53 protein-coding genes and 1 pseudogene (2 of these 54 cut by a window edge) are annotated in these 57,671 nt (G+C 32.1%); 15 read left to right on the plus strand and 39 right to left on the minus strand.

Annotation, left to right across the window (positions count from 1 at the left end):
* Window positions 1-622: the 5' end (the start) of a heavy metal translocating P-type ATPase gene (locus tag RG22_RS12920; protein WP_034043949.1), read on the minus strand. It extends 1,754 nt beyond the left edge of the window; 622 of the gene's 2,376 nt are visible here — the first part of the coding sequence; its start codon is at window positions 620-622; the stop codon falls past the left edge of the window.
* Window positions 623-728: 106 nt separating this feature from the next.
* Here RG22_RS12920 and RG22_RS12925 point away from each other — a divergent pair, with 106 nt between their 5' ends.
* Window positions 729-1,406, plus strand: a complete 678-nt coding sequence (locus tag RG22_RS12925) for a Crp/Fnr family transcriptional regulator (RefSeq protein ID WP_034046083.1) — start codon at window positions 729-731, stop codon at window positions 1,404-1,406.
* Between the two features lie 100 nt (window positions 1,407-1,506).
* Here RG22_RS12925 and RG22_RS12930 read toward each other — a convergent pair whose 3' ends face one another.
* From RG22_RS12930 to RG22_RS12985, 11 genes are all read right to left on the minus strand, one after another.
* Complete coding sequence (locus tag RG22_RS12930; RefSeq protein ID WP_034043951.1) at window positions 1,507-4,716, minus strand: VPS10 domain-containing protein; 3,210 nt, start codon at window positions 4,714-4,716, stop codon at window positions 1,507-1,509.
* Between the two features lie 70 nt (window positions 4,717-4,786).
* Window positions 4,787-5,335: a PepSY domain-containing protein gene (locus RG22_RS12935; RefSeq protein WP_034043954.1), complete on the minus strand. Its 549-nt coding sequence runs from the start codon at window positions 5,333-5,335 to the stop codon at window positions 4,787-4,789.
* Between the two features lie 72 nt (window positions 5,336-5,407).
* Window positions 5,408-5,980: a YdeI/OmpD-associated family protein gene (locus RG22_RS12940; RefSeq protein WP_034043956.1), complete on the minus strand. Its 573-nt coding sequence runs from the start codon at window positions 5,978-5,980 to the stop codon at window positions 5,408-5,410.
* A 5-nt stretch (window positions 5,981-5,985) separates the two neighbouring features.
* On the minus strand, window positions 5,986-7,638 hold the full coding sequence (locus RG22_RS12945; RefSeq protein ID WP_034043958.1) for a M1 family metallopeptidase: 1,653 nt from the start codon (window positions 7,636-7,638) through the stop codon (window positions 5,986-5,988).
* 52 nt (window positions 7,639-7,690) lie between these two features.
* Window positions 7,691-9,025 (minus strand): M28 family peptidase, encoded by a 1,335-nt coding sequence (locus RG22_RS12950; RefSeq protein ID WP_034043960.1) that lies wholly within the window; start codon window positions 9,023-9,025, stop codon window positions 7,691-7,693.
* Between the two features lie 2 nt (window positions 9,026-9,027).
* A complete protein-coding gene (locus RG22_RS17900) occupies window positions 9,028-9,402 on the minus strand; it encodes a DUF6265 family protein (protein ID WP_244462168.1) in 375 nt (124 codons plus the stop codon).
* Window positions 9,403-9,691: 289 nt separating this feature from the next.
* Complete coding sequence (locus tag RG22_RS12965; protein ID WP_034043964.1) at window positions 9,692-11,500, minus strand: acyl-CoA dehydrogenase family protein; 1,809 nt, start codon at window positions 11,498-11,500, stop codon at window positions 9,692-9,694.
* Window positions 11,501-11,622: 122 nt separating this feature from the next.
* On the minus strand, window positions 11,623-12,813 hold the full coding sequence (locus RG22_RS12970; RefSeq protein WP_034043966.1) for an acetyl-CoA C-acyltransferase: 1,191 nt from the start codon (window positions 12,811-12,813) through the stop codon (window positions 11,623-11,625).
* A 4-nt stretch (window positions 12,814-12,817) separates the two neighbouring features.
* Complete coding sequence (locus RG22_RS12975; protein ID WP_034043967.1) at window positions 12,818-15,226, minus strand: 3-hydroxyacyl-CoA dehydrogenase/enoyl-CoA hydratase family protein; 2,409 nt, start codon at window positions 15,224-15,226, stop codon at window positions 12,818-12,820.
* 10 nt (window positions 15,227-15,236) lie between these two features.
* A complete protein-coding gene (locus RG22_RS12980; RefSeq protein ID WP_034043968.1) occupies window positions 15,237-15,686 on the minus strand; it encodes a MarR family winged helix-turn-helix transcriptional regulator in 450 nt (149 codons plus the stop codon).
* Window positions 15,687-15,816: 130 nt separating this feature from the next.
* The gene (locus RG22_RS12985; protein WP_034043970.1) at window positions 15,817-16,209 is read right to left on the minus strand and encodes a DUF1761 family protein; all 393 of its coding nucleotides are present in this window, start codon (window positions 16,207-16,209) and stop codon (window positions 15,817-15,819) included.
* Window positions 16,210-16,381: 172 nt separating this feature from the next.
* On the opposite strand from RG22_RS12985, the gene RG22_RS12990 reads away from it, so the two are divergent.
* Window positions 16,382-17,401: a glycosyl hydrolase family 18 protein gene (locus tag RG22_RS12990; protein ID WP_034043973.1), complete on the plus strand. Its 1,020-nt coding sequence runs from the start codon at window positions 16,382-16,384 to the stop codon at window positions 17,399-17,401.
* A 21-nt stretch (window positions 17,402-17,422) separates the two neighbouring features.
* Here RG22_RS12990 and RG22_RS12995 read toward each other — a convergent pair whose 3' ends face one another.
* The 10 genes and pseudogenes from RG22_RS12995 to RG22_RS13045 form a co-directional block, all read right to left on the minus strand.
* On the minus strand, window positions 17,423-19,192 hold the full coding sequence (locus RG22_RS12995) for an AMP-dependent synthetase/ligase (RefSeq protein WP_034043976.1): 1,770 nt from the start codon (window positions 19,190-19,192) through the stop codon (window positions 17,423-17,425).
* A 208-nt stretch (window positions 19,193-19,400) separates the two neighbouring features.
* Window positions 19,401-19,574: pseudogene (locus RG22_RS13000) on the minus strand (IS3 family transposase); the annotation flags it as partial.
* 38 nt (window positions 19,575-19,612) lie between these two features.
* Window positions 19,613-21,157 carry a sulfatase family protein gene (locus RG22_RS13005; RefSeq protein ID WP_052143848.1) on the minus strand — a complete coding sequence of 515 codons (1,545 nt, stop codon included), beginning with the start codon at window positions 21,155-21,157 and terminating at the stop codon, window positions 19,613-19,615.
* Between the two features lie 40 nt (window positions 21,158-21,197).
* Window positions 21,198-22,631, minus strand: coding sequence for a sulfatase (locus RG22_RS13010; RefSeq protein WP_204244190.1), 1,434 nt, complete (start codon window positions 22,629-22,631; stop codon window positions 21,198-21,200).
* Window positions 22,612-24,459, minus strand: coding sequence for a sulfatase-like hydrolase/transferase (locus RG22_RS13015; RefSeq protein ID WP_081997726.1), 1,848 nt, complete (start codon window positions 24,457-24,459; stop codon window positions 22,612-22,614). Before RG22_RS13015 ends, RG22_RS13010 begins: the two co-directional genes overlap by 20 nt.
* Window positions 24,460-24,623: 164 nt before the next feature.
* Entirely contained in the window at window positions 24,624-28,316 is a 3,693-nt protein-coding gene (gene purL / locus RG22_RS13020) for a phosphoribosylformylglycinamidine synthase (protein WP_034043979.1), read from the minus strand.
* Window positions 28,317-28,644: 328 nt separating this feature from the next.
* Window positions 28,645-29,502, minus strand: a complete 858-nt coding sequence (locus RG22_RS13030) for a fructosamine kinase family protein (RefSeq protein WP_034043983.1) — start codon at window positions 29,500-29,502, stop codon at window positions 28,645-28,647.
* Between the two features lie 20 nt (window positions 29,503-29,522).
* Window positions 29,523-30,089, minus strand: a complete 567-nt coding sequence (locus RG22_RS13035) for a hypothetical protein (RefSeq protein WP_034043985.1) — start codon at window positions 30,087-30,089, stop codon at window positions 29,523-29,525.
* A complete protein-coding gene (locus RG22_RS13040) occupies window positions 30,086-30,631 on the minus strand; it encodes a dihydrofolate reductase family protein (RefSeq protein ID WP_034046092.1) in 546 nt (181 codons plus the stop codon). The genes RG22_RS13035 and RG22_RS13040 overlap by 4 nt, the downstream gene beginning before the upstream one ends.
* A gap of 122 nt (window positions 30,632-30,753) precedes the next feature.
* The gene (locus RG22_RS13045) at window positions 30,754-31,968 is read right to left on the minus strand and encodes an RsmB/NOP family class I SAM-dependent RNA methyltransferase (RefSeq protein ID WP_034043988.1); all 1,215 of its coding nucleotides are present in this window, start codon (window positions 31,966-31,968) and stop codon (window positions 30,754-30,756) included.
* 101 nt (window positions 31,969-32,069) lie between these two features.
* On the opposite strand from RG22_RS13045, the gene RG22_RS13050 reads away from it, so the two are divergent.
* Window positions 32,070-33,116 (plus strand): WD40/YVTN/BNR-like repeat-containing protein, encoded by a 1,047-nt coding sequence (locus tag RG22_RS13050; RefSeq protein WP_034043991.1) that lies wholly within the window; start codon window positions 32,070-32,072, stop codon window positions 33,114-33,116.
* 22 nt (window positions 33,117-33,138) lie between these two features.
* Here the strand turns inward: RG22_RS13050 and RG22_RS13055 are convergent, their stop codons facing one another.
* From RG22_RS13055 to RG22_RS13085, 7 genes are all read right to left on the minus strand, one after another.
* The gene (locus RG22_RS13055; RefSeq protein ID WP_034043993.1) at window positions 33,139-33,594 is read right to left on the minus strand and encodes a hypothetical protein; all 456 of its coding nucleotides are present in this window, start codon (window positions 33,592-33,594) and stop codon (window positions 33,139-33,141) included.
* A gap of 15 nt (window positions 33,595-33,609) precedes the next feature.
* Window positions 33,610-34,119: a hypothetical protein gene (locus RG22_RS13060; protein WP_034043996.1), complete on the minus strand. Its 510-nt coding sequence runs from the start codon at window positions 34,117-34,119 to the stop codon at window positions 33,610-33,612.
* 32 nt (window positions 34,120-34,151) lie between these two features.
* Window positions 34,152-34,694 (minus strand): RNA polymerase sigma factor, encoded by a 543-nt coding sequence (locus RG22_RS13065; RefSeq protein WP_034043999.1) that lies wholly within the window; start codon window positions 34,692-34,694, stop codon window positions 34,152-34,154.
* 282 nt (window positions 34,695-34,976) lie between these two features.
* The gene (locus RG22_RS13070; RefSeq protein WP_034044002.1) at window positions 34,977-36,836 is read right to left on the minus strand and encodes an ABC transporter ATP-binding protein; all 1,860 of its coding nucleotides are present in this window, start codon (window positions 36,834-36,836) and stop codon (window positions 34,977-34,979) included.
* Window positions 36,836-38,566, minus strand: a complete 1,731-nt coding sequence (locus tag RG22_RS13075; RefSeq protein ID WP_204244191.1) for a phospho-sugar mutase — start codon at window positions 38,564-38,566, stop codon at window positions 36,836-36,838. Before RG22_RS13075 ends, RG22_RS13070 begins: the two co-directional genes overlap by 1 nt.
* A 114-nt stretch (window positions 38,567-38,680) precedes the next feature.
* A complete protein-coding gene (locus RG22_RS13080; RefSeq protein ID WP_034044004.1) occupies window positions 38,681-39,631 on the minus strand; it encodes a glycosyltransferase family 2 protein in 951 nt (316 codons plus the stop codon).
* 54 nt (window positions 39,632-39,685) lie between these two features.
* The gene (locus tag RG22_RS13085; RefSeq protein WP_034044007.1) at window positions 39,686-40,201 is read right to left on the minus strand and encodes a DUF4199 domain-containing protein; all 516 of its coding nucleotides are present in this window, start codon (window positions 40,199-40,201) and stop codon (window positions 39,686-39,688) included.
* A 158-nt stretch (window positions 40,202-40,359) separates the two neighbouring features.
* On the opposite strand from RG22_RS13085, the gene RG22_RS13090 reads away from it, so the two are divergent.
* From RG22_RS13090 to mtaB, 6 genes are all read left to right on the plus strand, one after another.
* Entirely contained in the window at window positions 40,360-40,611 is a 252-nt protein-coding gene (locus RG22_RS13090; protein ID WP_034044011.1) for a type B 50S ribosomal protein L31, read from the plus strand.
* A gap of 170 nt (window positions 40,612-40,781) precedes the next feature.
* Window positions 40,782-41,957, plus strand: a complete 1,176-nt coding sequence (locus RG22_RS13095; RefSeq protein ID WP_034044014.1) for a GlmU family protein — start codon at window positions 40,782-40,784, stop codon at window positions 41,955-41,957.
* 91 nt (window positions 41,958-42,048) lie between these two features.
* On the plus strand, window positions 42,049-42,783 hold the full coding sequence (locus RG22_RS13100; protein WP_034044016.1) for a TolB-like translocation protein: 735 nt from the start codon (window positions 42,049-42,051) through the stop codon (window positions 42,781-42,783).
* A complete protein-coding gene (locus RG22_RS13105) occupies window positions 42,755-42,961 on the plus strand; it encodes a hypothetical protein (protein WP_156113386.1) in 207 nt (68 codons plus the stop codon). The genes RG22_RS13100 and RG22_RS13105 overlap by 29 nt, the downstream gene beginning before the upstream one ends.
* Before the next feature lie 164 nt (window positions 42,962-43,125).
* On the plus strand, window positions 43,126-43,743 hold the full coding sequence (locus RG22_RS13110; RefSeq protein ID WP_262507890.1) for a lysoplasmalogenase: 618 nt from the start codon (window positions 43,126-43,128) through the stop codon (window positions 43,741-43,743).
* Window positions 43,744-43,889: 146 nt separating this feature from the next.
* Complete coding sequence (mtaB, locus tag RG22_RS13115) at window positions 43,890-45,215, plus strand: tRNA (N(6)-L-threonylcarbamoyladenosine(37)-C(2))-methylthiotransferase MtaB (RefSeq protein ID WP_034044024.1); 1,326 nt, start codon at window positions 43,890-43,892, stop codon at window positions 45,213-45,215.
* A gap of 60 nt (window positions 45,216-45,275) precedes the next feature.
* Here mtaB and RG22_RS13120 read toward each other — a convergent pair whose 3' ends face one another.
* The gene (locus RG22_RS13120) at window positions 45,276-45,572 is read right to left on the minus strand and encodes an N-acetyltransferase (RefSeq protein WP_034044027.1); all 297 of its coding nucleotides are present in this window, start codon (window positions 45,570-45,572) and stop codon (window positions 45,276-45,278) included.
* 116 nt (window positions 45,573-45,688) lie between these two features.
* On the opposite strand from RG22_RS13120, the gene RG22_RS13125 reads away from it, so the two are divergent.
* From RG22_RS13125 to cls, 3 genes are read left to right on the plus strand one after another with little or no spacing between them, the layout of a single operon-like run.
* Entirely contained in the window at window positions 45,689-46,354 is a 666-nt protein-coding gene (locus RG22_RS13125; protein ID WP_034044030.1) for an alpha/beta hydrolase, read from the plus strand.
* 35 nt (window positions 46,355-46,389) lie between these two features.
* Complete coding sequence (locus RG22_RS13130; RefSeq protein ID WP_034044033.1) at window positions 46,390-47,319, plus strand: lytic transglycosylase domain-containing protein; 930 nt, start codon at window positions 46,390-46,392, stop codon at window positions 47,317-47,319.
* Window positions 47,320-48,777: a cardiolipin synthase gene (gene cls / locus RG22_RS13135; protein ID WP_034044036.1), complete on the plus strand. Its 1,458-nt coding sequence runs from the start codon at window positions 47,320-47,322 to the stop codon at window positions 48,775-48,777.
* On the opposite strand, the gene RG22_RS13140 is transcribed toward cls, so the two are convergent.
* On the minus strand, window positions 48,774-49,349 hold the full coding sequence (locus RG22_RS13140; RefSeq protein ID WP_034044038.1) for a tetratricopeptide repeat protein: 576 nt from the start codon (window positions 49,347-49,349) through the stop codon (window positions 48,774-48,776). The two genes, cls and RG22_RS13140, sit on opposite strands and share 4 nt — an antisense overlap.
* A gap of 300 nt (window positions 49,350-49,649) precedes the next feature.
* On the opposite strand from RG22_RS13140, the gene rpmH reads away from it, so the two are divergent.
* Both rpmH and carB read left to right on the plus strand, forming a co-directional pair.
* A complete protein-coding gene (rpmH, locus tag RG22_RS13145; protein ID WP_027878648.1) occupies window positions 49,650-49,811 on the plus strand; it encodes a 50S ribosomal protein L34 in 162 nt (53 codons plus the stop codon).
* Between the two features lie 113 nt (window positions 49,812-49,924).
* Window positions 49,925-52,777, plus strand: a complete 2,853-nt coding sequence (gene carB, locus RG22_RS13150) for a carbamoyl-phosphate synthase large subunit (RefSeq protein ID WP_034044042.1) — start codon at window positions 49,925-49,927, stop codon at window positions 52,775-52,777.
* 38 nt (window positions 52,778-52,815) lie between these two features.
* Here carB and RG22_RS13155 read toward each other — a convergent pair whose 3' ends face one another.
* From RG22_RS13155 to RG22_RS13185, 7 genes are all read right to left on the minus strand, one after another.
* Window positions 52,816-53,337, minus strand: a complete 522-nt coding sequence (locus tag RG22_RS13155) for a YceI family protein (RefSeq protein ID WP_034046094.1) — start codon at window positions 53,335-53,337, stop codon at window positions 52,816-52,818.
* A gap of 59 nt (window positions 53,338-53,396) precedes the next feature.
* Window positions 53,397-53,744, minus strand: a complete 348-nt coding sequence (locus RG22_RS13160) for a hypothetical protein (RefSeq protein ID WP_052143741.1) — start codon at window positions 53,742-53,744, stop codon at window positions 53,397-53,399.
* Between the two features lie 24 nt (window positions 53,745-53,768).
* Complete coding sequence (locus tag RG22_RS13165) at window positions 53,769-54,134, minus strand: cytochrome c (RefSeq protein ID WP_244462151.1); 366 nt, start codon at window positions 54,132-54,134, stop codon at window positions 53,769-53,771.
* A 6-nt stretch (window positions 54,135-54,140) separates the two neighbouring features.
* Window positions 54,141-54,986 carry a DUF5777 family beta-barrel protein gene (locus RG22_RS13170; protein ID WP_034044048.1) on the minus strand — a complete coding sequence of 282 codons (846 nt, stop codon included), beginning with the start codon at window positions 54,984-54,986 and terminating at the stop codon, window positions 54,141-54,143.
* A 4-nt stretch (window positions 54,987-54,990) separates the two neighbouring features.
* Window positions 54,991-55,566 (minus strand): T9SS type A sorting domain-containing protein, encoded by a 576-nt coding sequence (locus RG22_RS17335; protein WP_052143742.1) that lies wholly within the window; start codon window positions 55,564-55,566, stop codon window positions 54,991-54,993.
* Window positions 55,567-55,581: 15 nt separating this feature from the next.
* Complete coding sequence (locus tag RG22_RS13180; protein ID WP_034046099.1) at window positions 55,582-55,938, minus strand: hypothetical protein; 357 nt, start codon at window positions 55,936-55,938, stop codon at window positions 55,582-55,584.
* Window positions 55,939-56,014: 76 nt separating this feature from the next.
* The gene (locus RG22_RS13185) at window positions 56,015-56,674 is read right to left on the minus strand and encodes an RNA polymerase sigma factor (RefSeq protein WP_034044051.1); all 660 of its coding nucleotides are present in this window, start codon (window positions 56,672-56,674) and stop codon (window positions 56,015-56,017) included.
* 107 nt (window positions 56,675-56,781) lie between these two features.
* Here RG22_RS13185 and RG22_RS13190 point away from each other — a divergent pair, with 107 nt between their 5' ends.
* Window positions 56,782-57,126, plus strand: a complete 345-nt coding sequence (locus tag RG22_RS13190) for a DoxX family membrane protein (RefSeq protein WP_034044054.1) — start codon at window positions 56,782-56,784, stop codon at window positions 57,124-57,126.
* A gap of 63 nt (window positions 57,127-57,189) precedes the next feature.
* Here RG22_RS13190 and RG22_RS13195 read toward each other — a convergent pair whose 3' ends face one another.
* Window positions 57,190-57,671: the 3' portion of an acyl-CoA thioesterase gene (locus RG22_RS13195; protein WP_034044057.1), read on the minus strand. Its footprint extends 58 nt past the window's final position; only the last 482 of its 540 coding nucleotides appear in the window; its start codon lies beyond the right edge, outside the window; its stop codon occupies window positions 57,190-57,192.

The raw sequence follows: 57,671 nt of genomic DNA on the forward strand, positions 1-57,671 counted from the left end.
TAAGCCATCTAAAAAGGTGTTTGTATTGTTCTATCCAAAATTCGCCAACTTCAAAATACTCGGGAAATGACAAAAACATCACGTTTCCAAAAGCAAAACCGGCAACACCTAATTTATAAATCAGCGATCGGTCAATTTCTTTTTTGCCAACGCTATAATCGTCTAAACTTATATAAGGCTCATAGCCAATACTGCTAAGTAACGTAACCAGATTTTTTAATGTAATCGATTTAGAATTAAAAGAAACTCGAACAGTTTTTTTTCCAAAATTAACTATGGACGAACTTACTGAGCTATTTAATTTATTCAAATTTTCTAGAATCCAAATACAAGAACTGCAATGAATATTTGGGATGTATAAACTAATAATTTGTACTTCATCATCATTAAATTCTAATAACTGTTCTATGATTTTTGAGTTTTCTAAAAAGTCGTATTTACCCTCAATGTCTTTTGGTGTTGTACCAGGAGCTTGTTGTAAGTCGTAATAACAAGTTAAATCGTTTGTAGAAAAAATTTCGTAAACCGTTTTGCAACCATTACAGCAAAACGATTTGTCATCAAATGTAATTTTAGAGAAAGCAGCATCTAAACCACAATGAAAACATGTGTTTTTATTCATTTTATTTGCTCATTTATACCTTTTGCAAAGGTTAAAAGTTAGTGAAAGTTTTAATATGATATTTGTCATGTTTTCTTTATTTTTACAAAAACACCAATTATTTATTATGGGTAAGTGTGAGCAATGCATTGTTAAACAATTCAATTCACTTAAAGCATTGACTAAAGATGAGTTAGTTCGTATTTCTAGTTGTAAAACATCTATGATTATTAAAAAAGGAGATGTTATTTTTGAAGAAGGTGAAACGTTAAATGGCGTTTATTGTGTTAAAGATGGTATTTGTAAACTATCAAAATTAAGTGCCAATGGTAAAGATCAAATTGTAAAAATGGTTGTTAAAGGTCAACTGTTGGGACAACGATCTCTTATTTCTGATGAGAGTTCTAATTTACAGGCAGTAGCTTTAAATGATATGGAGGTTTGTTTTATCCCTAAAAGCGAAATTATTAACGATTTACAAAGTAATTCAAAATTTTCGTTTGAAGTATTAAAAGAAATGGCTCATGATTTAAAAGAAGCCGACGATGTTATAGTAAATATGGCTCAAAAATCTGTGAGACAACGTCTAGCTGAAGCATTGGTTTATATACATGATAGTTTTGGTACAAACCCTGATGGAACTTTAAGTATTTTACTTTCTCGAGAAGATTTTGCAAATATAGTTGGAACAGCTACAGAATCTGCGATTCGTGTGCTATCTCAATTTAAAAAAGAAGGATTAATAGCTACTGTAGGTAAGCAAATAAAAATTGAAAATATAGACGCACTTAAGCGCGTAGAATAATAAAAAAGGTGCTGTCTTAAATATAAAAGACAGCACCTTTTTGTTAAGATTTTTTAAACATAAAATCCTTTAAGTGTGAAAATAGAACAGTTTTTTTCTGTTAATTCAATTTAAATGATTTTGTTGTTTTAAACGGTGATGATTTTATAGCTTCCATCTCGTTTTTATAGGTTTCCCAATCTTCATTAAAAAAGGCATTGGTTTTATCTAAGCCATCTTTTAAAGTATTTTTAGCATGTTCTATCAACGTGTTTTCTGTTGCCGTTAGTCCATTTTGTCTAGATCTAATATAGCTATTTGCTAAACTTATACGTTGGCTAATATTAACTTTTGGATTTCGTGTAATGCCTTGGCGTTTATCTTCTTTTCCTAAATAGAGAGCAATTAATTCATCTATTTTCTTAATGATGTCTTTTGAAGCCTTTATTTCATATTTATATTGTTCTTTATTTAATTTTTTAAGACTGGATTGATATTTTTTTGAAATGTCTTTACTTTCAACTAATTGTTTAACAGCATCAGCCATAAGTTGAGATAGGCTTTCAATATGTTTTGAAGCAGTATAAACTTCATTAATATTAGTGATAGATTTGTTAAGTCGCGGATCGCTTTTAACAGTAATCATTTCTTCTGAAGTTTGATCTCCGAAGTGCATAACAATCTTATATGTACCAGGTTTTACCTGTACGCCACCGTTTTCTCTGTTACTTTTTCTAATGGTTCTCGATGCTCTATCTGGGCCTTTTTCATCCATATACCAAGTCCATTTATGTATACCACTTTCTTTTGGCGCTTTTTGTTTTAAAGTTCTTATTAAACGATCGCCATCATAAATTTTCATAGTTAACGAATCCCACTTTACTTTCGTTACGTCTTTTTCAGAAGAATCATTTTCTTCTTCCTTTTCATCTTTTTCATCATTATTAGACGCTTCTTTTTCATCAACCGTTACATAATACGACATTTGAGCACCACTCTTTCTATTTTCACCATGATACAAAGCATCACCACCAAATCTGCTTCCTGTGGGTTGTTGATAGGCAGCTTGATAGGCGACAGGAGGTGAGAATAATTCTAATTTTTTACTTAAAAGTTGATTGTTTTTTGCTAGGGCTCGTAACGGACGAATATCATCTAAAACCCAAGCGGCACGACCAAAAGTGCCTATAATTAAATCGTGTTCTCGTGGATGGATAATCAAATCTTTTACTGAAACCGTTGGGAAGCCTTCAGTCCATTTTATCCATTTTTCACCTGCATTAAGTGAGATATATAAGCCATCATCTGTTCCTAAAAAAAGAAGGTTTGGTTCTTGAATATCTTCAATAATTGATAATGTGTAGCTTTCAACATCATTTGCATCAATAATACGTGTCCAAGTTTTACCGTAATCTTTGGTCCTGTATGCATAAGGTGTGTAATTAAAACGTCTGTAATCATTAGCAATTAAAAGCGCTTCACCTTTATTTTTATTTGAAGCTTTTATTTGTGGAATCCAGCTTCCTGCTGGTAACCCTTTTATATTTTTGGTGACATCTATATAGGTTTGTCCGCCATTTTGAGTAACATGTACACGACCATCATCTGTACCAATCCAAAGCATATCCCTTTCTATTGGCGATGGTTCAATAACTAAAATAGTACAATGGTTTTCTGCACCTGTAGCATCTATGGTTAATCCGCCACTTTCACTTTGCTTTAGTTTTTCAGGATTGTTAGTTGTTAAGTCATCTGAAATAAGTTTCCATGTTAATCCTTTATCAGTCGATTTATGTACAAATTGACTACCAAAATATAAAGTACTACTATCAAAAGGATCGATACTTATGGCTGAATTCCAGTTGAAACGAAGCTTAACATCGGCATTAGGATGTGTTGGTTTTACTGTATAATTATTTCCAGTTTCAGCATCATAACGACTTACATAACCTTGTTGACTCATCGTCCAACCAAAACGCGAATCTTCTTTATCAGGAACGACATCAAATCCATCACCAAAGCTAATTTCTTGCCAATAAGAATTTCGAATACCTTGCGCTTTCCAAACATAAGCTGGACCTTTCCACGAGCCATTATCTTGCATGCCGCCGTAAACATTGTATGGAATATCGTTGTCTACATTAATGTGATAAAACTGAGCTACTGGAAGGTTGCCAATAAATCGCCACGATTTACCACCATCTTTTGTAATGTTAAGTCCGCCATCATTTCCATCAATCATGAAATTTCCGTTATTAGGATGAATCCACCACGCATGATGATCTGGGTGCACACCATTATCTACACCATAAGCAGGCATAAGTTGTGTGAAATTCTTGCCACCATCTTCCGAAACATTAACATATGTATAAATGGAATACACTCGATTTTCATTTTGTGAATCGACATAAATTTCAGAATAATAAAACGGACGATTACCAATATCGTCTTTATCGTTTATTTTTTTCCATTTAAAACCGCCGTCTTCACTTTTATAAAGTGCATTTTTTTTAGCTTCAACTAACGCATAAACAATATTTGGTTTGTTTGCTGCTATGGCAACACCAATACGTCCTAAATTACCTTTTGGTAAACCATCTTCGTCTGTGATTTTTTTCCATGTTTTTCCGCCGTCATGTGTCATATGTAAACCAGAACCTTCGCCACCAGAATTAAAAAACCACGGGTCGCGTTTATGCTCCCATACGGCTGCAATTAATTTATTAGGATTTGTTGGATCCATCACTAAATCTGCAGCACCAGTTTTATTGTTTACAAAAAGAATTTTGTTCCAAGTTTGACCACCATCAGTCGTTTTAAAAACACCGCGTTCTGGATGTTCTCCCCAAGGCGAGCCAATTGCAGCGACATATACAACATCAGGATTTGTTGGATCGATAATAACACGATGAATATGGCGTGTGTTTTCTAAACCCATTGATTTCCATGATTTGCCACCATCAAGAGAGCGAAATATACCATAACCACCATTTAAACTGTTTCTTGGATTACCTTCGCCTGTTCCAACCCAAATAACACTAGGATTAGATTGTTGAATGGCAACAGCACCAATAGATGCCGTTACTTCCTTATCAAAAACAGGGTTCCAAGTTATACCTCCAGAAGTTGATTTCCAAAGTCCGCCAGAAGCGGTACCAACATACATAACATCTGGGTTTTTATGAACCACATCAATTGCAGTAACACGACCAGACATTCCTCCAGGACCAATATTGCGTGGATGCATATTTTTTAATAAATCCATTGAAAAATTTTGTGCAGAAATGATTGTAATGCAGGATAGCATTGCTAAGGATATGAGTTTTTTCATTGTGAAGTTCAATTAGTTAAATGAAGTTTTAAAGTTAATGAAAAGGAGTTAGATATTTCGTAATCTAATATTAGCTCTTTATTTTTTTAATTTGTCGAGGTTTGAGCCATAACCAAAAACCGCTAAAAGAAAGGAGTATTAGTGCTAATGAAGTTACTGAAGAGTAAAAAAGTTTTATTGGTGTAGACTTGTTTTTAAATAGATAATCTAAAATAGATCCATCGTGAATCATCTCAATAATATCTGCTGTTCTTTGTTTTTCAGAAACTACTTGACCAGTATAGCAATCTATTTGTAACTCGGTAAAATGATTTTCAAACCTTACCTTAACAACACCTTTATTGGGTCTGTAATCAACTCTGTTAATCTCAGAGTTTAAGTTTAAAGCTTCAATGTGATTAATAGCATTTTTTGTAATTTTGTCTAAGGAAATTAAATGCTTATTGTTTAAAACTGCGGTTTGTGTTTTAGGCTTAAATTGTAATTGTTCTTTCCAAGTAAGAAGCAAACCAGTTACTCCTAGTAAAAACATAAATAAAACAAAGGGAACGGCAATAAAACGATGCAGTTTTCTGTAGATTCTTGATTGTTTTGCTAGTAATCTGGTTTTTGCCTTCAAATGAATATTTTAAACCGTCGAAAATAGGAAAATTAGATTATAACTATTCTTAAAAGGGTGTTAAGAAATCAATTACCAATTACCTCTATCTTTAATGTTTGCATTACAAAGTTTAATAATTTCTGTAATACGTTTTTCTCTTGTGGCTTCTCGTTTTGCTTGATTTAGCCAATATAAATAGCTTTTTCTGTATGAAGGCGCGAAGTTTTTATAGTTTTTAAAGGCTTCACTATTATTATCAAATTCAACTTGTAAATCCTTAGGGATTATACCCTTTTCAACCTCATCTAAAGCAGTCCAAGAACCGTTAGCTTTTGCTATTTCAATAGTTAGCAAACCACTTTTATGCATTGTTTTTTTAGCAGTTAATTCTTTAATATACTTTTTATTTAAAGCACTCCAAACACTTTTCGGGTTTCTAGGAGTAAAGTATTGTCTGCGTTTTCCGTTGCCTAAACTTTTTACTGTAGAATCTATCCAACCATAACATAGCGCGACTTTTACAGCATCTTCCCATCGCATAGAAGCTTCTTTGTTTTCAACTTTATAAAAGATTAAATAAACACCTTTTGTAGTACTATGATTTATGTGTAACCATTCACGCCATTCAGTATCCGTTTTAAAATAAAGTTCAGGAAATTCCATAGAAACTAAAGTTCTTTTACTTCTATATAAAAATCTCTATCAATACTAATTGGTGTTTTACTAGAAGGAACTTCCATGGTTTGCCATTCAGATTTTGGATAAATCCACTGTTCGTTATTTCCAATTTTTACTTGAATTGGCATATCAAAACCATCAACAATGTTTGTCCATCTATACTTTAAAGCCTTTTTATTATGAGAATATTCTAAAGTTGGAATTTTAGTAGTTCTTAAATACTGATTAAAAAATTCGGTTAAGTTGATTCCCGTTTGTTTACTTATATAATCTTCAACTTGTTTTGTTGTTACTGTTTGATGGTAAAAAGTGGTGTTTAAACCACGTAAAATTTGTCGCCATTTTTCATCATCTTCAATAAGTTGCCTTAAGGTGTGTAGCATGTTTGCACCTTTATAATACATGTCTGTACCTGAGCCTTTTTTATTTACATCGTAATATTTCCCAATAATGGGTTTATCATTTGCTATATTTTTTCGAGTACCAATAACATAGTCTGCCGAGGCTTCTTTTCCGTAATAATAATCTAAAAATAAATTTTCTGAATAGGCTGTAAAGCTTTCATGAATCCACATATCAGCAATATCTTTATTGGTAATATTATTGGCAAACCATTCGTGTCCTGCTTCATGTATAATAATAAAATCGAATTTTAAACCCCAACCTGTTCCAGATAAATCGTTACCTAAATATCCTTTTTTATATTGATTTCCATAAGTTACAGAGCTTTGATGTTCCATACCTAAATAAGGCACTTCAACTAATTTAAAACTATCAGCATAAAAGGGGTATTGTCCGAACCAATGCTCAAAAGCTTTCATCATTTTAGGTGCATCTTTAAAATGTTCTTTGGCTTTTTCAAGATTATCGCGTAATACATAATAATCCATATTTAAGTTTCCTGCCATACCGTCGTATACTTCAGAAAAATTAACATAATCACCAATATTCATATTTACACCATAATTGTTTATAGGATTTTTTACAAACCAATGGAATGTTTTTGTATCACCAATTTGTTCAACAAGTCGTAATCTGCCATTAGAAACATTCATTAAATCTTTAGGTACATTAACACTAATTAACATACTATCTACTTCATCGTACATGTGATCTTTATTAGGCCACCAAACGCTTGCACCTAAGCCTTGACACGATGTTGCTATAAAATGGTTCCCATTGTTGTCTTTTTTCCAAGAAACGCCACCATCCCAAGGAGCACGAATAGCTTCTTTAGGAATACCCTCGTAATAAACCGTTATGCTATTAATATCACCAATGTTTTGTTTGTCGATTAATGTAATAAAATGAGCGTTTCCATCATGATTTATATTTAATTCTTTACCATTTTGAATTGCTTTTGTGAGCTTTAGAGGTGTTTGTAAATCTACCTGAATCACTGTATGACTATCTAAAACTTTATATTGAATGGTGTTTTTACCTCTAATTGATTTTTCTTCAGGACTTACTTTTATATCTAAATGATAATAGGTTAAATCCCACCAAGCACGCTCAGGGGTAATACTTCCACGTAAGGTATCTTGTTTTGTGAAATGATGTTTTTCTGATAACAGTTCCTGAGCTTCAATAGAAATTGTGGAAAGCATTAAAAAAAACAAAAGTAGACGAAAGGTATAATTCATTATTTTAAATTTTGCTTAAAATTAATTAAAAAGATGATTAAGTATGTGTTAATTAATCTCTAAATATTTTATTTGGAAAAACAACCACACTTTCAAACCCGTTTTCTCCAACGGATGCGATACCAAAAAAATAATTATCAATAACAATACCATCTAAAGTAAATTCTGAAACATCATCAACATATCTGCTGTTATCCCAAGTAGGGGATGTGGTATCTCTCCAATAAATTTTATAACCGATAGCACCATCAACTTTATCCCACTTAAATTTAACCGATGGTTGCACAATACCTCCAATAGCTATGTTTTTAGGTTGCGGTGGAGCAGCAGCTAAACTTGCCATATTTATGGCGTTTACTGCAGTTAATTTTTTTGCATAATCAAAATTAACATGCTCAATAACATCGCCATATTTTATACCGTTTTCTTCACGTATATCTTGGTGTTGTTGCGTGTAATTTTCATGAGCTTCCATAATTCTTATGCCTGCAAAACCTAAATCGTTAAAAGGTCTGTGATGTCCGCCACGACCAAAACGATCCAATCTGTAAACCATCATGGGGTTCATTTCTGGCATATATGTTTTTACAGTTTTATGAATATATCGTGCTAACTGACGAGAAACACCGTCAACTTCGCCGCCATAAAAGCGACGTGCATTGCGTTCTTTTTCAGATTCATTAGCAGGAACAGGTTCTGAAAAAATTCTAAAGGTTTGATTATCAATTATGCCATCAACACCTTTAATATTCCCAATCATATCGTTGTTTAAAACACCAATGATGTCCCAACCTTTATCTTGTGCATATTTTGCTAATCCTGCACCACCAAAAAGTCCTTGTTCTTCACCAGAAAGTCCGACATAAACAATACTATTTTCAAATGAATATTTCGACAAAACTCTAGCAGCTTCAATAGTGCCTGCCATTCCTGAGGCATTGTCGTTTGCTCCAGGCGCATCGGTTGTAAAGTCCATAGTATCGCTTGCTCGAGAATCAATATCTCCACTCATAATAATATAGCGATTAGGGTATTTTGTACCTTTTTGAATAGCAACAACATTAACCACCCAAGTGTCATGTGGCACTCTGCGATTGCCTTCTTTTGTAACAAAATCTTTTTGATAGAACACATTTAAGCAGTTATTACAGTTTTTTGAAATAATTTCAAATTCAGATTTTATCCAACGCCTTGCTGCACCAATACCTCGAGTTTCAGAAATGGTATCGCTAAAAGTGTTTCTTGTGCCAAAATCTACTAAAGTTTGAATGTCTTTCTGAATGCGTTTTGCAGAAACAGACTCAATGATATCATAGATTTTTTGATTGGTTTGAGAATAAGAAATAAAAGTTATAAGGCAAAAGCCTAAAGGGATTAGAGTTTTCATTTTTAGTCTTTAGTATAATTAAATTTTACAGTTTCAGTAGAACCATTTTTTTGATGCATATCTATATAAATATTCATTTCATTATCATTAATTTTTTCAAAAGTTACACCTTCAAAGATAACTTTATTTGGTGTGATTTGTTTTAAAGGAAAATCTACTGTTTCGTCTTTGGTTTCCCTCCCTTTTAAATCGTGATTAAAATGTTTTAGTTGAAGCATCAGTGTGTTTTCAATTTCTCTTATAATTTCAATTTCATAAAAAATAACTTTTCCTTTATTAATTAATTTGAAAGTCGCCATTATTGAACCGCCAGAAGGTTCGCTCCAATTTTCTTCGGTTTTGCCACCAAAAGCTTCACTTTTCCAATTGCCAGAAATTCAAGCTATATTTTCTAATTTTGGTTCGAGTGTTTTTGCTGTTTGTGCTTTACAAGGTAAGCTTAAAAATGAAACAATAGTCATTAACATAATTACAATACGTGCTTTCATAATTTTAAATATAAAGTGGTTTATATATTATTAAGACGTTTACGATATATATAACTGAGACACATTTTTAAGTTTAGTAAAGTTGATGTTTTAAAGATAGTAAAATAAAAAACGCTTCAAGAAATTAATCCTGAAACGTCTTTCACATTTGAGTTAGTCACGAAAAATTTTTAGTTTCCTAAAAACAATATTTATTTTCAGCTTTTACTTTTTCAGCTACTTCTTTGCGTAAATCTACAATGTCAGGATAATTAACATATTTTGTAAAACGTTTCAACCCCATTAATAGCATACGTTGCTCATCACCTTCAGCAAAAGAGATAATACTTTCTTTTCCTTTTTCTTCAACAATATCTACAGCATGATATAAGTATAATTTTGCCATGGCTATCTGAGCAGATTGTGCTTCTTCTCCAAAACGTTTTGCATTTTTTTCAGTTCTTAAAATTGCAGATTCTGCCATATAGATTTCAATTAGTATATCTGCAGCAGCAATTAATAACTGTTGATGATCTTCTAATTGAGGGCCGTATTTTTGAACCGCACCACCAGCAACCATTAAGAAGGTCTTTTTCAACTTCTTAATCATTTCTTTTTCTTCAGAGAACAACTCAGAATAGTCTGGTGTTTCGAACGAAGGAATGCCCATTAATTCTTCTTGAACTTTTTGTGCAGGACCTAATAAATCAACATGACCTTTCATGGCTTTCTTAACTAACATCCCAACCGATAACATTCTGTTAATTTCGTTAGTTCCTTCATAAATACGTGCAATACGAGCATCTCTCCAAGCCGATTCCATTGGTGTCTCTTCAGAGAATCCCATACCTCCAAAAATTTGAATACCTTCATCTGCACAGTTTTGAACATCTTCAGAAACTGCTACTTTTAAAATAGAACATTCAATGGCATATTCTTCAACACCTTTTAATTCTGCTTCTTGATGAGTATTACCAGCTGCTTCACGTAAAGCGATACGGTCTTCGATATTTTTTGCTGCTCTATAGGTAGCTGATTCACCAGCATAAGCACTTGCAGCCATTTCAGCTAATTTGACTTTAATCGCTCCAAATTCGGAAATTGGTGTTTTAAATTGTTTACGCTCGTTAGCATAATTAACAGCATACGTTAAGATGCGACGTTGTGAATCTAAACATGCAGCAGCTAATTTAATACGTCCAACATTTAGTGCGTTCATGGCAATTTTGAAACCTTCGCCACGACCAGCTAGCATATTTTCAACAGGAACAATTGTATCATTAAAAAATACTTGACGTGTAGAACTTGCGCGAATACCTAATTTGTGTTCTTCTTCACCTAAGGTAATTCCGTTAGGATTATCACTATCATACTCAACAATAAATCCAGTAATATTTTTATCGTCTTCTATACGTGCAAAAACAATCATCAAACTACAGAAACCTGCATTTGAAATCCACATTTTTTGTCCGTTGATTTTATATGATTTTCCATCTGCAGATAATTCTGCAGTTGTTTTTCCTGAATTTGCATCAGATCCAGCTCCTGGTTCTGTTAAACAATACGCTCCAAACCATTCGCCTGTAGCCAATTTTGGCACATATTTTTGTTTTTGTTCTTCGGTACCGTATAATGTAATTGGCATAGTGCCAATTCCTGTATGTGCACCAAAAGCTGTACTGAAAGAACCTGTTCCACTAGAAATATAATCACATGTTAAACACGTTGAAACAAATCCCATTCCCATTCCACCATAGGCTTCAGGAACAGAAACACTTAAAAAGCCCATTTCGCCAGCTTTACGCATAACATCTTCGGTTAGCGCATAATCTTTCGCTTCAAATCTCGCTTTATGAGGAATGATCTCACGATCATTAAACTCCATTACAGATTCTTTCATCATTTGTTGTTCTTCTGAAAAATCTTCAGGAGTAAAAACGTCTTCGCAGTTCGTTTCCTTTACTAGAAATTGACCACCTCTTAATAATTCTTTGTCTTTAGTTTCCATTAATTTTATAATCTAAAATGTTCTTTATTTTTAATTTGTCTGTTCGAGCGCAGTCGAGAACCATTTTGTAACTATTCCGATAATAAGGTCCCGACTGTGCTTGACCGGACAGAATATGTTTTTTAATTAAGAAATTCAAAAATCCCACAAGCACCTTGACCTGTACCAACACACATGGTTACTGCACCATATTTACCTTGCATATTTTGCTTACGCATTTCATCAAATAATTGTACTGAGAGTTTTGCTCCCGTACAACCTAATGGATGACCCAATGCAATTGCTCCACCATTTACATTTATGATATCTGGATTTAAGTTTAATTCTCTGATTACAGCTAAAGATTGAGATGCAAAGGCTTCGTTTAATTCTATTAACGATAAATCATCTTGTTTTAAACCAGCTTGTTTTAATGCTTTCGGAATCGCTTTTACAGGGCCAATTCCCATAATACGAGGCTCAACACCAGCAGCTGCATAATTTACTAAACGCGCTATTGGTTCAAGATTTAATTCTTTTACCATCTCTTCACTCATAATTATAACAAAAGCAGCGCCATCACTCATTTGCGACGAGTTACCAGCTGTTACACTTCCTCCAGCAGCAAATACAGCTCTTAGTTTTGCTAAAGCTTCTTTACTTGTTCCTGCACGTGGACCTTCGTCTTTAGTAACTGTGTATGATTTTTTTGCTTTCTTTCCGTTAGCATCAATGTATGTTTGTTCTACTTTGATTGGTACAATTTGATCTTGAAAACGATTCTCGGCTAATGCTCTTAATGCTTTCATGTGTGAATTATAAGCAAATTCATCTTGGTCTTCACGAGATACTTTAAACTGTTTTGCAACTGCTTCTGCAGTATTTCCCATGCCCCAATAATAATCTTCATGTCCAGCTTTTACAGTATCGTAATTTAATTCTGGTTTAAAGCCTGTCATTGGTACAGCACTCATGCTTTCTGCTCCACCCGCAATAATACAATCTGCCATTCCAGCTTGAATTTTTGCTGTTGCAATTCCGATAGTTTCTATTCCTGAAGCACAAAAACGATTCACGGTTACACCAGGAACATCAACACTATCTAATCCAATTAATGAAATAAATCGAGCCATATTTAATCCTTGTGAACCTTCTGGCATGGCGTTACCAACAATAACATCGTCAATACGTTTTTTGTCTAAATCAGGAAGCTCTTTCATCATGTGCTGAATGGTTTCAGCAGCTAACTCGTCAGTTCTTTTAAAACGAAATACACCTTTTGGTGCTTTACCAACTGCGGTTCTGTATGCTTTTACTATATATGCTGTTTTCATTTTCTTAGTTTCTTAATGGTTTACCCTTGGTTAGCATGTGTTGAATACGTTCTAAAGTTTTACGCTCAGTACATAAACTTAGGAAAGCTTCACGTTCTAAATCCAATAAGTATTGTTCGCTAACTAGAGTGGGTTCAGATAAATCTCCACCGGCCATAACGTAAGCTAGTTTGTTGGCAATTTTCATATCGTGTTCAGAAATGTAGTTGCTATCTTCCATTGCATCAGTTCCTACCAAGAACATACCTAAAGCTTGTTTACCAAGAACTAAAACATCTTTTCTATGGATAGGTTGTGTATAACCCATATCTGCCATTAATTTTGCATGTTGCTTTGCAACTGCTATTTGACGATCTTTATTAATAACCATGATGTCTTTTCCTTTTTGGAGGACACCTAAATCATAAGCTTCATAAGCTGAAGTCGATACTTTTGCCATACCTATAGTTAAGAAGTATTTTTGAAGCGTGTTTAACTGCACATCCCCTTTTCTAAACGTATCGGAAGCTCTTAAAGTCATTTCTTTTGAACCTCCTCCTCCAGGAATAACACCAACTCCAAACTCTACAAGTCCCATATAAGTTTCTGCAGCTGCAACCACTTTATCTGCGTGCATTGATAATTCGCAAGCACCACCTAAAGACATGCCATGAGGAGCAGAAATTGTTGGGATAGATGAATAACGCATACGCATCATGGTGTCTTGGAAATATTTGATAGCACCATTAAGTTCATCATATTCCTGTTCGGCAGCCATCATAAAAATCATGCCTATATTTGCACCAACAGAGAAGTTTGCACCTTGGTTACCTACTACTAAACCTGCAAAATCTTTTTCGGCAATATCAATGGCTTTGTTTAATCCTGCAAGGACGTCGCCACCAATAGTATTCATTTTAGATTGGAATTCTACATTAAGAATGCCGTCCCCTAAATCTTCAATAACCACACCTGAGTTTTTAAAGACTTCATTAGATTTTCTGATATTGTCTAGAATAATGAAGCTGTCCTGTCCTGGAATTTTTTCTTGTGTTTTCTTCGGAATATCATAAGCGTATGTAGCTCCATCTTTCACAGTGTAGAAAGAAGAACTTCCTGAAGCTAGCATCTCGTTTACCCAAGCATTAGGTTCTAAGCCTTCTGCTTTCATAATTTCTATTCCAGCTTCAACACCTATAGCATCCCATATTTGGAAAGGACCATGTTCCCAACCAAATCCAGCTTTCATGGCATTATCAATTTTATATAAGTCGTCTGTGATTTCTGGAATTCTATTTGAAACATAAGCAAATAATGCAGCGAAACTCTTTTTGTAGAATTCACCAGCTTTATCTTTTCCATTCACTAGTATTTTGAATCGGTCTATAACTTTATCAACCGTTTTGGTTAATTCTAAAGTGGCAAATTTAGCACGTTTAGCAGAACGATATTCTAAGGTGTTTAAGTCAAGTGTTAAAATTTCTTTTTGACCATCAGCTGAAACCGTTTTCTTGTAAAACCCTTGACCTGTTTTGCTTCCTAACCATTTATTTTTCATCATAGTGTTGATGAAATCTGGCAATTTAAAAAGCTCTAAACGTTCATCATTAGGGCAGTTGTCGTAAATGCCATTTGCAACGTGAACTAAAGTGTCTAAACCAACTACATCAACGGTTCTGAAAGTAGCCGATTTTGGACGACCTATTACAGGACCTGATAATTTATCAACTTCTTCAACAGTTAAATCTAAATCTTTAACTGCGTAGAATAAACTTTGAATACTGAAAATTCCAATACGATTCCCTATAAATGCAGGAGTGTCTTTAGCAACTACTGAGGTTTTTCCTAAGAATTGTTCTCCATAACCATTCAAGAATTCTAAAACTGAAGCATCGGTTTTTGGTCCTGGAATGATTTCAAATAATTTTAAGTATCGAGCAGGATTGAAAAAGTGTGTTCCGCAGAAATACTTCTGGAAATCTTCACTACGACCTTCACTCATAAACTTAATTGGAATACCAGACGTATTACTTGTAATCAAAGTTCCTGGTTTTCTGTGTTTTTCTAGTTTTTCAAAAACTTGTTTTTTAATGTCTAGTCTTTCAACGACAACTTCCATAATCCAATCGACATCCTTAACTTTTGCAATATCATCTTCAAGATTTCCTGTAGTGATACGATTTGCAAAAGAATTGTGGTATAGTGGTGCAGGCTTAGATTTTATGGATGCTGTAAGCGCATCATTTACTAATCTGTTTCTAACAACTTTATCTTCTAAGGTTAAACTTTTAGCTTTTTCTTTATCATTAAGCTCTCTCGGTACAATGTCAAGTAACAAGACATCAACACCAATATTAGCAAAATGGCAAGCAATGCCGCTTCCCATAATTCCTGAGCCTATAATGGCTATTTTTTTAATTCTACGTTTGCTCATCTTATTTAAACTACTTATCGTTGTTTTGATTATATATTTTTTTGTTAGTTACCATATCATTAATTAATTCGGCAACTTCATAAAAACTGTTCAGTTTTTCTGGACAAACATTATCTTTAATAGTATCATTAAAAGTGAGTACTTTTTCTCTTGAATAGGCTCTTTTTTCTCTGCCAAATTCGGTTAAATGAATAAGTACACTTCGTCCATCATTAGGATTTGATTTTCTTTCAATTAAACCACTTACTTCCATATTTTTTAATATTCTTGATAAACTTGTAGCTTCCATTCCCATTTTAGGTCCTAAAGCAGTTGATGGTGTACCTTTTTCTGGATCTATATTTAATAAAGCAAATCCAGTAGCCATTGTACTTTCAAATTTAGCAGCTTCTTCGTTATACATTTTTTGTACTGATAGCCATGTGGTTCTTAATACGTAATCAATAGTTTTATCTTTCATTTGTGAGAGGTTGTTGGTTCAAATATATAAAAATTTATTATGCATGCATAATAAATTTAATAAAAAAAGATTATAAAAAAACACCTCTATAAAAGAGGTGTGAGTTTTATTATTAATATTTGGAATAAGATTATCCCATTTTGCCATTAACCAATCCTATTACAGCACCAATTATAGCGGTCATAACAACAGAAATCACTACGTCTAGAGCAGCTAAATTTAAAACTGCTTCTGAATCCATAGCCATATTAAAGAAATTGTAAAACAGACCAACAAATAACCCAATAATAGCACCAGCTTTAGCACCAGTTGCAGCAGTTGAAATTTGAGCCCATTGGGTATAAATATAAGATACAAATAGTCCAAATGTTATGCAACCAAGAAATATGAATAACATAGTGTTTGAGCTTTCTTCGGGTTGAGGAAAGGTGTTTTTAAATATGATACCATAAAATAGCCATCCTAAAAGGAAATCAACAATGCCGCCAACAATGCCAGCAACTAAGAAATTTTTTGTTTTCATCTTAAATAATTTTAATTAGTTAGTTATCAATAAAAGTATAAAAAAAATATTAAATTATCATTATAAGATGTACTACATTGGTTATTATTTGAATTTTTAAGAAATTATTTGATAAAATAATATTTTATCTTTGGTTTGGATATATTGAGTAAAAAATTGAGTAAAAAATTGAATGAAAAATATAATATTACTTTTTTTCATATCATTTGTGTTAATGGTTTCGTGTAGTAAAGATGATTTGCCTAAAGATAATGATACGCAAATAAATGATAAAGCAGCAATGATAGTAGGCTATTTACCTTATTACCAATTTGCTTTAAGTGATAAAATAGAATACTGCAAACTTACCCATTTGAATTTGGCGTTTGCAAATCCAGATAGTCATGGGAATATTATTATGGAAAGTGTTACAGAGATAGTATCTGACGCAAAAAAAGCAAATCCAAAAATAATTATTTGTATTTCTTTGGCTGGTGGCGCTTTAACTAATGAACAAGCTACAAATTGGTCTAATTTAATTGATATTTCAGCAAACAGACCAGCGTTTATTGCAAACATTATAAATTATGTGATTAATAATAATTTAGATGGTGTTGATGTAGATTTAGAATGGAATCATGTGACTTCTGGTTATAGCGATTTTGTAATAGAATTAGGTGCTGGACTTAAAACACAAGGTAAATTGATAACTGCTGCCTTTCCTCAAGCGCGATATAGTAATGTTACCGATGCTGCGTTAGAGGTTTTTGATGTTATAAATATTATGTCTTATGATGCTACAGGGCCGTGGCTGCCGTCATTCCCAGGTCAACATAGCTCATTAAATTTTTCAAAAGTAGGCATTAGCTTTTGGAATAATACCGTTGGAATACCTGCTGAAAGGCTAACCCTTGGCGTTCCTTTTTATGGTTATAATTTTGTTAACTCTACAACAGCTCATTCAGTTACTTATAACCAAATGGTTAGAGATGATATTAATAATGCTGCTTTAGATCAAGTAGGAACTACTTTTTATAATGGGATACTAACTATTAAATATAAAGTTAATTTAGCCTATGATAGAGGTATTGGTGGCATCATGATATGGGAGTTAGGACAAGATTCTTTTGATGAATATTCGTTATTAAAAACGATACATAATGAATATACCACATTAGGAGTTAAAACCAGTGGGCTTTGTGGTAATAATTGAATGCAATAAGGTTTTGATAAATTATGATCTGTAAATTTTTTCAATAAGATCTTTATAAATCTCCTTAATAACCTTTCGTTTCATTTTCATGGTTGGTGTTAAATGTCCAGAGTCAATAGTCCAAATATCTGGTGTGATTTCAAACTTTTTTATTTGCTCCCATTTACCAAAGTTGGTGTTTGCTTCGTCTATTTCTTCTTGAATTCTATCGTGCAAAGCTTGATTTGTAATAATATCTTCTTTAGAATTAAAAGAGATGTTATGTCGTTTAGCCCATTCTTCAACAAATTCAAAATTTAACTGAATTAATGCAGCGGGCATTTTTTCGCCTTCGCCAATAACCATTATTTGTTCAATAAATCGAGATTGTTTAAATCGGTTTTCAATTAAGGCTGGTGCTACGTACTTTCCGCCAGAAGTTTTAAACATTTCCTTTTTTCGGTCGGTAATTTTCAAGAATCCTTCGCTACAAATTTCACCAATATCTCCCGTATGAAAATAATCGCCAGTCATTACTTCAGCTGTTTTTTCGGGATCTTTATAATAGCCTATCATTACGTTTGGTCCTTTTACAAGAATTTCTCCATCTTCAGCAATTTTTACTTCAACATTATCAATCACTTTACCAACAGTACCAATTCTAAACCCGCCATTACGTTGATCGTTTACCGATATTACTGGCGATGTTTCTGTGAGCCCATAACCTTCCATAATTGGCATTTCAGCAGCTGCAAATACGCGCGTTAACCTGGGTTGAAGAGCTGCGCTACCAGATACCATTAAATCTAAATTACCACCAAGGCCTGCTTTCCATTTGCTAAAAATAAGTTTTCGTGCTAGTTTAAGTTGCTTTTCGTACCACCAGCCATTTTTTCCGTATGGCTCATATTTTAAACCTAGGTCAACTGCCCAAAAAAACAATCTCTTTTTTAATCCTGTTAAATCACTTCCTTTTGCTATAATTTTGTCATATACTTTTTCATATAATCGAGGAACAGCAGTCATTACATTTGGTTTAATCTCTTTAAGATTATCGCTAATAGTTTCAATAGATTCTGCAAAATAAATTTCTACACCACAGTATTGGTATAAATACAAAATCATACGTTCAAATACATGACAAACAGGAAGAAAACTTAAAGATTTAGATTTACCATAATGAAAAGGTACTCGTTTTTCGCTATCTAAAACATTTGAAACTAAGTTGTTATGCGATAGCATAACACCTTTAGGCTGTCCAGTAGTTCCAGAAGTATAAATTAAGGTTGCTAAATCGTTAGGTTTAACAGCTTTCTTTCTAGATTCAACGTCGTTTTGATTGGTGTTATCTTCTCCTAATTTAAAAACTTCATTCCAATTGTTTTCTCCAGAAATGTTATCGAAAGTATATACATTTTTAAGATTAGTATTGCTTTTTATGGTGTTTAATTTTTTTATGATTTCTGCATCCGATACAAAGCAGTAAGTGGCTTCGGAATGATTTAAAATATACTCGTAATCCTCGGCAGAAATAGTTGGATAAATGGGTACATTTTGAGCGCCAGTTTGTAAAATGCCAATATCTAATATATTCCACTCGGTTCTGTTGGTTGATGAAATAACTGCAATTTTATCATTGGGTTGCACACCTAATTTTAATAGACCTCTACTAATTGTATTAATTTGATTAACATATTCCTGACTTGAAATTGATTTCCACTTTCCATTGTATTTTGTGGTAAATGCTTTTTCTAAATTATAAGTTTCAAGTTGATAATATGGAAAATCAAAAAGTCTAGTAATCTCTGTCATTAGTTTCTATTAAATATGTAGACATGCAAAGTATGAAATTAAAAATGATTTTCAAATAAGCGATAAAAATTAAGGACTCAAATACAGATTGAAATAAAATTTAAGCAGATTTTAATCCTTTTCAATTGCTTTTAGATTGTTTCTAAAACTTATGTGTCACAACAATGAACTTGCAACAAGAAGTCGGACAAATTTTCTAAGACCTATACTACATTTTTTTTGATAAAACTCTAATTCTATTTATTGTAGGAGTTTTATATCTCAAAGAAGAGTGTAATCGTTTTCTATTATACCAGACTTCTATATATTCAAAGACTGCTAATTTAGCTTTTTGAGTAGTCTTAAAACTCTGCCCTAGTAAATGTAGTAACTTTAGTTTTAATGGTTCTTTCATTTTTAGTTTTGTCTATCTAAAACTTTTCAATTCCAATGCGTTTTAAAAATATCTTGAAGTTTCACGTATTGCTCATCGGTATCATCATAAGTTTGCCGTTGTTTTTTTAATTCAACTTTCATGTCTTTAATAATTTCCGAATAGTTAGAGTCATTGTAAGCATTGTAATTCTCGTTTGGGTCTTTTTCTAAATCGTAAAATTCCCAAGCTGGGGTTGTGCTTTCTTTTGAAGAGCCTGTCATGTCTAAAGATTGTCCATAAAAAAAGGCAAGTTTGTATCGCTTATTTCTAATTCCAAAATGTCCAGGTCTAATAGGATGATTTGTCCAATATCTATAATAAGCAGAAGTTCTCCAATTTTCAGGAGTTTCGCCTTTAAGATTTTTACGAAAACTCTCACCTTGAAATGAGTCTGGTTTTTCAATACCAGCATAATCAGCAAACAATGCAGGAAAATCGATGTTTAAAATAATATCGTTTAAACGTTTTCCTGCTGCAATTTCTTTAGGATATCTAATTACAAATGGCATGCGAAGCGATTCATCATAAATTAAGCGCTTATCAAAAAAACCATGTTCACCTAAAAAGTAGCCTTGATCTGCTGTATAAATTACAACGGTATTTTCGGCTAAACCAGAAGCTTCCAAATAATCTAAAATTTTTCCAATATTATCATCAATAGCAGCGCCAGAACGCATAAAATCTTTTATAAATTTTTGATAGGTGGCTTTACGAGCAGTAATGCTATCCATGTTTTTAGTGTAAAAAGGCAAGCCAGGGTATTTACACCACCATTTTTCAGGATCGTTTGAAGCTTGTTCGTATCGCCAACTTAAATTTTCAAGTTTTTGTCCAACAAAACTTCGCCCTGTAGTTTCAGGCGAGAAATCAAATAAAGATGCTGGTTCTGGAATTTCATCATCTTGATATAAATCGTTATAACGCTCTGGGAAATCAAAAGGTTCGTGTGTTGCCTTAAAATGCGTCATAAGCATAAATGGCTTGTCTTTGTCTCTTTGGTTTAACCAATCTAAAGATAATTGCGTAATCACATCGGTTGAAAATCCTCCGTGAACATCCCAGGTTCCAGGTGCTTTGTTGAAATTTTCAGCAGTTCTTAAAATAGGATCCCAATAACGCCCTTGGTCGTGTAAAATGTTGTAATAATCAAATCCAGAAGGCTCTTTTTTTAAATGCCATTTACCAATAATAGCTGTTTGATAGCCGCTTTTATTTAATACTTTGGCAATGTTTAAACTATCAGGATGTAAAGTGTCACTAAGGGTGTAAACGCCATTTTTATTACTGAATTGCCCCGTTAAAATACTGGCTCTACTTGGTACACAAATGGAGTTGGTGCAAAAGGTATTATTTAAAACCATCCCTTCGTTCGCTAGCCTACTAATATTTTTATTTTGAACATGATCTTGTAGAATGCCACCGTAAATTCCCCATGCTTGCGAGGTGTGGTCGTCAGACATTATAAAAAGAATGTTTGGTCTTTCATTATTAATGTTTTCTTTTTTTTCTGAATGGCAACTTATTAAAGTTAGTAAACATATTAAAAGCATTAACAGGTTTAAACATATTGGAAACTTAGTAGTTATCATATTAATTAAGATTTTGATATTCTGGATTTAAAAGTGTTGGAATTGGGGCTTTTGTATTATTTCTCCATTGATCTAATAGTCTTAAAAGCTTTAAAGCTTTTTTCGACCTTTTTAAAGCTAGGTTATTATGCTCAGAGATGTCTTTCTTCAAATTATATAATTCAACTTCATTGTCTTCAAAATAATGATGTAGTTTCCACTTTCCGAGACGAACTACGGATCCTGGTCTTGTTCTGAATAAAGGATCTCTTCCAGTATCTTTGTTATAACCTCCAGCAGCTTGTAAATAAATAGGAAAATGCCAAAACAACGCACGCTTTTTAATTTTGCCTTTGTTGAAAAGGATTGGAGTTAGATCTAGTCCATCTAAAGTTAAATTAGAATGAGGTGTTTTTGTGATATTTAAAAAAGTGGGATAAAAATCGATATTATTAACTGGTGTTTTTGATACTGAATTAGGTTTAATTTTATTATCCCATCGAATAATTAATGGGACACGTATTCCTCCTTCATAGTATGCACCTTTACCGGCTCTAAGTGGGGTTTGCTCAGAAACCGAATATAAACCACCATTATCAGATGTAAATACGATTATTGTTTTATGGTTTAGCTTCAAGGTTTTAATAGTGTTTAGTAACCGTCCAATATTGGTATCCATAGCTTCAATCATGGCTGCGTAAGTAGGGTTGTTATGTGATTTTGAAGTTTGTTGTTGTTGGTATTTTTTAATAAGTTCTTTTTTACCTCGAATAGGTGTATGTACTGTATAATAAGTCATATACAAGAAAAAAGGCGTATTTTTATGTTGATTTAAAAACGAAATAGCTTCGTTAGTTAATCTGTCTGTAAGATATTCTCCTTTAGGACCATCTTTAAGGGCTTTATTTTTGTATGGACTGAAATATGATTTTGGATGACCAGTATGTGTGCCTCCAATATTTATATCAAAGCCTTGTGAGGTGGGGTTTTTTCCTAAATGCCATTTCCCCATTGAAGCGGTTATATAACCTTCTTTTTTTAATACTTCAGCAATAGTAATAATACTATCGTTAAGAATAGTAGTGTTAGGTGTTGGAATTAATTTCCTGTGTTTTGATAAGCCTCTTTTAGAACTATTTACGGTGTAAATTCCATGTCTAGGACTATATAAGCCTGAAAGTAAACTAGCTCGACTAGGAGCGCAATTTGATGCTGAAGCATAGGCGTTTGTGAATTTGAGTCCCATAGTTGCTAAACGGTCAATATTTGGGGTTTCATAATAGGAACTTCCATAACAAGATAAATCTGTCCAACCTAAATCATCAATATTTATATAAATAATATTAGGTCTTTCTTGTGCATGATTTATTGATGCAATTAAAATCCAGAAAAAGAAAGAGAACCATAACTTATTCATACTTATGCTAAATATATTACTATTTAATAATAATTTCATCTATAAAAATCCACCCTAAATTACCAGCTCCTTCATGCTCTTCTGGAATTTCTTTTATGGTTTTTATAGTCAATTTTATATATCTTGATTTTTGTTTTGTATTTACGGTTAAGGTTTCGATAAAATTATGTTTAGCGTTGATTTTTGTTGAAGTTTTAGATTGAATGGTTTTGCTGAAATTTATGCCGTCATTTGAAAAGCTAACCTCAAATAGTTTTGGACTAAAAACCCAATTTGAAGGATTGTGCAAATAGCCAATAGTTATTTCTGAAATGGGGTTTATTTTATTCAAATCTAAAATAAATTCTAAATCATTTCCCTCTTGTCCAATCCATTGTCCAGAACTATAATCAACATAACCACGTTTCCCATCAATGAGTACTTCGATATTTTTATATCGGTTATTAAGCTTATTTACTGACTTAATTTTCCCGTTTATTCCTAAGTGGTTTATAAGTTTTGTTTTTTTAGGAATATCGGTTTCATAACCGTGCTCCCAAGCTATATATTTGGCTTTAAGTGCCTCAATAATTTCTGGGTGTTTATCTGCAAGATTTGTCATTTCTGAAATATCTTCACTTAAATTTGAAAGAAATAAAGCATCACGTTCTAAATTTAATTCTCCTTTGTGTGAGGTGTCTTTTGGGTAACCCATAAGTTTCCAATTACCATTTCTAACGGCCCATTGGCTACCGTATTTCCAAAAAGCTTCTGTTCTTTGTGAAGCGGTATTTGGGACTTTAATTACTTCAGACATATCTAAGCCATCAATATTTTTGGGTAAATTATTAAAATTGCAAAGCTTAGATAAGGTTGGGAGCCAATCTGTATTCAACATAAATTCATCATTTACAATATTCTCAGGTAAATTATTTCTCCAACTTATTATGGTTGGTAGCCTAATTCCCCCTTCAAATAAACTGCTTTTTGCGCCACGATATGGTCCCGAATTTCCGCCGCCATTAAAAGCACGTGTTTCTGTAGAGTAACCATTATCTGATTGATATACAATTATCGTATTATCTCGTATTCCGAGTGCTTCCAATTTATCAATTAAAAACCCTATACGTTCGTCAATGGTCGAAATAAAAGCAGCGTAATCGCCTCTAGGTTTTTCAACATGTTTATAGTAATCTCTCCACTTATTTGTGGGTTGATAGGGATAATGTGGCATGTTGATAGCGTAGTACATAAAAAAAGGATTTTCTTTATGTTCTTCAACATAATTTAAAGCTTTATTTGAAGCTAAATCTGGAAAATATTCACCATCGTAAAAAACCTCTTTTCCGTTTTCATATAAATCATGAACGTTGGGTCCAGCCCAAAAGAAAAAGTGAGAATAATTATCTATACAACCATTTAAATGCCCAAACGAATAATCGAATCCTTGTGCGTTTGGCGAAGTTTCGGCACTCATACCTAAATGCCATTTACCAATATGCCCAGTTTTATATCCGTTATCTTTAAACAGTTCTGCAAGCGTATATTGCTCATTTGGCATGCCGTGAGAACCTGGGACATGTGAGGTGTTACCATTAACACCTGCATTTTGAGGGTATTTCCCCGTTAACAACGCTGCTCTTGATGGTGCACAAACAGGTGCAGCTACATACGACTGCGTGAAACGAGTACCTTCTTTAGCAAGTTTATCGATATTGGGACTGTAAATATCTGAAGCGCCGTAGCAACCTAAATCAATAGCGCCTTGGTCGTCTGTATAAATTACAATAACATTAGGTTTGTTTTGGGTAAAACACTGTAATCCAATCAGTAACATGACTAAGTTGATTTGCCTTTTACGTAGAAGAGAAATGAAATTAATTTTCATGGTTTATTTGATAACTTATTTAAAGTTAAAAATAATATAAATTAATATATCGTTATTTAGACAAATAACACATCTTTTACCATAGAAAACACATTTGCTGAAGTAATTAAAAAGCTCCTAAAGTAATTTTAACTAAAGGAGCTTTTTTTTAATAAGTTTTGTTTTTATTGCTTTTCAATCCACTTTCTAGCATTAACAAATGCTTCTAGCCAAGGCGAAACTTCGTCTTTTCTACCTTTAGGGTAATGTGCCCAATTCCATTGAAAAGTTGAGCGCTCAATATGTGGCATCGTTACTAAATGACGCCCCGATTTATCACACATCATAGCAGTATTAAAATCTGAACCATTTGGATTATGAGGATATTCAGCATAGCCATATTTTGCAACAATATGGTATTTGTCTTCAGAGTAAGGTAAACTAAATTTACCTTCACCATGAGAAATCCAAACCCCTAAAGTGGTTCCTGCAAGGGTTGATAACATTACAGAATTATTTTCTTGAATTTTTACTGAAGTAAACGAACTTTCATGTTTATGTGACTTATTATAAGTTAGTTTTCCATGAATTTCGTGTTCTGGATTTACTAAATCTAATTCCATCCAAAGTTGTGCGCCATTACAGATTCCTACGGAAAGCGTATCTTCTCTTTCAAAGAAATTTTTAAGTGCTGTATTAGCTTTTTCATTGTATTTAAAAGCGCCTGCCCAACCTTTTGCAGAGCCTAAAACATCAGAATTACTAAAGCCACCAACGGCTCCAATAAATTGAATGTCTTCCAAAGTTTCACGACCAGAAATTAAATCGGTCATGTGCACGTCTTTCACATCAAAACCAGCTAAATACATAGCATTAGCCATTTCACGTTCAGAGTTGCTTCCTTTTTCACGAAGGATAGCTGCCTTAGGCCTTGTATTTCCTATGACTGGTAATTTTCCAGTGAAATGTTTAGGGAAGGTATATTGTAAAGGTTGATTTTTGTAATTGTTGAATCTATCTTCAGCTAAATTATTTGCAGTTTGTTTTTGGTCGAGTAGGAAAGAGGTTTTATACCAGACATCTCTTAATCTCGATACTGTCATAGTGAATACTTCAGCTTGATTAATAACATTTAGTACATCAGACTCGGTTACTTTTCCAATATTGAAATACTCAATATTTGCTTCTGATAAAACTGTTTCTACTGAAGCATCTTTTGCTTGAAACACAATTCCTGAATTTTCGGCAAATAAGATTTTAAAAGAATCTTTTTCATTTAAAACACTTAAATCTAATTCAGCACCTAAATTAGTGTCAGCAAAACACATTTCTAGTAACGTTGTAATTAACCCGCCTGAAGCTACATCATGTCCAGCAATAATTTGTTCATCTTTAATTAGTTGTTGAATGGTATTAAATACATTCTTAACGTAAGATGCATCTTTTACATTTGGTGTTTCATTCCCTATTTTATTAAGTATTTGTGCAAACGAACTTCCACCTAATTTAAAATCATCTTGTGATAGGTTGATATAATAAATATCACCTGCATTTTTTTGAAAAACAGGCTCTATAACTTTAGTAATGTCGTTACAATTAGCAGCAGCAGAAACGATAACCGTTCCTGGAGCAATCACTTCCTCATTCGGATATTTTTGCTTCATAGAAAGCGAATCTTTTCCGGTAGGAACATTAACGCCTAAATCGATAGCAAACTCTGAAATAGCTTGTACTGCTTCATATAAACGTGCATCTTCACCTTCATTTTTACAAGGCCACATCCAGTTTGCAGATAACGAAACGGATTTTAAACCATCTTTAAGTGGTGCCCAAATAATATTGGTTAAGGCTTCAGTAATGGAGTTTCTACTCCCAGCAATTGGATTGATTAATCCAGAAATAGGCGAGTGCCCAATAGAAGTTGCAATACCTTCTTTTCCTTTGTAATCTAGCGCCATAACACCAACATTGTTAAGCGGTAATTGTAATGGTCCTGTGCATTGTTGTTTCGCCACTTTTCCACCAACACAACGGTCAACTTTATTGGTTAGCCAGTCTTTACACGCTACAGCTTCTAGTTGTAATACTTGGTCTAAATACTTATAAAAATTATCAGAATTATAAGTAACATCTTTATAATTTCTTTTGATAGTTTTATCGGTCAATATTGTTTTTGGAGAACTTCCAAACATATCTTCCATGGCTAAATCCATAGGTTTATTGCCTTTGGTTTTAGATTGAAAAGTAAAACGGTCGTCTCCTGTAACATCACCTACGGTGTACATTGGCGAACGCTCGCGGTCTGCAATTTTATGTAAAGTTTCTAAATGCTCTTCACCTATAACCAATCCCATTCTTTCTTGAGATTCATTTCCTATAATCTCTTTATCAGAAAGTGTTGGGTCGCCAACAGGTAATTTGTCTAAATCTATTTTTCCGCCTGTATCTTCAACCAATTCCGATAGGCAATTTAGATGTCCACCAGCTCCATGATCGTGAATGGAAACAATAAAATTCTCATCGCTTTCTACCATACCACGAATAGCATTAGCAGCACGTTTTTGCATTTCTGGGTTAGAGCGTTGTACCGCATTTAATTCGATACCTGAAGCAAATTCACCTGTATCTGCTGATGATACCGCTGCACCACCCATTCCGATACGGTAATTTTCACCACCAAGAATGACTATTTTATCACCTTGCTTTGGAGTGTCTTTTAATGCTTGATCTATTTTTCCGTAGCCAATACCACCAGCTTGCATGATCACCTTATCGTAACCAAGTTTACGTGGTTGAGACCCTTCGACTGCGCTCAGGGTGACATCGCTACTCTCGTCATGTTCAAAAGTTAAAACTGAACCGCAAATAAGTGGTTGACCAAATTTGTTTCCAAAATCTGATGCGCCGTTTGATGCTTTTATTAAAATATCAATAGGCGTTTGGTATAGCCATTTGCGTTCTGAAAATGCTTTTTCCCATGATCTGTTCTCTTCTAAACGAGAATATGAAGTCATGTAAACTGCTGTTCCAGCCAATGGCAACGAACCTTTTCCTCCAGCAAGTCTATCTCTAATTTCTCCGCCTGAACCTGTTGCAGCACCATTAAAAGGCTCAACGGTTGTTGGAAAATTATGAGTTTCTGCTTTAAGTGAAATTACCGATTCAAAATCTTGTGTGGTATAATAATCTGGAACATCGGCACGTTTTGGAGCAAATTGCTCCACTTTTGGACCTTTTATAAAAGCTACATTGTCTTTGTATGCCGAAACAATATCATTTGGATGTTGTTTTGAGGTTTCTTTTATTAATTTAAAAAGTGATGTTGGTTTTTCTTCACCATCAATCACAAAAGTTCCATTAAAAATTTTGTGGCGACAATGTTCTGAGTTTACTTGTGAAAAACCAAAAACTTCAGAATCGGTTAATGATCTGTTAATTTTTTTTGAAACATCTTCTAAATATTCAACTTCTTCATCACTTAATGATAATCCTTCTTGTTGATTGTAAGCAGCTATATCCTTAATTTCTAAAATGGGTTCTGGTTGAATATCAATAGTAAATGAGTCTTGATTTAACCCATTGAATTTTTCAAAAATCATCGGGTCGAAATCTGAAAAATCTTCTGAAACCGATTGAAACTCTTCAATTCTAATAATATCAGAAACCCCCATGTTTTGAGTTATTTCAACCGCATTGGTACTCCAAGGTGTTACCATAGCAGCACGCGGACCAACAAAAAAAGCATCCAATGATGCTTGCTCTATTTTTGGCTGGTTGCCAAATAACCATACTAATTTTGAGATGGTTTCAGTTGATAATTCTTTTGTTGTTTGAACAGCAAAAACTTTGCTATTTGTGTTTCCAAAGAAATGAATCATTATCTATCTATTTGTGTGTGTTTAAAGAAAGTGCAAAAATACACATTTTTAACCATTCAGAATGTCTTTTTTTATCAAAGCGCAAGCTGTTATTAACAGTATTTTCAACAAGACTTTCAATTATTTGGACGTTACCTTTCAGGTCGGGCTTTCAGCAGTCGCTCCCTCCTGCGTCGGGGAGCTTCAACAAATGCTTCAATCCCTAACGCACTTGTCCGCTAAGGTTTTGTCATTCCTGCCTTACGACTTCGCTCAAGATAAACTTCGGCAGGAATCCATTTTGCTTTATTTTTGTGGATTCCTCATCAAGTGCGGAATGACAGAAATGCTAAAAATATTTTTGAAGAATTGATTTTACCGAGCTATAATAACTACTGCCAAACAAATTTAAATGCACCAACAAATAATACAATTGGTAAATGTCTATTCTAGCAGATGTATTTTCATCCAATGGATAATACGAGTGATATGACTCATAAAAAGATTCACCAAAACCACCAAACAATTTTGTCATAGCAATATCAACTTCGTTGTGTCCGTAATAAACGGCAGGGTCAATTAAATACGGTTCACCATTTTTTGAAATAAGATAATTACCGCTCCATAAATCACCATGAAGTAACGATGGTTTTATGCCTTTAAACAATAATTCTAACTGATTTTTAATGTGTTGTTCAGACGGACATTCAGCAACAGAAAGTAAACCTTTTTGTTTCGCTAGTTCAAGTTGAGGTAACAAGCGCTCATGAGTATAAAATTCAACCCAATTTTTGTGGGCAGAATTGCTTTGTGGTAAACTACCTATGTAATTATCTTTATCTAATCCAAAATTATCCGAAGAACATTTATGTAGAGTAGCCAGTTGTTCTCCTAAAAGTTTAAAATCTTCTGTTGTAGCTCGTTTAGATTCCACAAAATCCATCAGTAAAAAGGCAGAATTTTCAAAACTATCAAAAGCTAAAACTTTTGGTGTTTTTATTGTGTTAGTTTTGGCAATCAGGTCTAAACCATAAGCTTCGGTTTGAAACATGTTTAATGTGCTGGCACTATTCAGTTTTAAAAAATATGAGTTGTTTGCAGTGTCAATTTTATAAGCTTGTGAAATGTCGCCACCACTAACCGATGATACTTTTGTAATGGTTTGATTTAGTCGGTTTGAAAGGTGGGATTTTAGATTAGTTACCATTAACCAGAAAAATGAATGATTTACTTGTTAATTTCTTTTTCATAAACAGGATAAGTTTTTGAACCAATTCTGTCGTCATTAAAGAAATCTTCAACTTTATAGAGCCTTTTTAATTCATTATTCATGAAGAATTTTAATGTGCCTTTAAACTCTTCTATTTTTTGGTAATGTTCTATTCCTAATTCATAATACTTTTCTCTGGTTACTTCTTCAGGCAATGAATCATCTATTTTGCCACTTACATTATTAAATAAAAAAACACTTAATTCAGTGAGTTTGTGACCAGTGATATCATCTAACCAAAAACTTTTTTCCTGAGTTTTTCGTAGTTCTGAAGAAATGTGATTAAATCCTACTGAACCACAAAATAGTCCATGAATCATGCCTTTCTCGGTATAGACAATATTAGAAAGTATATTTATGAAGCGATTTAAATCTTCATAAGCATTGAGCCTTTTGTCTAATAGTTTTTTATAATAATCCTTTTTGTAATTTGAGTTGTGAAGCTTCCAATTAAAAAAGGAAGTTAGTATTGCTGAAAAAACTGAACTTGTTAGGATTGCCAATATTATTTCTGTAGTGCTCATATTTTCTTTTTTCGTTTATAACAACTCTGTACAATCTGGTTATAAAACACTTCTGTTTTAACATGCTCAAACTCTAACGATTTTGGTAACACATCAAACAACGGAATACCATCACCTAAAATAATAGGAATAGTGGTTAAGCGTAATTCATCAATTAAATCGTGCTTTAAAAAATTTTGAACCACTTTACCACCATCAATGTACAAGTTGTTAAATCCTTTTTTGTGAATAGTGTTTAAAACATAGGTTTCATTTCCATTTAATAAAGTAACCTTGTCTTTTAAATTTTCAGGAACTGTTTTAAGTGAATGACTTAAGACAAATACGGGTTTGGTATAAGGCCATTCTATATCAAAACCTAGAACGGTTTCAAACGAGGTTCTGCCCATAATAATGGCATCAACTTCATTCATGAGGGTGTTATAACCCATATCTAGTTGGTCTGGATTTGGAATCATGTCTAACCAATCTAGTTCTCCATTCTTGCCAGCGATATAATTGTCAATGCTTTTCCCGAGGAATACGATGTTTTTTGGTTTCATATAAAGGCATGCTTTCATTAACCTGAACTAGTTTTCAGAATCTCTTATAAAAGTAAAAATTAATTTTGATATTCTCACGTCGCACTTTGGTACTCTTCAGAATGACATAAAAACAATTGGATTTAAGCTTTACGCTCCAATAACGCCATATAAAATCCGTCAAATCCAGATTGGTGAGCTAGTACTTTTTTGTCTTTAACTAAGGTGAAATTTTCTCCACCTTCCGATTTTAAAAAGGCAGCTACTTGTTCTTGGTTTTCAGATGGTAGTATCGAACACGTTGCATAAACTAATTGTCCGCCAGCTTTAACCATTTTAGAATATTGTTGTAAAATATCTTGTTGTGTGGTTTTTATTTTTTCAACAAAATCGGGTTGTAATTTCCATTTAGCATCTGGGTTTCTACGTAAAACTCCTAAACCAGAACAAGGTGCATCAATTAAAACACGATCTGCTTTATCATATAATTTTTTAATCACTTTAGTAGATTCTATAACACGGTTTTCAATGTTGTGCGCACCGTTTCGTTTGGCACGCCTCTTTAATTCATTTAATTTATTGCCATAAATATCCATAGCAATAACTTGCCCTTTGTTTTCCATTAAAGAAGCAATATGCAACGTTTTACCACCTGCACCAGCACAAGCATCAACAACACGCATTCCTGGTTTTACATTTAAAAACTCAGCGACCAATTGCGATGAAGCATCTTGTACTTCAAACCAGCCATTTTTAAAAGCTTCGGTAGAAAATACATTGGCGCGTTCTTTTAATTTTAAAGCATTCGGATAATTTGCTAAAAACTCAGTTTCAATTTCAGAATCAAATAGTACTTCTTGTAATTTTTCTTTAGTGGTTTTAAGGGTGTTTACTCTTAAAATAACATCGGCTTGTTCGTTTAAAGCAGTAATTTCTTTAGTCCAAACCGCTTTTCCTAATTCTTTTTCTCCCAATTCATCTATCCAATCTGGAATTGACTCTTTGAATTTTCTAATTTTCGATAACTCATCAAAGCGCCCTTTTATTTTGCGTAAAGGTGTGCCTTCAAAATATTTCCAATCGGGTAGTTTTATACCTTTTAAAGTTGCCCAAACAGCAAACATGCGCCACAGATTATCTCTATCAAAAGGTTCTTTAACCTCTGCAATTTCAGCATATAAACGTTTCCAACGTACCATATCGTAAGTCGTTTCGGCAACAAAACCTCTATCGCGTGCGCCCCAACGTTTATCGCGTTTTAAAAGTTGTTGAATAACTTTATCGGCATACTTTCCTTCGTTAAAAATTAAGGTTAAACCATCAATAACTGCAAAGCATAAATTTCTGTGTAATCGCATCGTATATAAATAAGGCTGCAAAGTTACGCTAAATGCTAGGAATACACGAATGTTTTTATTTTTTGAGTGAATAGACTTATCTTTCTTGCAAATTTGTATTTATGAAAACGTTTTTTGCCAATTTTTGTGTTTTGTTGTTTTTGTTTTCTTGTGGTGAAAAAAGAAAGTTTAAACTGAGGAATTTTTCTAAGGTTGAAATTGAAACTATTTTTGAGGATTCGTTGTTGAGTATTAGAGCCATTGATATACTCGATGATAAAAGTTTGGCTTTTGCTGCCAATAATGGTGTTTTTGGACTTTACAATCCTAAAAATGAATTATGGCAAACATCCATACAACATAAAGATTCTTTTAATTTGCATTTTAGATCTGTGGCACACACTAAAGAGGATTTTTTTATGCTGAGTATTGAAAACCCAGCGTTTTTGTTTAAAACAGGACATGATGGAAAAATGGAATTGGTTTATGAAGAAGCTGCCAAAGGGGTTTTTTATGATGCCATGACTTTTTGGAATGATAACGAAGGTATTGCCATTGGAGATTTAGTAGGAGGATGTTTAAGCATAATAATTACTCGTGATGGTGGAACTACTTGGACAAAATTGTTCTGTGATGATTTACCAAAAGGAGCTGAAAATGAAGGTGCTTTTGCCGCAAGTGATACTAATATTGCCATTGTTGGTTATAATACATGGGTTGCAACTACAGCTGGACGCGTTTATTATTCACCCGATAAAGGAAATACTTGGGAGGTATTTGATACGCCAATAGTTAAGGAAAAAGAAACAGAAGGTATGTATTCTATCGATTTTTATGATGCTTTAAATGGTTTTGCAATTGGTGGCGATTATACCAAACCAGAAGGTAACGCTGCCAATAAAATAAGAACTAATGATGGTGGAAAAACTTGGGAGTTGGTAGCGCAAAATCAAAATCCTGGATATAGAAGTTGTGTACAATATATTCCAAATAGAGCAGGGAAGGAGTTGATTGCTATTGGTTTTAAAGGGATTGATTATAGTAATGATTCCGGAGATACATGGAAGCGTTTAAGCGATGAGGGTTTTTATACCATCAGATTTTTAAATGATAGTGTTGCGTATGCGGCTGGCGCTGGAAGAATTTCTAAGTTAACGTTTAGAGAATAAAAAAGAGAAGTCTATTTTTATTCTAATTTCTTTTTTTGCCTTCTTGACGTCTCTTTTTATATTGCTCAAAAAGTTTTCTTTTAAAACTTTCTTCAGCAATTTGTAATAGAAGTATTTTTTTAGGGGAAATAATTGTTTTTAGTTTACTAGCTAATTTTATACGTTCGTTATGTAAACTGTTTTCAGCTTTTGATAACCTATCTAATAATTCTTGAGATTTTTCATCAGTGAGTGTTTCATAATTATCCTTAATCTCTTTACGAATACTTCTAATATCTTGGTGCTTTAGTTTAAAAATATTATCATCATATACATTGTATATTGGCCAAAATTGTTGCGCTTCTTTTTCTGATAAATTTAATTCTTCTGTAATATGTGCTACTTTAAGCGCTTTAATATGTTCTTTTCTCTCTTTTCCTTGCGAAAAGGCAGTTAATGTTAAGCTCGCAAAAAGCATTGTTATTATAATTTTTTTCATGCTTGTTTTATATGTTTATTCTATTAATAAATCTTCAATATTTGTGTTATTTAATAAATAATCTTCTAATAAATCTTCTGAAATATTGGTGTTTATAAATGTTTCTGAACTTAATTCTTCTTCGGTTAATAAAGTGGCTAACTCGTAAGTTGTAAAACCTTCTTCAACTAAATAATTTTCAATAGAAGCTGTTTCTAACGAATCGAAAGTTAATTTTTCTGAAGCATTAAAAGTGATGCTAAACATAAGTATTAAACTTGCAGCTACTGCAGATGCATAAGCTACTTTTCTCCATGAAAATAAGGAGATTACTTTGGTTTCTTCTTTATTATCGAGGCTGCTTAAAATTTTATCATCAACGGTTTTAAAATAATCGTCTGGAACTTTAAACCCTGTCGATTTACTAACCTTTAATTCATCTTTATTTTTTAATTTGGTTAAAAGAATTTCATCAAAAGACTCGAAATATTTTCCTGGTGTTTTAAAACCTGAAGACTTTATGTTATGTAAATTGTTGTTTTTCATTTAGTTATTAGACTAATTTCTGTTTAAAAGGTTTAATTTTTAGTTAAATAGTCTTCTATTTTTTTTACTGCAATATGATAGGATGCCTTTAAAGCGCCTTCACTAGTTTCTAAAATAACAGACATATCTTTATATTTGATTTCATTAAAATACTTCATATTAAAAACTAATTGTTGTTTTTGTGGTAACGTTGCAATGGCTTGTTGTAGTTTTAGTTGAATGGTATCACCTTCAAAATAAACGTCTGTCGTTAAATTATTTATAGCTATTTGTTGTACTTCTTCGCTTGTTACTTGTAATCGTTTTGCTTTTTTGTTAATGAACGTAATGGACTCGTTTGTGGCTATTCTATACATCCATGAAAATAGTTTACTATCTCCCTTAAAGTTATTAATATTTTTATAAACCTTTATAAAGGTGTTTTGTAGCACATCATCTGCATCATCATGCGATTTAACTATATTACGAATGTGCCAATACAAACGCTCCTTATAAAGGGAAAGCAAGGTTTTAAAGGCTTTTTCTTTATAGGAGCCAGATTTTAATTGTTCTAATAATTGTGAGTCGTCAATCAAAGAAATAGTTTGCTTGTTAGACTATTAAATATACTAAAAGTTTAATAGGATTTTTTAATATTTTTAAAACACTGAAAAACAAGTGTTTAATTTATATTTTATCGATTAAGTGTATTTTAAATACGATTAAATGTATTTTTTCTTGTGTAGTCTGTTTTTTTGATTTATGTTTGTACCAGAAACCTACTTATGTTGCTAGTTTGTCCCCAAGTCTAGCAATGAATAAAAAAAAGGATAGAAACCCAAATCTCTATCCTTTTTTAGTTTTTACAGATGTAGCTTCTATTCAAAACTTTGCATTTCTACTAATTTTTTATAGGTACCGTTTTTAGCAATAAGATCGTTGTGTTGTCCTTGTTCATCAATTTCACCTTTCTTTAAAACTACGATTTCATCAGCGTTTTGTATTGTTGATAAACGGTGAGCGATAACAATAGATGTTCTGTTTTTCATCATGTTTTCTAAAGCTACTTGTACCAGCCGCTCACTTTCAGTATCAAGTGCTGAGGTGGCCTCGTCTAAAACCATAATTGGTGGACTTTTTAATACGGCGCGTGCAATACTCAAGCGCTGTTTTTGTCCGCCAGAAAGTTTATTACCAGCATCACCAATATTAGTATTAATACCTTCTGGTAAATCTTTAACAAACTCCCAAGCGTTGGCAATTTTTAAAGCTTCAATTATTTGTTCATCGGTAGCCTTATCATTACCCAATTTCATGTTGTTTTTTATGCTTTCGTTAAAAAGAATGGCGTCTTGGGTTACAATACCTAATTGCGCTCTTAAAGAGCTTGTTGTTAAGTCACGAATATCGATACCATCAATTAAAATTTGCCCTTTGTTTACATCGTAAAAACGTGTAATTAGGTTGGCTATGGTTGATTTTCCGCTGCCAGATTGCCCAACAAGTGCCACTGTTTTTCCTTTAGGAATGGTTAGAGAAAAGTTTTTTAATACGTATTCGTCTTGGTATTTAAATGAGATGTTTTTAAATTCAATTTCAGAATCAAAACTTGTTTTCTCAATAGCATTTTCTTTATCCTTTAAAGGGTTTGGTGTGTCTATAATTTCTTGAATGCGTTCCGCGGCAGCGCCACCTCTTTTAATGTTGTAAAGCGCTCTTGAAATAGCTTTAGCTGGAGTTAATATATTATAAGATAAGCCCATAAATACTAAAAATGTACTACCGTCTAAATTAGTTTCGCCCCCAAGTACTAAATTACCTCCATACCATAAAATAACAGCAATCATACAAATACCTAAAAACTCACTACTTGGAGACGCTAGATTTTGGCGGTTTAGTAATTTATTTGAAAAATGATAAAACCGTGTTGTTGACTCCTGAAAGCTTTTATTAAATTTATCTTCTGCACTAAAACCTTTAATGATACGCAGTCCAGTAAGTGTTTCTTCTAATGTAGATAAAAACACACCTTGTTCTTTTTGAACGCGATCTGATTTTCGCTTTAAGCTTTTTCCAATTTTTGAAATAATAAAGCCCATTATGGGGATAAAAATGAAAATAAATAAGGTTAGTTGCGGACTTATGTAAAGCATTATTGTAATAGTGAAAATAATGGTTAATGGCTCTCTAATAATAAGCTCTAAAACAGATAAAAAAGAATATTGTAAATCTAGAACATCACTGGTAACTCTCGATAAAATATCACCTTTTCGTTGTTCTGAAAAATAAGAAAGCGGTAATTCTACAGTCTTTTTATAAACATTATTTCTAATATCTCTAATCACACCATTTCTAAGAAATACTAAAAAATAATTAGCTAAATAGCCAAAAATATTTTTAAGTAAGAACATAACAATAATTAACCCAACTACAAATACTAATGCTTTTGAGTCATCTCCACCAGTAAATAGGTGCATGTTGTATGCTAGTGAGTCCTCAATATAGTCATCAATCTCCATCAAACCAGAATAAACAGGTTCACTTGGGGTAATCTGAGTTATTGCTTCACCACTGCATGGGTCTATATTATCTTTCTTAAAAATAACATCTAGCATAGGTTTTAAAGCTACAAAAGATAGTGTGCCAAATAAAGCAAAAAACACATTAGAAATAATGTGTCCTATGGCATAACGCTTATAAGGTTTTGCGTATTTTAAAATATTTATAAAATGATTCATTAGCTTAATTGCATGTCTTTAACAATAGCTGCTATTTTAGCATTAAGTTGTGCTTCAACGGTTTTAAATTCTGATGCTGAATTTAAAGAGCAGTTAACACTCATATAAAATTTAATTTTTGGCTCAGTGCCACTTGGTCTTAAAGCCACTTGTGTTCCATCTTCAGTATAATAAATTAATACATTTGATTTTGGAATATCAATTACAGATTCTTCATTAGTTAGCATATTTTTTGAAACTGATAATTGATAATCTTCAATTTTAACCACTTTAGAACCATTAACTATTTTAAGCGGGTTTTCACGAGCATCAATCATCATTTGTTTTATTTCCTCTGCGCCTTCAATACCTTTTTTTGTTAATGAGATTAAATGTTCTTTATAGAAACCATGTGCTACATATAAATCTATTAATGCTTTATAAAGCGAACCACCATTTGCTTTGGCTTGAGCTGCAATTTCGCAAGCTAAAAGTGTTGAAGTTACGGCATCTTTATCGCGCACAAAATCGCCTACCATATAGCCAAAACTTTCTTCGCCCCCACCAATAAAATTAAGATCTTTAAAGTCGTGAATTAGTTTAGCAATCCATTTAAAACCAGTAAGCACAATTTTACTTTCTACATTGTAAGATGCAGCAAGCTTGTTTAACATTGGTGTTGAAACTATTGTTGAAGCTATAAATTCTTTACCTTTAATTTTATCTTCTTTTTTCCATTGATTAAGAAGAAAATCGGTCATCATTAGCATGGTTTGATTTCCGTTAAGCAATTGTAATTCGTTTTCTGAATTACGAACTGCAATACCTAATCTGTCACAATCTGGATCGGTACCAATAACAATATCTGCATTTACTTTATCAGCTAATTCTAACGCCATTTTTAAAGCAGCAGGTTCTTCTGGATTTGGTGAAGCAACTGTTGGAAAATCTCCATTTGGCACTTCCTGTTCTTTAACAATATGTACATTTTTATAACCAGCTCGTTTTAAAGTTTCTGGAACTGCAGTTATAGATGTGCCATGTAGTGATGTAAAAACAATTGTTAAATCGTCTTTTGCTGATTGTGGTGTGTTAAAGCTGCCATTGCTTACAGATGCATTAATAAAAGCGTTGTCAACCTCTTTTCCTATATAGTGAATTAAATTATTATTAGCTTCAAATTTTATATCAGCATAATCTAAATGATCTATCACACTAATAATGGCATCGTCATGTGGTGGTACCAGTTGCCCGCCATCTTGCCAATATACTTTGTAGCCGTTATATTCTGGAGGATTATGTGATGCCGTTAAAACAATACCACAATGGCAGTTTAAGTGTTTTAATGCGAATGATAATTCTGGGGTAGCTCTTAAATCTTCAAATAAATAAACTTCAATACCGTTAGCAGAAAACACATCGGCAACCACTTTTGCTAAAGATTTACTATTGTGTCTACAATCGTAAGCAATTACTGCTTTAGGCGTTTCGTTGGGAAAAGATTTGTGTAAATAATCGCTTAATCCTTGCGTGTTTTTTCCAAGTGTGTATTTGTTTATTCTGTTGGTGCCAACACCCATAATACCACGCATTCCACCAGTTCCAAATTCTAAATCTTTGTAAAAACTTTCTTGAATATCTTCTGGATTACTAGCAATACTATCTTTTATAGTTTGCTGCGTTTCTTCATCAAAAGTTGGTGTTAACCACGTATTTATTCTTTTTAAAATTTCTGGTTTAATGTGAATCATGATAGGCGTTAATTAGTTACACAATTGCAAAAATAAGCAATTCATTAGTTAGTTTATTGTTTTTGTAATTTAGAAACAAAATTTAATAACTATAACCTTTTAGCTGTAAATTTTTTAATTAAAATTCAATTCGTCTTTAACTAAATAGCGCTTTTTATTTTGCTTGGTGCGTAAAATAATTTCGCCTAAAAAACCAGCAACAAAAAACTGAGTACCTATTATCATGGTAGATAATGCAATGTAGAATTGCGGACGTTGGGTAATAAGCCTACCCATAGGGTTTATAAAAATTTTGTCAACACCTAAATAGAAAGAAAACCCAAATCCGATGGCAAACATAATAAACCCTAAAGCACCAAATAAATGCATAGGGCGTTTACCAAAACGTGATAAAAACCAAATAGTTATTAAATCTAAAAAACCGTGTATAAAACGATTCATTCCAAATTTGGTTTCGCCATATTTTCTGGCTTGGTGTTGTACTACTTTTTCTCCAATTTTGTTAAACCCTGCATTTTTAGAAAGCACAGGAATATAGCGGTGCATTTCGCCATTAACATCAATGTTTTTAACAACATCCAGTTTGTAGGCTTTAAGTCCGCAATTAAAATCATTCAGTTTAACACCAGAGGTTTTTCTAGCGGCCCAATTAAATAATTTTGATGGTAAGTTTTTAGCTATTACAGAATCGTAGCGTTTCTTTTTCCAACCAGAAACCAAATCGTACCCATCATTTACAACCATATTGTATAACTCAGGAATTTCATCTGGATTATCTTGTAAATCGGCATCCATGGTAATTACAACATCGCCTTGAGCTCTCTCAAAGCCAGCGTGTAATGCTTGAGATTTTCCAAAGTTTTTTAAAAAACGGATTCCTTTCACTTGTTTATTATTGCCAGATAAACTACTAATAATTTCCCAAGAATCATCGGTACTGCCGTCGTCAATAAAAATAACTTCATAAGAAAAATGATTGGATTGCATAACTTTTGCAATCCAATCATTTAATTCTGTTAAAGACTCTTGTTCGTTAAGTAGTGGTATGACTACAGATATATTCATTTATATGTTTCAAAATTTTACACTTCAAAAATACTGAAATTATTTAAGTGAATACTACGCTTCTTTTTTCATTACTAATCCACCAATTAAAGCATAAATTAATCCAAAAATAGCACTTAATGCTACCCAAACTGCAGAACCTAACAAAGGGTTTTGAAATTTTTTCATGATTTCCATTTGCTGTTCAACCATTTCTGGTGTAATATTAGGGTTTTCTAATAGTTTTTCTCCAGTTTTTTCTATCACTTGTCCCATAAATTCAGGATCTATAACATAGTTAAATATTAAACCATAAACTACATTCACTAAAGCGCTAATAATAGCTATAAGAAGTCCTATTTTTATAGCACTAGACAGGGTCAAAAGACCATTGTTTTGTTTTTTATATGAGCTGATAGCAAACATGATTACTACTGGAAATATTATATAGTATAAGTAATTAGGCCATTGGATCCCCTCTAAAGCCATTCCTGTTGCATAAAGAGTTACCGAAATAAGTACCATAATTGCTCCCAGAATTAATCCGTAATTAACTGAAAAATTACCTGGTGTGAGTTCTTTTGTTTCCATAATATTTTGTTTAATTTGTTAGTTGATTAGTTAGTATTCAAAGATAACAAAACGTTACATTTTTTGTGATAATAAAAAACATTAAAAAGTATTGTGCATTTACAAAAAATGCTTAAATTTGCAGCTCGAAAATTATAAAGAATAAAAAGCGTTTAGCGATGAGAAAAGGTATACATCCAGAAAATTATAGATTAGTAGCATTTAAAGATATGTCTAACGACGATGTGTTTTTAACTAAATCTACTGCAAATACTAACGAAACTTTAGAGGTTGATGGTGTTGAATATCCGCTTGTTAAAATGGAGATTTCAAGAACATCTCACCCATATTACACTGGTAAATCTAAATTAGTAGATACTGCTGGTCGTATTGATAAATTCAAAACTAAATACGCTAAGTTTAAAAAATAAACCTAGTTGCGTAAATATTTTAAAGCCTTTCAAAATAACTGAAAGGCTTTTTTTATGTTCGGTTTTTTGGTGTTCTCGAACACAACGATAACCTGCTATTTTACTAGCTAAAATACGATACAAGTACTTGCTGTAATGTCTATATTTGGGCTTTCTAAATGTAAGTATAGATGAATTATATTCTTTTTGATGGTCCTTCACGCAATAATTTGTTGCCTTTTACTTTTACAAGACCCGTTGCAGATATTAGAGTAGGTATTTTAACTATTCGAGAAAAATGGGAGGCCTATTTGGGGTCAACAATAACTACGGTAACCGAAGATTATTTATCAGATAAATATCCTATGGTTGAGATGGATGAAAATATAATGATAAGTGCCTCCTATCTACCAAATGAAAATTTAATAAACCTTGTAAAAGGTTTAAAAGAGAATCAAGCTATTTTTAATAAGGAAAATGTTATTGCTTTTTATACTAAAGCTTCTCAAGAAGAAGTTGATTTTGATACTTATGATGCAATAGAATTTAATTCTGATGTTATAAAAATAGAGCACACTTGGGATATCTTTTCTAAAAATGGAGAGGCTATTCAAGAAGACTTTAATTTAATAACTAAAGATAGAAAATCTCAACCTATTTCATCGAGTAATAATATAATTGCATCAGAAAATATTTTTATAGAGAAAGGTGCTTCTTTAGAATTCGCAACACTAAACGCAAGCAGTGGGCCAATATATATAGGAAAGAGCTCCGAGGTTATGGAAGGTGCGCTTGTACGCGGGCCATTAGCATTATGCGAAGGTGCTGGAATAAAAATGGGTGCGAAAATTTATGGACCAACTACTATTGGACCTTATTGTAAAGTAGGTGGCGAAATAAAAAACTCAGTGCTTTTTCAAAATTCAAATAAAGGGCACGAAGGTTATTTAGGAAATTCTGTAATAGGTGAGTGGTGTAATTTAGGAGCAGATACAAATAATTCTAATCTTAAAAACAATTATGCTGAAGTACGTATGTGGGATTACGAAACCGAAGGTTTTGCAAAAACAGGATTACAGTTTTGTGGACTTATGATGGGAGACCATAGTAAGTGTGGTATAAACACTATGTTTAACACAGGAACCGTTATTGGTGTAAGTGCTAATATTTTTGGTAGTGGTTTCCCCAGAAACTTTATACCTAGTTATAGTTGGGGTGGAAATGCTGGTTTTACAACTTACTTAACTAAAAAAGCTTTTGAGGTAGCTAATGTTGTTATGGCTAGAAGAGGTTTAGAGTTTACAGAACAAGATAAAGCCATATTTGAACACGTATTTGAAGAAACTAAAAAATATAGAAGGTATTAGTTTAAGAATAATTTGATGTAGTGACTAACTCTTAAAAGGTTTAAAATCAAAATATTATATTTGTTTTAAACCTTTTTTCTTTCTTAATCTAATGAAATTATTCTACTACCTCATCTTTTTAATCGGATGCTTTGGGTTTTCTCAAGTTGAAAAATATAAGATTATAGATTTAGATATTAATAACCAATATCCTCATTTTGGGTTGATGTATGCTGCTAATAATAAAATTATATTTACATCTTATCTTTTAACAAAAAAAGGCAAAATAAAAAAGATTTCAGGAAATCCTGTACTTACTATTTTTCAAGGAGAATTATCAGAAAGCGGACAAGTAATTAACACAAAACCTATTACTATTGATATTAAATATGGGATTTCTCATATTACAAGCGCAACTATCTCATCAGATAGTAAACAGCTTTATTTAACTACAAATTATAATGATAAAGACATGCCTAAAGGGAATTTTAAAGACACCAATTTTCATATTAAAGTTGGCGAATTTGATGAAGTTTTAGGTTGGACAAACTTTAAAGTCTTGTCATTTTGCAAGCCAAAATTCTCGTATGGACACCCATGTTTAAGTCAAGACGGTAGAACACTCTATTTTGTTGCAAATATTAGAGGCGGAAAAGAAACCACAAAAGGTGGATCGGATATTTTTAAAGTTGATATTTTAGAAAATAATAAATATACAGAACCTAAAAATTTAGGAAGTAAAGTAAACTCGTATAGCAGAGAAATGTTTCCGTTTGTAAGTGCTGATAACACCTTGTATTTTGCATCAAACCGACCAAATGGCTACGGCGGATTTGACTATTTATAAAAGTAAAATTAAAGCAGATGGTGCCTTTTTAAAAGCTGAAAAAATGCCAATACCTATAAATAGCCCAAAAGATGATTTTTCTTTTATTATTGATTTACAAAGCAAAACAGGCTATTTTTCATCTAAACGAGATAAAGGAAAAGGTGATGATGATATGTACTATTTTAGTGTAAATTAGCTTTTAGTCGGTATTTTTGTTATTTTAGTCGATAATTCATCATTGCCCCAATAATGATAAAACATATCTTTTCGACTCATAAAAAATTCGCATTGCTTTATTTTTCAATGCTGCTGATTGATATTGTAGTAAAATTGAATTGTTCTCCATTTCCGTATAGATTTATGTCTAAACCTTGGTTAATGCTTCTTTTGCTTGGGTACTTTTTGGTTAATAAAACTGGCGATAATAAAAAGAAACATTGGTATGTATATCTAGCTTTAACGTTTTTTTTTATTGGTGATATACTTATTATAAACGATACTAATATTATTTTTTTGAGCTTGAGTTTATTCTTTTTTTCTGTCGGAAAAATATTTTTTTGTATAAAGTTTTCACATAAAAAAGATTTTAATGTTTCAAGATTAATTCCTTTTACCTCTATTATGTTTTTGTATACTATTTTTTTAATAGGGTTTCTTTATAAAAGCCTTGAAGCTTTTTTAGTACCTGCATTAATCAGTTTTTTTTTAACATTATTAATGGTTCAATTTTCATATTTAAGACAAAGCGTATTTAGTAGAAAAAGCTATAGATACGTGTTTTTTGGAGTTTTACTATTTGTTTTAAGCGAGGGGATGATGGCAATAAAAACATTTAAATTATCATTACCACTTCAAGATTTTCTAATTATGATGTTTTATGGCATGGGAGTATATTTTATGGTATTTGGTATTATAAATGAAAAAGAATATGAGCTTGAAGATGTAGAAAAATATGATGGTGAAATAAATCTTTCCTAACTTAGCTTAGATTCAGTAAATGAATAGAATCTATATTTAAATATTCCCGTTTTTCAATATAACTTATTAGTTGTAAATTTGCAGTCTTTTAATAGAAACAGTTTATGTAATAAGATTTTTACATAAGTAAAAGTCGAAACGAATAAATGAAAAAGAAAGTCGCATTTTATACTTTAGGTTGTAAACTTAACTTTTCTGAAACATCAACCATAGCTAGAAACTTTAGTGAAGAAGGTTTTAATCGTGTCGATTTTTCAGAAAAAGCAGATATATACGTTATTAATACCTGTTCGGTTACCGAAAATGCGGACAAGCGTTTTAAAACCATTGTAAAGCAAGCTCAAAAAGCAAACCCTGAGGCTTTTGTTGCTGCTGTTGGTTGTTATGCACAACTTAAACCACAAGAATTAGCCGATGTTAATGGAGTTGATTTAGTACTTGGTGCTACCGAAAAGTTTAAGATTACAGATTATATAAACGATCTTTCTAAAAACGATTTTGGAGAAGTACACTCTTGCGAAATTGAAGATGCCGATTTCTATGTTGGGTCTTATTCAATAGGAGATAGAACACGTGCTTTTTTAAAAGTACAAGATGGCTGTGATTATAAATGTACCTATTGCACCATTCCTTTGGCACGAGGTATCTCGCGTAGTGATGCTTTGCAAAATGTTTTAATGAATGCCAAAGACATATCGAAGCAAAATATAAAAGAAATTGTTTTAACTGGTGTAAATATTGGCGATTATGGCAAAGGTGAGTTTGGTAATAAAAAACACGATCATACCTTTTTAGATTTAGTTACCGAGTTAGATAAAGTTGAAGGAATTGAGCGTTTACGAATTTCATCAATTGAACCAAACCTTTTAAAAAATGAAACCATCGATTTAGTTTCAAAATCTCGTGCATTTGTACCGCATTTTCATATTCCGTTGCAATCGGGAAGCAACGAGATTCTTAAAAAAATGAAGCGTCGTTACATGCGCGAACTATATGTTAATCGTGTTTCAAAAATAAAAGAAGTGATGCCGCATGCCTGCATAGGTGTTGACGTTATTGTTGGTTTTCCTGGTGAAACCGACGAACATTTTTTAGAAACCTATAATTTTTTAACCGAGTTAAATATTGCGTATTTGCACGTGTTTACATATTCGGAACGCGATAATACCGAAGCTGCAAATATGAATGGCGTGGTGCCAATGAATGTGAGAAATAAACGCAGTAAAATGCTACGAGGTTTATCGGTTAAAAAACGTCGTGCTTTTTACGAAAGTCAAATAGAAAGCACTAAAACAGTATTGTTTGAAAGCGAAAATAAAGAAGGTTATATTTATGGTTTTACTGAAAATTACGTAAAAGTTAAAGCGCCTTGGAACCCAGAATTGGTAAATACTTTACATGAAGTTGAATTAACAAAGATTGATGACGATGGATTGGTGAGGATTGAGTTTGTAAAAGAACTAACCCTATAAAACAAAAAAACTCCGAAATTTTAATTTTCGGAGTTTTTTTAATTTCTTAAATTATAATATTTATATTCTTAGTCCAACAGGAAGCATTCGTTTATACTTTCTGTTACTTCTTACAAACTTAGCAATTTCAGGGCTTGTAGGAACCACACTTAAGTTACGTCCTTCAATTTGTTCAAAAACAAGTGCTAAAAATTCTTTTTTAAAGTCTTCGTCTTTAATGCCCTCAGGAATAATAAGTTTGGTTAAAAAAATCTTGCGTTCTTGTAATGAATATTCAATTTTAGCCAAATGATTATCAATTTTAATTTCAAACTGACGTAAAAAATCATTGTCTATTAATTCTGCAGCATCAACCATAATGAATTTTATTTTATTTCTTAGGAATCTTTAAAATAGCGAGCGCTATTTATATAACTTTGTGCAAAAGTACAAAAAAAAACATTACCGTCAATAGAATTAAAGGTTAAAACCTTATGTGTCAAGAGATAATACATGTGTATTTAATGCCAGGAATGGCTGCAAGCCCCAAAATTTTCGAATATATTAAGTTGCCAGAAAATCAATTTAAAATTCATGTGTTAGAATGGATAATTCCATTAGAGAAAGAATCATTAAACGATTATGCTTTGCGACTTTCAAAAAACATTAAACACAACAATATTGTACTACTTGGAGTATCGTTTGGAGGTGTATTAGTTCAAGAAATTAGTAAGCATATCAAGGTTAGAAAACTCATAATTGTATCTAGTGTAAAATCGATACATGAATTACCAAGACGTATGCTAATTGCTAAAGCCACAAAAGCTTATATGTTAATACCAACACAGCTTGCTAGTAATATTGATGCTTTTGCAAAATATGCTTTTGGCAGTAATGTTACTAAACGTTTAGAGCTGTATAAAAAGTATTTATCAGTTAATGATAGTAAATATTTAAGCTGGGCAATAAAGAATATGATATGCTGGAATCAAGACAAGTATAATCTGGAAATAATACATATTCATGGTGATAGCGATAATGTATTTCCTATAAAAAATATATCAAATTGTATTACAGTAAAAGGTGGTACACATATTATGATTATAAATAAATATAAATGGTTTAATGAAAATTTACCCCAAATAATTTTAGATAACTAATTTAAAATTTTAACTTTAAACAAAACTTTTTAAAGATGAAGATAGTACAGAAATCCTTAGCCTTTGTAGGATTATTAAGTTTATGCGCATTATTTATTTATGCCTTGCAAGACGCGCCTACTGATGAAAATTTTGAAACAAAACTAATAAACGATTATAATGTTTATGCATTACAAGTTCCTGATGATTTGAATTTTGCTGGCGAACCCATCCCATTAAATAACCCAGATATTTTTGAGCGTATGGATAGAGAATTGTTAGTTAATACCTATTGGCAATCTAATGGATTGTTAATGTTTAAGCGAGCTAAAAAGTATTTTCCAATTATCGAGCCTATTTTAGAAAAACATGGTATTCCAGACGATTTTAAGTATTTAGCGGTTATAGAAAGCGGATTAACAAACGCTGTGTCTCCTGCTGGAGCTAGAGGTGTTTGGCAAATAATGAAATCTACAGGGCGAGAAAACGGTTTAGAAGTTAATACTAATGTAGACGAACGTTATAACTTAGAAAAAGCAACCGAAGTTGCTTGTGAATATTTAAAAAAAGCTAAAGATAAATTAGGCTCTTGGACACTTGCTGCTGCTGCATACAATGGTGGTAATGCAGGAATGTCTAGACGCTTAAAAGCACAAAATGTAGATAGTTATTATGATTTATTATTAGGTGAAGAAACTGGTCGTTATTTATTTAGAATTGTAGCTCTAAAAGAAATTTTGTCTAATCCTGATAAATATGGTTTTAATTTTAGAGAAAAAGATTTATATAAAAATATACCAACTTATAAAGTAGAAGTGGATTCGGCAGTTACAGATTTTTCTAAGTTCGCACAGAATTTTGGTATTAATTATAAAATATTAAAACTACATAACCCTTGGTTGCGAGAGCCACACCTTAATAATAAATCTAGAAAACTCTATAAGATTGATATTCCTAAGGAAGGATATTACCAGAGCAATCCATAAATGCTAGATTTTATAAAAGAAAACATTTGGTATTTATTAGTTATAGTTAATTATATATTAGCTATATCTGCAGTATTTACTATTTTTTTAAAACGCATAAACCCAACTAAAACCCTGTCTTATATTATTGTTTTAGTGTTTTTTCCTTTTTTAGGATTACTAGTCTATTATCTTTTTGGTCAAGAATATCGAAAAAACAAAATCTTTAGTAAAAAGCATATCCTAAATAAAAGTGTAGTAAAATCAATTAATAAAGAATTAGAGTTTAATAAAGCACAAATAAAAAAAGTAGACAACTACTTAGAAGAAAAAGTAAAACTAGTTAAATTACTACATACTAGTGATGAAGAACCATTAACATTAAAAAATAAAGTTAAGATACTTAAAGATGGTGATGAAAAATTCAAACATTTACTGAAGGATTTAAAGAAAGCAGAACATCATATCCATTTAGAATATTATATAGTTAAAGATGATAATATTGGTACAGAAGTATTAAATGTTCTTTGCGATAAAGCTAAAGAAGGTTTAAAAGTTAGATTAATTTATGATGATGTTGGTAGTAAGATATCAACACGAATGAAACGTAAATTATCCGATTCTGGTGTAAAACATCATCCATTTATGCCCGTTCTTTTTTCCAAGTTCACAGGAAAAATGAATTACAGAGATCATAGAAAAATAGCTGTAATTGATGGTAAAATAGGCTATGTTGGAGGAATTAATATTTCAGACGAATATCTTAATAAAAACAAAACGAAAGGGTTTTGGCGCGATACCCATATGTGTATTGAAGGTGAAGCTGTAAAATCATTACAAATTCATTTTTTGTCTACTTGGGATTTTGTTTCAGATGAGAAATTAGCAGTTTATAAAACGTTTTTTCCAGAGGTTGAAATGGATAAGGATGATGTCGCTTTACAAATTGCAGCAAGTGGACCAGATACAGATTGGGCAAATATTATGGAAGTTATTTTTACTGCCATTGTAACTGCCAATGATTATATTTATATCACGACACCTTATTTTGTTCCAAACGAACAAATAATAACAGCTTTACAAATAGCAGCAAAAAGTGGGGTTGATGTTCGATTAATTGTTCCTGAAAAATCAGATTCTTGGATTGTAAAGCATGCTTCAAACTCTTTTTTAGATGCTTTGTTAAAAGCAGGCGTTAAAGTTTACAAATACAACAAAGGCTTTGTTCATGCTAAAACCATGGTGGTTGATGATTTATTTTCTACAGTTGGAACTTCTAATATGGATTATCGCAGTTTTAATATAAATTTTGAGGTAAATACTTTAATTTATGATGTAGAGCAAAGTAAAATTCTTAAAAAACATTTCTTAGAAGATCTGAAAAATAGCAATGAGGTAAATTATAACACGTATTTAAATCGTTCGAGTTTTGATAAATTAAAAGAATCGTATTGTAGGCTTTGGTCTCCGTTAATTTAACCTCTTCTTTTCTGCGCTCTTAAAGAACCACCAGAACCATAGTGTTGATTTGGTCCAGCTGCACGCTTCATATTCTCTTTCATCATCTTTATTTGGTCAGCCAACATGCCTTGTTTATCAAGTTTTTGGGCTTCAGATAATAATTTTTGTGCTTCTTGTTTTCTGCGTTTAGAAAATGCAATCCCAGATAAATTTAACTTTGCCATTGCCAAATCATGATCCATAGATAAACCTAAAGAAATAGCTTTCTTAAAATACTTTTCAGCTTCATTCATATTGCTTTGAGAAACCATCAAACCGTGTAAATAGTTGTAATACCCTTGTTGCTTTTTTACTAATGCAGATTCTGGGTTTTTAATTTTACTCAACCATTTTTTTGCACCATCAAAATCTTGTTTACGTAATCTTAAAAAAGCCAATAAAATAAATTCATTTTTAAAGTATAAGAACACAAAAATTAAGGATAACAGAATAAACATAATACCATTACCAATAAAACCTTCGGTAAATTGATAAACGGCGTAGGCAATTATACCTGCTGCAATAATTAGTTTTATAATTTTATTGTACATGATGCGTAATTTGAAATAATAGTTAGATGCTTTTTATTAAAAACAATCTTTTCCTGTTGTTTTACAACTGCAAAGAAACTAAATTTTTATTAAAAAATAAGTATTTGTATTTAACAAAAAGTAATGGTTATCCCAAATAAATAAAGGTGTAACATGCTTTTTTGCTTCAAAAAAATAAATTAAAAATATTTTTAAAATAAGGTTTGTCAAAGTAATAAAGGCTTTGTATATTTGCCCTCGGTTTTTAGGGTAGCCTAATACATTATAAAAATTACAATTCAGATTTAAAGATTTAAGATAATGAGTAAAAGAACATTTCAGCCTTCTAAAAGAAAGAGAAGAAACAAACACGGTTTCAGAGAAAGAATGGCTTCTGCTAACGGTAGAAAAGTATTAGCGCGTAGAAGAGCTAAGGGAAGAAAAAAATTATCTGTGTCATCTGAAACTAGACATAAGAAATAATGATTAACAATTGTTGATAATAAAAAGGTGTTACTTAAGTGTAATGCCTTTTTTTATATCTACTGATTACTATTTTTGTAACGAATTAAAATCCAACATATAACTGAAAGAAAATGCCGAAAAACGAAAAACTAAAATCTATTTTAATTATTGGTTCAGGGCCTATCATTATTGGTCAAGCATGCGAATTTGATTACTCAGGATCTCAAGCTTTAAGGTCGTTGAGGGAAGATGGGATAGAAACTATATTAATAAACTCTAACCCAGCAACTATTATGACTGATCCGTCAATGGCAGATCACATATACTTGCTTCCTTTAAACACAAAATCGCTAATAAAAATACTTAAAGATCATCCGCAAATTGATGCTGTTTTACCAACTATGGGCGGACAAACGGCATTGAATTTATGTATAGAGGCTGATGAAAAAGGGATTTGGAAAGATTTTGATGTAGAAATTATTGGTGTTAATATTGATGCTATAAATATTACTGAAGATAGAGAACAGTTTAGAGAGTTGATGCTTAAAATTGGTATTCCAATGGCACCTCAAGCTACGGCGACATCTTATTTAAAAGGCAAAGAAATTGCTCAGGAATTTGGATTCCCTTTAATAATTAGAGCCTCGTTTACTTTAGGAGGAGCAGGAGCTTCATTTGTTTATAAAGAAGAAGATTTTGATGAATTATTAACGCGTGGATTAGAGATTTCTCCTATTCATGAAGTTATGATTGATAAAGCTTTAATTGGCTGGAAAGAATATGAATTAGAGTTACTTAGAGATTCAAATGATAATGTAGTAATCATCTGTTCTATTGAAAATATGGATCCGATTGGAATTCATACTGGAGATTCTATTACAGTAGCTCCAGCAATGACATTAAGTGATAGAACGTATCAAAAAATGCGCGATATGGCTATTCATATGATGCGTAATATTGGAGATTTTGCTGGCGGATGTAATGTGCAATTTGCGGTTTCTCCAGATGAGAATGAAGATATTATTGCTATAGAAATTAACCCACGTGTATCGCGTTCTTCAGCATTAGCAAGTAAAGCAACAGGATATCCCATTGCAAAAATAGCAGCTAAATTAGCTTTAGGTTATCATTTAGATGAATTAAATAATCAAATTACAAAATCTACTTCGGCATTATTCGAACCGACTTTAGATTATGTGATTGTGAAAATACCACGTTGGAATTTTGATAAATTTGAAGGTTCAGACAGACGATTAGGACTTCAAATGAAATCTGTTGGAGAGGTCATGGGTATTGGACGATCATTCCAAGAAGCACTTCATAAAGCAACACAATCTCTTGAAATAAAGCGTAACGGATTAGGTGCAGATGCCAAAGAAAATAAGAATTATGATGAGATCATAGAAAAACTTACCTATGCTTCGTGGGATAGAGTTTTTATTATTTATGATGCTATTGCCATGGGAATTCCTTTGAGCAAAATCCATAAAATCACACAAATAGATATGTGGTTTTTAAAGCAATATGAAGAATTGCACTTCATAAAAAATGAAATATCAACTTTTACTATTGATACTATTGAAAAAGACTTGTTGCTTGAGGCAAAACAAAAAGGTTATGGAGATAGACAGATAGCACACATGTTGGGTTGTTTAGAGAGTCAAGTGTATTCAAAGCGTGAAGAGTTAGGCGTAAATCGAGTTTATAAACTGGTTGACACTTGTGCTGCGGAATTTGAAGCAAAAACACCTTATTATTATTCTACTTTTGAAAGTGATATGGAAACTGCTGACGGTAATCGTTATGCAGATAATGATAGTATCGTTTCTGATAAGAAAAAAGTAATCGTTTTAGGTTCTGGACCAAATAGAATTGGCCAAGGTATAGAATTTGATTACTGTTGTGTTCATGGGGTTTTAGCTGCCGCTGAATGTGGTTACGAAACTATTATGATAAACTGTAATCCTGAAACAGTTTCAACAGATTTTGATACTGCCGATAAATTATATTTTGAACCTGTTTTTTGGGAACATATTTACGATATTATTAAACATGAAAAGCCAGAAGGTGTTATTGTACAACTTGGGGGGCAAACGGCTTTAAAGCTTGCTGAAAAACTTACCAAATACGGTATCAAGATATTAGGAACTAGTTTTGAAGCTCTAGATTTAGCAGAAGACAGAGGTTTGTTTTCAAACCTTTTAAAAGAAAATAATATTCCTTATCCAGAATTTGATATTGCTACAACTGCTGATGAAGCTGCTGCAATTGCAGATGTGTTGGACTTTCCAATTTTAGTACGTCCATCATATGTATTAGGGGGGCAAGGGATGAAGATTGTAATCAACAAAGAAGAGCTAGAAAAGCATGTTGTTGATTTATTAAGCAGAATGCCAGGGAACCAATTATTACTAGACCACTATTTAGATGGCGCTATTGAAGCAGAAGCTGATGCGATTTGCGACGGTGAGGATGTTTATATTATTGGTATTATGGAACATATTGAGCCTTGTGGTATTCACTCAGGAGACAGTAATTCTTTATTACCACCTTTTAATCTTGGTGATTTAGTAATGCAACAAATTAAAGATCATACAAAAACTATCGCTTTAGCATTAAAAACAGTAGGTTTAATTAATATTCAATTTGCAATTAAAGATGATACGGTTTACATTATTGAGGCCAACCCTAGAGCTTCTAGAACTGTGCCATTCATTGCAAAAGCATATGGAGAGCCTTATGTGAATTATGCAACAAAAGTGATGTTAGGTGAAAAGAAAGTAAAAGATTTTAATTTCCAACCAAAATTAGAAGGCTATGCGATTAAGCAACCTGTATTCTCTTTTAATAAATTCCATAACGTAAATAAGAAACTAGGACCAGAAATGAAAAGTACTGGTGAAAGTATTTTATTTATCGATGGCTTAAAAGATGATGCATTTTACGATTTATATTCAAGACGAAAAATGTATTTGAGTAAATAGTAATTTCAATAGAAAAAGCCGCTTTAAGCGGCTTTTTTTTACTTCTTTTTCATATTAAATTCAAAGGAAACCTCAATGGTTTCAGAAACTTTATTCTTAACTATTTTAGGTATTTTAATATCAAAATCGGTGGCGTTTACTGTAACCTTTCCTGAAATTTTAATCGTGCTATTTTCATTTAAAATGGTTAACGGAATAGTGGTTACCTTTAGGGTTTTTCCATGAAAATTTAAACTACCAGTTATAGAGTGTTTGTTTTTTATAACATTTATTTTACCTTTAAAAGTCGCTTTTGGATAGGTGTCTGATTCAGCATAATTTTCATTAAAATGTTCTTCCATTAAAGCATTTTTAAAACGAAAACCTTTTACTAAAACTAAAGCTGCAAATTCGTTATTATCTTTATTATAGATAGCAGTTGTTGTAGTGTTTGTTGCTTTTACTTCTTCAAAGGACGGTACAGAGGCTTCAAATATAACAATCCCAGTTTTTGTTAAGTACTTACTTTGAGCAAAAGTATTAAAGCATAATAGGGTAAATAAAAAAGCAAAATATTTCATAATATTAGAGTTTATATCTAAGCTAAACAAAAACATAACCAAACTTGTTTTAAAAAGTATTAGTTTTCTAATAACCCATCATCTTTCCATTTTTGTATTAAATCTCTATTTGACTGTCCCATTAAACCACTCGGAGGCATTGGGTTTGTGGTGCTATTAATACGAGTAATTATTTTATCAACATCTGTTTTAACTTGAGAAAAAGTAGTAAAAGATACAGGTGCACCGTTAGTAGTAGGGGTGCCGTGGCAAGATGTACAATTACCACTCATAATATTTTTAACAGTGTTATTATAAGTTATTGTTGCTGGAGTAGGTGTAGGAGGTGTAACTTCATCACTATCACCTGAACAATTTAAGAGCAATAAAGAAATTGCAGAAACGTAAATTAAGTTTTTAAAATTCATAGTATTATTTATTTAGAGTGATTATTAATTTTCAAGTAATCCATCTGCTTCCCATTTTATAATTTGGTCAATTAAGTTTTGTGGTAATCTAGGACCACCAAAAGGCATAGCCCCAGTATTACCAGCTTGCGCTGATATTCTACCTATTAAATTATTATTTAATACTCCGTTTTTTACGTTTTCATAAATAAGTAACGGCGTATTTGCTCCATTTACTGGAGGGGATTGATGACAATTAATACAATTATTATTAATGATAGTTTTAATATCATCATAGGTAGTTAAAACTGGATTTGGTTGTACATCTATTAAATCACTTTCACTTGAATTAGTACAACTAAAGGTTATAATTGTGCTAATAATTAAATACAAATATTTTTTCATCATCATATTGTTTTAAAATACTCTACTTAAGTTAAATCCGAAATAAAATTCTCCATCAAACCAATCGCCAGACCCTTGCCCTAAAAAACTATTAGTATTCATGCCTTGTGCATTTGTAAAATGCATTTGAAATACGTGACCTCCTGTTTCTAAATCTAGACCAATAGATAAAGGATTTTTAAAGGGTGAGTTACTAGCTCTATTTAAGTGTAAACCATAATCGGCATTTAAAGACCAGCGCTTACCAAGTTTATAGCGACCACCAAGACCAAGCGCAAATTGCGAGTTGTTCTGTGCGTCAACCATAACATAATTATCATGAAAAAAAGTTGGTGCAAGTTCAATTGAAAAATTAGTGTCTATCTTTCTAGATATTAATAATTGTGCAGTATACCCTAAACGATGTTTAAATTTTAATAGTGGCAAATTTGCTTTATCTAACGCTGTATTGATAAGAAAGGCATTAAAACCAACAATAGTAAATGGAGAGCCATTTTCTGCTTGTCTTAAAAGCCTATACTTAAATGATGTTTCGTAAATTTTTTGGAATGAACTTCTTGACACTCCAATATTTATGGCATCAGTTAATCCATAAACAAAGTTTAATCTAGTTACAGCATCATCAAGACCAAAGAAACTATCAAAACCATTTTCTACACTTCCAAATCTATGTGCTACAATAAAAGTTAGTTCTTTTTTAGCAACAAGCTTAGTTGATTCAAAATTTACAATTTTTAAACCTTTAAAAGCCGCAGTTACATATTGTGCTCCAATGGAGTCTGAATCTATTTCATCTAATAAATCATTTTGAGCAAGGCAAAATATAGGAAACAAGAAAATTAAAAATATTGATTTCATAGATTTATTGTTTAATAAAACGTTTAGTATGATTAATACCTTCAGATGATACTTTTACAAAGTATAAGCCTTTACTTAAGCCTGAAACATCAAGAGTTGTTTCTTTTACATTGCTTAAATACAGTTGTTTACCTAGCAAATCAACAACTCTAATTGTCCCTGTGTTTACCTCTTTTGGAAGCTTAAAAGAAATTAAAGAACTGGCTGGATTTGGTGAGAGTGAAAACCCCTTTAGCGCAAAGTCATTTACGCTAAGTGCACTTTGCACAGTTATAGTTCCTTTCATAGTCGAAGGATGAAAATTACATTGGTATGGGTTTGAACCAACGCTATTAAAGGTTTTAGAATATGTCATTCCATCTCCTGTTTTAGAACCACTATTAAAAGTTTCTGTGCTTCCTGGCAGGTTTGTTACAGTATGCGGAAAAGCGTCTGTCCAAGTCCAAATAACAGTATCACCTTCATCAATAGTTAAATCTACATTGGTTCCTATGCCAATTTCCCAATTAAGATTGTGTGTAGTTTGTGCTTGAGTACTAAATATTCCTAAGAATAATAAGACAAGTAGTTTTGTTTTCATTATTTTATTTTTTGATTAGTTAATAATATAACATTGGTCTAATTTGACTTGTTCTAACAAATCGTCATAGCCTATACAACGGCCTTTTATTTTTACTGATGTATTTAATTTTATTAATTGATTTATAATGCCATTAAATTGACAAAAAACCATGTCATTTAAAGTTATGTTATTTTCGTTAACTTCGGTAATCATGCCTAATACTTCGATGGTTTCATTAAGATATTTTTTTTCAGACGTAAGAGCGTCTAACTTAAATTTATCACTAATTGTTTGCGGAGTTGTAATGTATACGGCTTTTTCTGTTTCAATATCTCTATGATCTTGATATATATATTGATAGCCAATAAACACGCATAGGGTTAATAGCACTAATAAAAAAAAACAATTATGTTTATTTTTGCTACTAACCATTTATAGTGGAGGGTTAATTTATTTTTAGTCGTGGTTAAATATGTTTAATTACATTATTTACTAAGTTGTCACATTTTTCAAATCCAAACTCAAACACATTTGGTTTTTGCGATAATTCGTAAAGATTATTTTTTAGCATTTGTTTAGCACGATGGGTTCTAACTTTTACATTGTTTGTTGAAATATTAAGGCAAATACTAATGTCTTTAATTTTCATGTTTTCAACTTCGCTAAGTATATAAACCACTTTATACTTTTCTGGAAGCTCGTCAATTACTTTTTCTAAAATCCATTTAGCTTCTTTTTGAATTATATTTTGCTCAGGATTCATGTTTTTTGAAGCTTCTACAAATGATTTATTACTGTTGGTATTTGGGAGAATAAAAAGTTTACGCTGTTTAGCTTTTAACTCATGTAACGCTTCATTGATGCCTATTCTAATCAACCAAGTTGAGAATTCTGATTTATTATTAAATTGATAAAGTTTCTCGTAAGCCTTTATATAAGTATTTTGCATAATGTCTTTAATAGCATTTTCATCCTTAATATAGCTCCGTATAACTCTATATAGCTTTTGATTATTTCTGCGCATTAAAATTTCGTACAGTCCTTTTTCTCCGCTTAAAACTTTTTTAATAACATCAAAATCATGAATAGCATGGTTTTTATAATCACTTATTTTAATGGCTTTCATGTGGTTATTTTTTCTTTAGATGAGATAATCAACAAATAGTTACAAAATTTTGTAACTATTTTAAAGTTTAAGTATCAAAAGCACAGAATAACTTAAATAATGATATTATGAATGAACAAACATTACTGAAGTATACCTTTGGTTTAGTGCCCATTGTGGCAGGATTAGATAAATTTACGAATATTCTAGCAGATTGGAGCCAGTATTTAAGTTCTGGATTTCAAGAATTATTACCTTGTGACGCCTCAACCTTTATGATTATTGTAGGAATTATTGAAATTGCAGCAGGAATTCTAGTATTGATTAAAACCAAGATAGGTGCAATAATAGTTGCATTATGGCTAATGTTAATTGCCCTTACTTTAATTTTTAGCGGTCATTATTTAGACGTAGCTGTGCGAGACTTGGTTATGGCAATTGCAGCTTATGTTTTGTTTAAACTTAGTAAGTAATTAAGAATGTTGTTAATTTTAATCGCATAACATATTAGAAAGGTTGTTATGCGGTTTTTTAATTCAACTAAATTCTATTTTAACGTTTTGTGTTTTAAGTAAGTCTAAATGGTCTTCAATTTTAAATTCTGAGGCTTTAAAATTATTAGATCTAGTTTTCGTTTGTTCTTGTCTGGTAATACTTCTTGAAAACCTACGGATGGATTCTTTTGAGTTTAAAATAATTCCAGGAACAGGAACATTATTTCCATCATCATCTTTAGCTACCATTGTAAAATATGAGGAGTTGCAATGTTTTGTTTCACCTGTTTGAATATTTTCAGATTCTACCCGAACACCAATAACCATAGAGGTGCGTCCTGTGTAATTTATCGAGGCTTTAAGTGTTACCAATTCGCCAACATCTATAGAGTTTAAAAAATCAACCTTATTTACCGATGCTGTAACACAATAATGTCTGGAGTGTTTTGAAGCACAAGCAAATGCAATTTGATCCATTAAATTTAAAATATAACCACCATGAATTTTACCACTAAAATTGGAGT

Source organism: Wocania ichthyoenteri Th78, from assembly GCF_000789235.1.
Classification (GTDB): Bacteria; Bacteroidota; Bacteroidia; order Flavobacteriales; family Flavobacteriaceae; genus Wocania_A; species Wocania_A ichthyoenteri.

What these genes read in the sequence shown, in the direction of transcription:
- RG22_RS12925 (WP_034046083.1), top strand. Translation starts at nt 729, where the DNA reads ATGGGTAAGTGTGAGCAATGCATTGTTAAACAATTCAATTCACTTAAA.
- RG22_RS12930 (WP_034043951.1), bottom strand. Translation starts at nt 4,716, where the DNA reads ATGAAAAAACTCATATCCTTAGCAATGCTATCCTGCATTACAATCATT.
- RG22_RS12940 (WP_034043956.1), bottom strand. Translation starts at nt 5,980, where the DNA reads ATGGAATTTCCTGAACTTTATTTTAAAACGGATACTGAATGGCGTGAA.
- RG22_RS12945 (WP_034043958.1), bottom strand. Translation starts at nt 7,638, where the DNA reads ATGAATTATACCTTTCGTCTACTTTTGTTTTTTTTAATGCTTTCCACA.
- RG22_RS12950 (WP_034043960.1), bottom strand. Translation starts at nt 9,025, where the DNA reads ATGAAAACTCTAATCCCTTTAGGCTTTTGCCTTATAACTTTTATTTCT.
- RG22_RS12965 (WP_034043964.1), bottom strand. Translation starts at nt 11,500, where the DNA reads ATGGAAACTAAAGACAAAGAATTATTAAGAGGTGGTCAATTTCTAGTA.
- RG22_RS12970 (WP_034043966.1), bottom strand. Translation starts at nt 12,813, where the DNA reads ATGAAAACAGCATATATAGTAAAAGCATACAGAACCGCAGTTGGTAAA.
- RG22_RS12975 (WP_034043967.1), bottom strand. Translation starts at nt 15,226, where the DNA reads ATGAGCAAACGTAGAATTAAAAAAATAGCCATTATAGGCTCAGGAATT.
- RG22_RS12980 (WP_034043968.1), bottom strand. Translation starts at nt 15,686, where the DNA reads ATGAAAGATAAAACTATTGATTACGTATTAAGAACCACATGGCTATCA.
- RG22_RS12985 (WP_034043970.1), bottom strand. Translation starts at nt 16,209, where the DNA reads ATGAAAACAAAAAATTTCTTAGTTGCTGGCATTGTTGGCGGCATTGTT.
- RG22_RS12990 (WP_034043973.1), top strand. Translation starts at nt 16,382, where the DNA reads ATGAAAAATATAATATTACTTTTTTTCATATCATTTGTGTTAATGGTT.
- RG22_RS12995 (WP_034043976.1), bottom strand. Translation starts at nt 19,192, where the DNA reads ATGACAGAGATTACTAGACTTTTTGATTTTCCATATTATCAACTTGAA.
- RG22_RS13005 (WP_052143848.1), bottom strand. Translation starts at nt 21,157, where the DNA reads ATGCTTTTAATATGTTTACTAACTTTAATAAGTTGCCATTCAGAAAAA.
- RG22_RS13010 (WP_204244190.1), bottom strand. Translation starts at nt 22,631, where the DNA reads ATGAAATTATTATTAAATAGTAATATATTTAGCATAAGTATGAATAAG.
- RG22_RS13015 (WP_081997726.1), bottom strand. Translation starts at nt 24,459, where the DNA reads ATGAAAATTAATTTCATTTCTCTTCTACGTAAAAGGCAAATCAACTTA.
- purL (WP_034043979.1), bottom strand. Translation starts at nt 28,316, where the DNA reads ATGATTCATTTCTTTGGAAACACAAATAGCAAAGTTTTTGCTGTTCAA.
- RG22_RS13030 (WP_034043983.1), bottom strand. Translation starts at nt 29,502, where the DNA reads ATGGTAACTAATCTAAAATCCCACCTTTCAAACCGACTAAATCAAACC.
- RG22_RS13035 (WP_034043985.1), bottom strand. Translation starts at nt 30,089, where the DNA reads ATGAGCACTACAGAAATAATATTGGCAATCCTAACAAGTTCAGTTTTT.
- RG22_RS13040 (WP_034046092.1), bottom strand. Translation starts at nt 30,631, where the DNA reads ATGAAACCAAAAAACATCGTATTCCTCGGGAAAAGCATTGACAATTAT.
- RG22_RS13045 (WP_034043988.1), bottom strand. Translation starts at nt 31,968, where the DNA reads ATGCGATTACACAGAAATTTATGCTTTGCAGTTATTGATGGTTTAACC.
- RG22_RS13050 (WP_034043991.1), top strand. Translation starts at nt 32,070, where the DNA reads ATGAAAACGTTTTTTGCCAATTTTTGTGTTTTGTTGTTTTTGTTTTCT.
- RG22_RS13055 (WP_034043993.1), bottom strand. Translation starts at nt 33,594, where the DNA reads ATGAAAAAAATTATAATAACAATGCTTTTTGCGAGCTTAACATTAACT.
- RG22_RS13060 (WP_034043996.1), bottom strand. Translation starts at nt 34,119, where the DNA reads ATGAAAAACAACAATTTACATAACATAAAGTCTTCAGGTTTTAAAACA.
- RG22_RS13070 (WP_034044002.1), bottom strand. Translation starts at nt 36,836, where the DNA reads ATGAATCATTTTATAAATATTTTAAAATACGCAAAACCTTATAAGCGT.
- RG22_RS13075 (WP_204244191.1), bottom strand. Translation starts at nt 38,566, where the DNA reads ATGATTCACATTAAACCAGAAATTTTAAAAAGAATAAATACGTGGTTA.
- RG22_RS13080 (WP_034044004.1), bottom strand. Translation starts at nt 39,631, where the DNA reads ATGAATATATCTGTAGTCATACCACTACTTAACGAACAAGAGTCTTTA.
- RG22_RS13085 (WP_034044007.1), bottom strand. Translation starts at nt 40,201, where the DNA reads ATGGAAACAAAAGAACTCACACCAGGTAATTTTTCAGTTAATTACGGA.
- RG22_RS13090 (WP_034044011.1), top strand. Translation starts at nt 40,360, where the DNA reads ATGAGAAAAGGTATACATCCAGAAAATTATAGATTAGTAGCATTTAAA.
- RG22_RS13095 (WP_034044014.1), top strand. Translation starts at nt 40,782, where the DNA reads ATGAATTATATTCTTTTTGATGGTCCTTCACGCAATAATTTGTTGCCT.
- RG22_RS13100 (WP_034044016.1), top strand. Translation starts at nt 42,049, where the DNA reads ATGAAATTATTCTACTACCTCATCTTTTTAATCGGATGCTTTGGGTTT.
- RG22_RS13105 (WP_156113386.1), top strand. Translation starts at nt 42,755, where the DNA reads ATGGCTACGGCGGATTTGACTATTTATAAAAGTAAAATTAAAGCAGAT.
- RG22_RS13110 (WP_262507890.1), top strand. Translation starts at nt 43,126, where the DNA reads ATGTCTAAACCTTGGTTAATGCTTCTTTTGCTTGGGTACTTTTTGGTT.
- mtaB (WP_034044024.1), top strand. Translation starts at nt 43,890, where the DNA reads ATGAAAAAGAAAGTCGCATTTTATACTTTAGGTTGTAAACTTAACTTT.
- RG22_RS13120 (WP_034044027.1), bottom strand. Translation starts at nt 45,572, where the DNA reads ATGGTTGATGCTGCAGAATTAATAGACAATGATTTTTTACGTCAGTTT.
- RG22_RS13125 (WP_034044030.1), top strand. Translation starts at nt 45,689, where the DNA reads ATGTGTCAAGAGATAATACATGTGTATTTAATGCCAGGAATGGCTGCA.
- RG22_RS13130 (WP_034044033.1), top strand. Translation starts at nt 46,390, where the DNA reads ATGAAGATAGTACAGAAATCCTTAGCCTTTGTAGGATTATTAAGTTTA.
- cls (WP_034044036.1), top strand. Translation starts at nt 47,320, where the DNA reads ATGCTAGATTTTATAAAAGAAAACATTTGGTATTTATTAGTTATAGTT.
- RG22_RS13140 (WP_034044038.1), bottom strand. Translation starts at nt 49,349, where the DNA reads ATGTACAATAAAATTATAAAACTAATTATTGCAGCAGGTATAATTGCC.
- rpmH (WP_027878648.1), top strand. Translation starts at nt 49,650, where the DNA reads ATGAGTAAAAGAACATTTCAGCCTTCTAAAAGAAAGAGAAGAAACAAA.
- carB (WP_034044042.1), top strand. Translation starts at nt 49,925, where the DNA reads ATGCCGAAAAACGAAAAACTAAAATCTATTTTAATTATTGGTTCAGGG.
- RG22_RS13155 (WP_034046094.1), bottom strand. Translation starts at nt 53,337, where the DNA reads ATGAAATATTTTGCTTTTTTATTTACCCTATTATGCTTTAATACTTTT.
- RG22_RS13160 (WP_052143741.1), bottom strand. Translation starts at nt 53,744, where the DNA reads ATGAATTTTAAAAACTTAATTTACGTTTCTGCAATTTCTTTATTGCTC.
- RG22_RS13165 (WP_244462151.1), bottom strand. Translation starts at nt 54,134, where the DNA reads ATGATGATGAAAAAATATTTGTATTTAATTATTAGCACAATTATAACC.
- RG22_RS13170 (WP_034044048.1), bottom strand. Translation starts at nt 54,986, where the DNA reads ATGAAATCAATATTTTTAATTTTCTTGTTTCCTATATTTTGCCTTGCT.
- RG22_RS17335 (WP_052143742.1), bottom strand. Translation starts at nt 55,566, where the DNA reads ATGAAAACAAAACTACTTGTCTTATTATTCTTAGGAATATTTAGTACT.
- RG22_RS13185 (WP_034044051.1), bottom strand. Translation starts at nt 56,674, where the DNA reads ATGAAAGCCATTAAAATAAGTGATTATAAAAACCATGCTATTCATGAT.
- RG22_RS13190 (WP_034044054.1), top strand. Translation starts at nt 56,782, where the DNA reads ATGAATGAACAAACATTACTGAAGTATACCTTTGGTTTAGTGCCCATT.